Here is a 56,706-nt window from a genome sequence, read left to right as displayed (position 1 = left end):
CTCGGGCGGCGGTGGCGGGGTCTCGACCACGGGTGGCGCGGGCTGGGCGAACTCGATGGTCATCGGCGGGATTTCCGGCGGCACCACGGGCAGGGCTGGGGTGGGCGAGCTATTGACCCAGTAGATCACCGCGCCGTGCAGCACCAGGGCGAAGACGCCGAGCAGCACCGCTTCGCGGCGGCTGAGGATGCGCCGCGGTGTGGTCTGCAAGCGCGACAGCGCCAAAGGGCCGCGATAGGCCCGGCCCAGCTCAAGCAGCTCGCCGCCCGGCGCCTGACGCCAGAGCACGTCCCGTGCATTGGCGGTTTGGGCATTACTCATTCGCAACTCCTGCATGTCCACAAGGGATGACAACTGCATTCCAGAGCGCTGCCTGGAAACGTCACCCGGCGAATAATCCACGATCCGATTTATCCCTTAAAAGAATATTTAGGTTGGGCATTATCCAAATCGGGAATAAGCAGGCTTTTCACGTCAAGTGAACGATGACGCATAAGGTAAGAACTATTCGATATTTAAAGAATGCTTTTTAGAACTCTATGATTGGCAGCCTAGCGTTTGCCGCGCCTATCCGGCTCAAGACCCACGCACGAGTGCATCATGCCAATCGCAAACAAGAGCCACCGCAATACCCTGCGCCGTCCTTTGCTCGCAAGCCTGGCCCTCGCCCTCGCTTGTGCCCTCGCCCTGCCCGCTCAGGCCCGCGAGACAGTGCGCATTGGCTACCAGAAATCCTCGACGCTGATCACCTTGCTCAAAGCTCAAGGCACGCTGGAAAAAGCCCTTGGCAAAGACAATATCGACATCACCTGGCATGAGTTTCCGAGCGGATTGCCGCTGCTCGAAGCGCTGAATATCGGGAACGTCGACATCAGCGCCGACGTAGCCGACACCGTGCCGATCTTCGCTCAGGCGGCGCAGGCCAAGCTCACCTATTTCGCTGAAGAGTCCGCCTCCCCGAGCGCCCAGGCTATCGTGGTCGCCAAGGACTCGCCAATCCAGCACCTGTCTGACCTCAAGGGCAAAAAGGTTGCCGTGACCAAGGCCGCCGGCACGCATTACCTGTTGATCGCCGCGCTGAACAAGGCCGGCCTGACCTTCGCCGATATCCAGCCCGCCTACCTGACGCCGGCGGACGGTCGTGCCGCGTTCGAGAACGGCAAGGTCGATGCCTGGGTCACTTGGGAACCCTTTTTAACCAGCGTGCAACGGCAACTGGCGACCCGCACCCTCACCGACGGCGCAGGTCTTGCCAGTTACAAACGCTACTACCTGACCACCACCGCCTATGCCAGCGCTCACCCCGAAGTGCTCAGGCGGGTTTATCAGCAACTGCAAGAGGCAGGCAGCTGGATCAAGAAAAATCCCCGCGATGCCGCTCAGGTGCTAGGCCCGCTGTGGGGCAATCTGGATGTGGAAACGGTCGAATCGGCCAATGCCCATCGCAGTTATCAGGTCGAGCCGGTGAAAGCCGATCAATTGGGCGAGCAGCAAAAAATCGCGGACGCCTTCCTGGCCGCCGGGCTCTTGCCTAAAGCTGTAGACGCCAAGGACGTGGGCATCTGGGCGCCCTGATTCATCGATACACACTCGCACCTGCTCGGCCATGTCTGGCCGATAAGGTGGGTCGTCATCCGATCCATCCTCATTGCGAGCAAGGACGCTGCTACAGGTAAACGTTTACTTCATTTGAGCATTGTCCATGAAAGGCCTGAAACCTCTGACGCTGTCTGCACTCCTCGGCTCGGCTGTACTGTTCAACGCGCTGTTCGCTTCTTCTGCCATCGCCGGCCTGCTGGAAAAAGGCCGCACCCAGGGCCTGACCGCCGGAATCGCCAACGAGCAGCCCTACGCTTATATCGACACCACCGGCAAAACCGTCGGCGCCAACGTCGAGATTCTGCAGGCCATCCTCTCGCAACTGGGCATCACCAAGGTCCAAACCCCGATTACCGAGTTTGGCTCGCTGGTACCGGGCCTTGCGGCCGGTCGTTTCGATCTGATTGGCGCGGGTCTGTTTATCAACCCAGCGCGCTGCAAGGTGATCGGTTATTCAAACCCGGTGACCCGCTCCGGCGGCGCATTCATCGTCAAGGCGGGCAATCCGCTGAAGCTGCACAGCCTCAAGGACGTGGCCGCCAATGGCAAGGCGCGCCTGGCGACCCAGCCGGGCAGTAATCAGGTACAGGAGGCCAAGGACAGCGGCATCGCCACCGCAAACGTGGCGCTGTTCGACAAGGACACCGAGGCCCTGGCCGCACTGGAGGCCGACCGCGTTGATGTGGTGTATTTCCCGGACGCCGAGGTCATCGGCCTGCTCAAGAAAGCTGATAGCGCCACAATCGAGCGTGCGCTGCCGTTCGATCAGATCCCGGATGCCGAGGGCAAGCCGACCTGGAATTATCACGCCTATGGTCTGCCGAAGAATGACCCGGCGTTCACCCAGGCATTCAACGAGCAACTGGCCAAGCTACGCGCATCGGGCGAGCTGCTGAAGATCCTGCAGAAGTACGGCTACACCGAAAACGAACTGCCACCGGCGGACATCACGGCCGAGCAGCGCTGCAACCGCTAGGCCCGCCCCGCTCGCAGCCCGTGGAAACCGGGCTGCGAGCCGATGCTCCGTGGGAGGGCGAGTCCGTGCGCGATATGGCGACACGAGCGACACCGCTTCATCGCCAGTAACATCGCGCGCGAATCAATTCGCTCCCCCATTCAACCGTTCGCATGCCCCCTACCGGGCACACGTCCTGCCCCGGCCCCAACCCACACGAGTACGGCCATGTTTATCGATCCATCTGCCGTGGAAACGGCACGTTTCATCGCTCGCCAGCTCGCCAATGGCGCGCTGGTGACTCTGCAGATCACCTTTTTCGCCCAATTGATCGTGGTGCTGATGTCCTTCGTGATCGCGCTGATGCGCCTGTCGCCCTGGCGATTATTGCGTTGGATCGCCACGGCCTACGTTGAAATCCTGCGCGGTATTTCCGCGCTGGTACTGCTGTTCTACCTGTTTTTCATTCTGCCGTTGTTCGGCATCAGCCTGTCGCCGATGAGCACCGGCATCCTCGGCCTCGGGCTGACCTTCTCGGCCTATGGCTCGGAAATCGTGCGCTCGGCCTTGAGTAACGTCAGCCAGGGTCAGCGTGATGCGTTGCGTGCGCTGGACTTCGATTCATTCACCGCGTTTCGCCGCATTGTCCTGCCCCAAGCGCTGCCGTTCATGCTGCCGCCGATGGGCAATCAGTTGGTCGAGTTGCTCAAGACCACGTCGCTGGTGTCACTGATCACCTTGAGCGACCTGACCTTTTCCGGCGGACAGCTGATTACCACCCTGGGCCAGCAAACGCTGATCTGGAGCATCGTGCTGGTGTGCTACTTCGCCATGGCCTGGCCCTTGAGCTGGTTGGTTAAACGTTATGAGCGTCGGGTGACGTCATGGCGTCGCTCTGTTGCATCCCAGGGAGCGGCGGCATGAACTTCGATTACGCGTTTGCCTGGTCGATCGTGCCGGATCTGTTTCAGGGCCTGCTGGTGACCGTTCAGGTGGTTGTGCTGGGCTTTTTGCTCGCAGTGGCGGTGGGCTTGATACTGGCCGTTGCTCAACGCTCGCAGCTGATCCTCATTCGACGCCTGAGCAGCGGTTATCTGAGCTTCTTTCGTAACACGCCACTGATGGTGCAGTTGTACGTGCTGTTCTTTGCCTTGCCGCTGGCCGGCATCACATTACCAGCGGTGTCCACAGGCGTCATCGGCCTGGGCCTGTACTACGGGGCCTACATCGCCGAAGCCTTTCGCGGGGCAATCGAAGGTGTACCTGCAGGCCAATGGGAAGCAGCCCGGGCGCTGGACTTCGATACGGCCACCACCTGGCGCCGCATCGTATTGCCCCAGGCGCTGAAACCCATGCTGCCGGTGCTCGGCAACTACCTGATCGGCATGTTCAAGGAGACGCCGTTGCTGGCCGTCATCAGCATTCCCGAACTGTTTCAGGCCGCCAAGCAGATTGCTGGCATGACCTATCGCTACAACGAACCTTATACCGTCATGGCCCTGATGTTTCTGGCGATCAGCGTGCCGACTTCCTTGCTGTTCCACTATTTCGAAAGGCGCCGCCATGTCTGATCCTGCACAGAGCCTTGCGCTCGCCCCTGCGCAAATACGCCTTGCGGGCGTAGTGAAAAACTTCGGCGCCAACCGGGTCATCGATCACCTGGATTTGAGCATCCCCCAAGGCCAGAAGGTCGCCCTGATCGGGCCCAGCGGTTCGGGTAAATCCACGGTATTGCGGTTGATCAAGGGGCTTGAGACATACCAGCAAGGCAGCATCGAAGTAGCGGGTGCGTCAGTGCCGGCGCGTCCCTCCGGCTGGCGCTGGCCGGGCTCCAACAAGGCACCGGTGGTGCATCGGGTCGGTATGGTATTTCAGCAGTTCAACCTGTTCCCGCATCTGACCGTGCAGGAGAACATCACCGAAGCGCCGTTTCGGGTGTTAAAGCTCACGCGGGAAGAAGCCCTGGCTCGCGCCCATCAATACCTCGGGCTGGTGGGCCTGAGCCACAAGGCCGACGCCTACCCTGCACAGCTGTCCGGCGGGCAGCAACAACGCGTGGCGATTGCCCGGGCACTGGCAATGCGACCACAGGTGATGCTGTTCGATGAAGTCACCTCGGCGCTGGACCCGGAGCTGGTCGGCGAAGTGCTGGCAGTGATTCGCGCCATTGCCCATGAGCAACAGATGACCATGCTGCTGGTGACTCACGAGATGAAGTTTGCCCAGGACATTGCGGACCGGGTGCTGTTCATGGAAGCGGGGAAAGTCGTCGCCGACGGCAAACCGCAGCAGATCCTCGTCAATCCGGACAACGAGCGCACGCGGCGGTTTCTGAATCTGGTGGAGCAGCGGTAGCTAAACGGGTTAGAAAATCGCTGATTCACTCCACCATCATCGTTGCCTGATGCCCAGTCTTCGTGAGCAAGCTCACTCCCACGGGGGTCGCGTCAAGCTAAAAAGCTGGGAACGCCGCTTACCCGATGAGAGCTGCCGGAGCCGTGCGACAGTGGCGAAGTCGGTGGGTCAGGCAACACTGAGTTGGCCGCATTCGCTGCCTTCGTGACCTCCGAGGTCTCCCACGGGTGCGCCAGGCCGAAGAGTTGCGCACACTGCGATCACCCTGATGCGGCTTTACGGCTTCCAGGCGCCGCCTTCGACGATTACCGCCGCAGGGTCGGTGCCGTCTGCCAATTGGCTGCGTACGTATTGGTCGTACAGCTTGAGCAGGTATTTGTCCTTGCCCAGGTTGGCCAGTTCGGTGTTGACCCAGTCACGCAGTTCGACGTTACCCTTCTTCACCGCCGGCGCGATCGGGGCTTCATCACCCAGCTTTTGCGCCAAAACGCGGTAGCCCGGGTTCTGCTTGGCCCAGCTGAACAGCACCAGGTTGTCCTGCGCATAGGCATCGCCACGGCCATTGGCCAGCGCCTGCAAGGATTCCGAGTTTTTCTCGAACTTCAGCAATTTCCAATCCGGGTGGTTTTTCGTCAGCCAGATGTCGGCCGTGGTGCCGGTGGTGACGATGGTGGTCTTCTTCGCCAGGTCATTGAGGCTATTGACCTCGCTTTTTTCCGGCACCAGCGCCTGTACCGCGACGCGCAGGTTGGGGTTGGTGAAATCCACCACTTGGGCGCGTTCCGGGGTCACGGTCATGTTTGCCAGAATCAGGTCGACCTTGTCGCTCTGCAGGAACGGGATACGGCTGGCAGGTTCGACGACCACGAACTCGATCTTCTTCTCGTCGCCCAGCAAATCCTTGGCAAAACGACGACCCAGGTCAGTGTCGAAACCAACGTAATCGCCCTTCTCGTTGACGAAGCCAAATGGCGGTTTATCGCTGAAGACACCAACGATCAACTTATCGCGGGCTTTGATCTTGTCCAGATAGCCTTCGGCATGGGCAGCGGCCCCGGCCAATAAACCGATAGCCAGCAGGGGAAAAACGAGGGCAGTTTTAATGTTCACGGTGCATTCCTTTTAGGCATGTTTTCCACGTAGGAGAATTTCTCCAGAAACTGCTGCGCGCGTGCGGTCTGCGGGGAACTGAAGAAGGTTTCGGGGTCGCCCTGTTCGACGATACGGCCGCCGTCCATGAACAGGATCCGGTCCGCTACCGCACGGGCAAAGGCCATTTCGTGCGTGACGATCAATAGGGTCATGCCGCTGCGCGCGAGGTCGAGGATCACCTCCAGCACCTCCTTGACCATTTCCGGGTCGAGGGCAGCGGTCACTTCATCGAACAGCATGACTTTGGGGTTCATGCACAGCGCGCGAACGATGGCGATGCGCTGTTGCTGACCCCCGGACAGCTCGCGCGGAAACGCATCGCGCTTGTCCAGCAGACCGATGCGCGTCAACAGGGATTGCGCCTGCTGGCGGGCCTCGGCTTTGGGACGCTTTTGCACGTTGACCGGGCCCAGCAGAATGTTGTCGAGCACGCTCATGTGCGGGAACAGGTGGTAACTCTGGAAGACCATGCCGATCTGCTGGCGAACGACGCGCCAATCCGTGTTGGCCGCAAGCTCCCGACCATCGAAGCGGTACTGCCCGGCGTGACCGGCTTCCAGCCCGTTGAGGCAGCGCAGCAAGGTGCTCTTGCCGCAACCGCTGGGGCCAAGGATGACCAGCACCTCGCCCTCCTCGACTGTGAGGTCGACGTCCTGCAACACCGGAACAGCGCCAAATCGTTTACTGAAACCGGACAGCTTTATCAATGCACTCATGAGTGACTCCAGCGTCGCTCTAGCACACGGGAGGCGGCTGACAACGGGTAGCAGACGAGAAAGAAAAACAGGAACAGAAAGCCGTAGATCAGCACCGACTCATAGGTTCGTTCGATGATTTGCTGGCCGATCTTAATCACATCGACCACGCCGATCAGCACCGCCAACGAACTGGTTTTGATCAGCCGGGTAAACACGTTGATCATCGGCGGCGTTATGCGTTGCAGTGCCTGAGGCAACAGGACCCGGCCATACAGCCCCGGCAGTCCCAGACCGATGGCGAGCCCCGCTTCGCGCTGCCCACGGGGTATGGATCGCAACGCGCCACGCACCACCTCACCGGCCTCGCTGATGCCCCACAGGGACAACACCAGCACCGCGCACCAGAAACCCGGAATGCTCCAGCCGAAAAAAATCGGCAACCCGAAGAAAAACAGGTACAACCAGACCAGCACCGGAATCGCCCGGAAGGCTTCCAGATAGATCAACAAGATCGTGTCCAGCCAGCGAATGCCCAGATTGCGCAGCACCCCGTAGGTCAGGCCGCCGACGCTGCTGAAGACGATCGCCAGCAGGGAAATCCCCAGCGTGCGCCCGATACCCGTCAGCAATTGCGGCGCAGACATCCACAGCAACTCAAGACCCGAACTGGCCATGCTGGAGCCTCCTTTCGACAACCCGCAGCAATAGCGAAAGCGGAACGAACAACAGCACGCACAGGCCGGTCATGACCGCCAGCATTTCGTAAGTCTTGTAGTAAAGGGCGATGTAGTTTTTGGTGGTGTAGAGAATTTCCGGCACGGCCACGGCAGAGACCACGGTGGTCTCTTTGAGCAGAAACACGAAGTTGGCGAACAACGCAGGCAGGCTGAGGATGCCTGCTTGCGGCAGGATCACGTGACGCAGCAACTGCCAGCGCGACAGACCGATGGACAGCCCCGACTCGATTTGTGAGCGAGGCACGGCAGCGACTCCGGCGCGCAGGATTTCCGTCAGGTAAGCCCCGCCAAGGAAGGTCATGGCAATAATCGCCGAGGCGAATCCAGAAATGCGGAGGCCGATGCTCGGAAGTGCGAAGTAGATGAAGAACAGCTGGATCAGCAGCGGCGTGTTTCGCGCCAGCTCGACGTAGATCCGCACCAGCCGCCGCAGAACGGGCACCTCGAACACAGCGATGGCGGCATTGATCAGGGCAACGCAAAGCGATGTTGCAATGGCAATCAAGCCCACTTGCAGGGTGACACCCACAGCGACGAGAAACGCCGGCAATGTGGAAAGCGCAAAATCGACGTCGAAATTCATATCGATGCGCCTCTCGGCAAACGGGCCGATGGACGATGGGTTGTGAACACTGAAACTCCTGAACGATTGGGCGTGGTGCTCGCACATACGCACCACGGACCACTTGAAGGTTCAGAGACGATTGCAGGCTTTGTGCCACACCCTGACACCAGCGCTGGCGTCGCCGGCGCTGCGAAATACCGCTCGTAACTGTTTGTTTTAAGGCGCTTTTGCTGCTTCAGTGTTGCTCCAGCAACAGCCGTTCAGTCGGGTGCGGGCATCTCGGTCTTCAGCCACTCCAAGAAGGCTTGAGCCGCCGCAGCCTTCTCCTTTCCCGCTGCGCACAAGAAGTAGTAACCCGTGGTGGTGACCAGTTCGTTCATGACCGGCTTTTGCAGCACACCCGAATCCAGCTCATCGAAAATATGCGAAGTTCGCGCCATGGCCACACCCAAGCCGCGAAGCGCTGCCTGCACAGCAATGCTGGTGTGCGGCACCGTCAGCGCGCAATCGAAGGGTTCGCCAGACAGGCCATGCTTATGCAGCCAATAGTCCCACGACGGCGAAGACACCTGTTGACCATTGAGCGTACTGCGTGAGCGCACGATCAGCGGGTACTTCAGAATATCGGCCGGCGTAGAAGCAATGCCTTGGGCCTCGACCAGAGCAGGGCTGCACACAGGAAAGATCCGCTCCCGAAGGATCAGTTCGGCATACAGGCCCGACCAGTTGGCACCCTGCTCCGCGAGCCGAATGGCGACCTGGGCATTGGGATTCTCGAAGCGGGAAAACTCATCGGTGTTGAGCTTGAGCCTGATGTCCGGTCGAGCGTGGTAGAACTTCGACAGCCGTGGAATCAGCCAGGTCTGGGCAAACGAGTCATGCACGAATACCTCGAGCACCGAGCCTTGATCCCGACTGTGCTCGAAGCGATCAACCAGCCGGCCCATGTCCTTGAGAAACACCCGCACCACCGGCAGCAGTTCGGCGCCATGAGCCGTGAGCGTCACGACTCCTGCCGTGCGCTCGAAAAGCTCCACGCCCAGCAATTCTTCCAGTTGCCTGATTTGGTGACTGATCGCGCTCTGAGTGACATGCAACTCGGCCGCTGCCTGAGAGAAGTTCAGGTGCCTGACGCACGCTTCGAATCCTCTCAGCCCAGCGACCGATGGAAATCGTTTAAACGCCATCGTCCTGTCTCCAGTCATTCAACAACCACCCCTTTTGTCCGCACTGTTCTCATATACGCCTGACGCCACCCTGAGCAGCCGTTCGGCGTGCCGGCGCCAGCGCTGCCGAAAACACCTCAGGCAGATCAGCCTGCTACGGGCACCCCTCATACGGCATGAAATCGTCTCATTGGCGGCACGTTCTGGCGACCCGCTACAATGGCTGCACCTCATTTGCGTTGCAAACATATGACACTTTCCACAGCGGCACCAAGCGTCTCCCACGCGGACAGCGCAGCGAAAAAGAAAACCCTGATCGCCGCCTGTACCGCTCACGCCACCCACGACGGTTTGAGCGACCTGGTGTATGTGCTGCTGCCGGTGTGGCAGGAAATGTTCATGCTCAGCTATGTCTGGCTCAGCGTGCTGAGAAGCGCCTACTCCCTGACGCTCGCAGTCCTGCAGATCCCGGCGTCCAGCCTGTCCAGCCGAATGAAGCCCGCCTACGTGCTGTCGATCGCCACGGCCATGACCGGCATTGGCTGGTTGGCAGCGGGGTTTACCGGCAGCGCGCTGGCATTGGGCGCTGCACTGGTATTCGCCGGCATGGGCGCCAGCGCACAACACCCCATCGCCTCGGCCATGGTGTCCAGAGCCTACGCAGGCAACGCCAAACGTCCGCTGGGTGTCTACAACTTCGCCGGTGACATTGGAAAATCGCTACTGCCGGCGTGCGCAGCCTTTCTGCTTACCTTCACCACTTTTCACATCACCGCCACGGTGTTCGCAGGCATCGGTCTGTTGTCAGCGGTGCTGATCTGGGCCTTGCTCAAGGATGTCACACCCCGGGGCGAAGCTGCGCAGGCGTTGCCATCGCGCACTGTGCACACCGCCGTCGAAGCAGGCCAAGGCGCCTTTCGCGTGCTGCTGTGCACAGCGGTCATGGACAGCGCGGTGCGCATGGGTTTCCTGACCTTCCTGCCCTTCATCATCAAGGGCAACGGTGGGTCACTGCCCCAGGCAGGGCTGGCATTGACGCTGGTGTTCATTGGCGGCGCGGTGGGTAAATTCGTCTGCGGCTGGATGTCGGAGCACTTCGGCACGCTCAACACCATTGTCGTCACCGAACTGGCCACCGCCTTGCTGATCGGGGTGGTGCTGGTCTCACCCTTGCCTGTCGGGCTGGCGGCATTGCCGCTGCTGGGCGCAGTGCTGAACGGGACGTCCTCAGTGCTCTACGGGGCCGTGACCGATGTCGTCGACTCTACCCGGCTGGAGAAGGCGTTTTCGGTGTTCTACACCGGGACCATTGGTTCAGGTGCCCTGGCGCCGGTGTTGTACGGGTTTGTAGGGGACCACGCAGGGGTGATCTCGGCCGCTGTGGTTGTCGCGGCGACGGCGGTGCTGTCGGTGCTTCCGGTCTGGCTGTACTCGTTACGGCACACGGGCACGTTCCGCGACTAGACGGCTTTTATTCATGCAGCGTGGATTAACTTCACGGCTTGCAGCGCAGCGTAAGCTAATTCCAAAATGGTATTTAAACGTCAATTCATAGAATCTTATGATCCATGCCTGACTGCCGCATCTCGACGGCGCCACCTTCAAATCAGGGCATTTCATCAAGATGATCAAGCAAAAATGGACCGCGACTGTCTCTGTAGCGTCGGGTGTGTTCGCCCTTTCGATGGCTGCCCACGCCGCCGACTTGACCTTTGGTTACATCACCGGCATCGATCCGGTCAAACGCGCCATCGCTGATGGCGAGTATGAAAAAGCCATCGGCCAGAAAATCGATTGGCGTCGCTTCGATGCTGGCCCTGCGGTCATCGCGGCCATGGCCTCGGGTGACGTGCAGATCGGCAACCTGGGCTCCAGCCCTCTGGCCGCAGCAGCGTCGCGCAAAGTGCCGTTGGTGGCGTTCATTGTCACGTCGCAGATCCAGAGTTCCGAGGCGTTGGTGGTGCGCAACGGGAGCGGTATCGACAAGCCCGAAGACCTGATTGGCAAGAAAATCGCTGTGCCCTTCGTTTCGACGTCGCATTACAGCTTGCTCGGTGCCCTGAAGCACTGGGGTATCGATCCCACCAAGGTGACGATTCTGAATCTGACGCCGTTGCAGATCACTGCCGCATGGAAGCGTGAAGACATCGACGGCGCCTTCACCTGGTCGCCTGCGCTTGGTGAGATTCGCAAGACGGGCAAGATTCTGACCGATGCGGGCCAGGTGTCGCAGTGGGGCTCGCCGACGTTCGAGGTGTGGGTGGCGCGCAAGGACTTCGCGGAAAAGCATCCAGAGATCGTGGCGAGTTTTGCCAAGGTGAGCCTGGCGGCGATTGCTGATTACACGGCGCATCGGTCGGAGTGGACAGCGGATTCTTCGCCGGTGAAAGCGATTGCCCGCTTCACCGGATCGAACACAGCGGATGTGCCGGAGTTGCCGGATGGGTCGCACTTTCCGACAGCGGCGGAGCAAAAATCGCCTGAGTTGCTAGGAGGCGGGACGGTGACGGCGATTGCCAGAACGGCAGCGTTCTTGAAGGATCAGGGGAAGATTGAGAGCGTGTTGCCGGATTATTCGGCGTACGTGAGTGAAAAGTTCATTGGAAAATAAGGTAGCTCTATGCGGGCGCTGACGGTGACGGTGATCGTTCCCACGCTCCGCGTGGTAACGGCAGTCCGGGCGCTCTGCGTCCGGGGTTTGAGTGACGCAGAGCCTCAGAGCATGCATTCCCACGCAGAGCGTGGGAACGATCAACAATTGGGGGATAATTGCTCTATGCGGGCGCTGACGGTGATCGTTCCCCACGCTCCGCGTGGTAACGGCAGTCCGGGCGCTCTGCGCCTGGGTTTGCGTGACGCAGAGCGTCAGAGCGTGCATTCCCACGCAGAGCGTGGAAACGATCGAAGGCGCGCGTGACATACCATGCGCCAAACGTACACCCGACAATCACCGAGCCACCCCTGCTCCCGACCGCCGCACAATTCTGATCGAATGCTTCAGGTTCGGCTTGCGCGTCACACTGATCGCCCGCTGCGTCACCGTATCGATCGTGATATTCCAGAACCCGCTGCTGGGCACCACGATCTTCGCGGGGAACCGATCGAACGCCCCACCGTGATAGGTGTGCCGCCCGCCATGCTTGAAACTGCGAAAACTCGCGTCGCTCATCAGACGGATATTGCAGGTATTCGACGACTCGATAACGACCACATCACCTTCATTCAGATGCTCGCGCTGATGGATGAATTTCATGAAAAATCCCACGGACCACACAGACAGGCGGCGAGAATACCACGCCACCCTTGTACTCAGCCCACGCCCCGAACCCTCAACGCCCCGGCACTTATGCACCGGAAAGGCGATTAACGCTGGTGATCCTACCGTTCCAGATCATCTCGTAGTGGGCACTTTGCTGAATGGAGGTTACATACCGCGGCGTCAGCAGCGCCCAGCATCGGTTGCCCGGGGAACGCACGGAGTGATAGCGCAGACCCGCCACTGCAGTGTGCTTGAGAGACTTGCCCAGTTGATGCGAGTGGGTGTAATCGTCGGGCGCGTAGATCGGATGAGAAAACGCCAGTGTCGTGGCGTCGACACTGCCCGCCTCGCTAAAACGGCAGCTGAGGCTGCGAAACACGAAGCGCTCGTAATTCAGGTTAACCACGCCGGACCAGTAGCGCTGCTGATGGTGTCGCACTTCGGCGACCGCGGTGTCCATGCTGTCGGCCAGGTACAAGACGCCGAAAGCACCGTCGCTGAAGCGTGAGCCTGCCGGGTTGACATGGGTAAAAGGCGCGGTGGCGTAGGAACAACCGGGGATACCGAACGGAATATCCTCACGTGGAATCAGTTCCAGTCGACCGACCTCGTTCAGCAACCGAGGGTTGGTCAGGGCCTGGATCTGGTAGAGCGTCTCGAACTCCTGCGCATCGGCCACGTCGTTGAACAGGTCGATAGGCGGAAATTTCGAATTGACCAGACGATGGGCCTGCTGCGCTTCGTCCGGCAGTACAGGCAACGTTGGCGACGTCACCATTGTGCGCCACGCAACGTGTCGATGCGACGGAAGGTCTCATACAAGGAAATCATGTCGCCCTGAGCCATCACGTCCAAAGGCTTTCTGCCGTTGAAGAATTCGTTGTGGTTCTCCATCGCCGGGAAGCCGTAGACGTTGTCAGGGTTATCAAACAGCGTGCGCAGCGTGGCGTGAATATTCAGCACGAAGCTGATGCGCTGCAGTTGATCCAGGTCCAGGGCGACAGACCAAGTGCTATCGCCCTGCCTGGCGCGGGTGTAGGTGCTGCGGGAAATGCGCAGGACCCGACACGCCTGATCACTGGAAGCTTGCCATTTGTCCAGTATCCGCAAGGCCGTGCGCAGGCCGATCAGGCCTTGGAATCCGGAAAGCTGCGGGTTAAGTGATGCGTGGGTCACGGCGATGCTCTGTCAGGGTCTGAAGACTCAAATGTAGACCATATGAATCCGTGGACGCAACCTTACAAAGACCTTATCGAATCCGGATGCTCGGCCTCTGCGCGCACCATCAGCATGATCGCATCCCGCTTTTCCAACAGGTGATGCCGCAGGATACTGCCTAGCCGCTTACCATCACGGGCTTGCAGGGCTTCGAGCATCTGCTCGTGATCGTGCAGTGCCCGTTCCCACTTCGGTGCCTGCTGGTTGGAAAGAAAACGCAGCGCCTGGATGCGCCGGTTCAGCGACAGATAGACTTGGCGCAGCGCGGTATTGCGTGCGGCCTTGTTGATCAGCTCATGGATAGCGTGGTTACGCTGGTAGTAGCCTGGCAGGTCATTCTGATTCTTGCTCACCACCATTGCGTAGTGCAGGGCCTTGATCTCGTCGAGCTCCTCGGCCGTGATGCGCTCGCACGCCAGTTCCCCTGCAAAGGCTTCTATACCGCTCATCAGTTCGAAGGTTTCGCGGATCTCCAGCTCCGTCATGCGCGCCACGGTAGCGCCGCGATTAGGGTTGATCTCGATCAAGCCCTCTACCGCGAGGACTTTCAGTGCCTCGCGCAAAGGCGTGCGGGAAATACCGAGTGTTTCACACAACTCACGCTCGTTGAGCTTCTTTCCAGGGGCAAGAACGCCTTCGGTGATGAAGCTACGCAAGTGCTCGACTACCACATCATGCAGGCGCTGACGCTCGACCTTGAGCATCGGCCGGGCAGTTCCTTGCTGCGCGAATTCTTCGCCCTTTTGCATACAACATCCTCTACAGCGGCGTCGGGTAGCGACGCCTTATGCTTAAAACACTCATCAGAACCGGGATATTAGCTCAGTTAGGCGGTTTGACGCAGCGATGACCGGTGCTACTGTATTTTGTATTCAAAAAACAAAAGATACGTAAAGGAGTCGTCACATGCTCAAGCTCGACTATCATCCGGCCGGCCGTCATTTTCTGCAGATCCCTGGCCCCAGTCCCGTTCCGGATCGCATCCTGCGTGCAATGAGCTACCCCACCATCGACCACCGCGGCCCGGAGTTTGGCGAGCTTGGGCTGAAGGTGCTCTCGGGCATTAAACAGGTATTCAAGACCCGACATCCGGTGATCATTTATCCGGCCTCGGGAACCGGCGCCTGGGAGGCGGCGCTGTGCAATACATTGAGCGCAGGGGATGAAGTGCTAATGTTCGAAACCGGTCACTTTGCCACGCTCTGGCAAAAGATGGCGCTGAGCCTGGGCCTCAAGCCGCAGTTCATCGGCAAACCTGGCATCGAAGGTTGGCGCGGCGGGGTCGATGCGCACATGATCGAGTCGCACCTGCGCAGCGACAGCAACCACCGCATCAAGGCGGTCTGCGTAGTGCACAACGAAACCAGCACCGGCGTGACCTCAGACATCGCCTCGGTGCGCAGGGCCATCGATGCTGCAGGCCACCCGGCATTGCTGCTGGTCGATACCATTTCCGGGCTGGCGTCAGCAGACTACCGGCATGATGAATGGGGTGTGGACGTCACGATCTCCGGCTCGCAGAAAGGCCTGATGCTGCCGCCCGGAATCAGCTTTAACGCGTTGTCGCCCAAGGCCATCGAGGCCAGCAAATCGGCCGGCCTGCCGCGCAGTTTCTGGGCCTGGGACGACATCATCGAGATGAACAAGACCGGTTACTGGCCTTACACCCCCAACACCAACCTGCTGTATGGCCTGTCAGAAGCGCTGGAGATGATCCTGGGCGAAGGCCTGGACAACGTGTTTAACCGGCACAATCGCCTGGCCCAGGCCTGCCGCACGGCGGTCAACGCCTGGGGCTTGCCGATTCAATGCGCCGACCCTGCGCTCTACAGCCCAGTGCTGACCGGGGTGATGATCCCCGAAGGCGTGGATGCCGACGCCGTGCGCAAAACGATCTACGAACGGTTCGACATGTCGCTCGGCACGGGCCTGGGCAAGATGAAAGGACGCATGTTCCGCATCGGCCATCTGGGCGACTGTAATGACCTGACGCTGATGGCAACCCTCACCGGCTGCGAAATGGGCCTGCAAATGGCTGGTATCAAACTGCAGTCCAGTGGCGTCCTGGCCGCAATGGATTACCTGGGAGGCCAGTCCGTCCCCCTGCGCCGCAACTGAACCAAAGGCACTGCGCGCCCTGCGCAGTGCCTTGCAGCACACGCACTATCCCGACTCAATCGCCACACGGCGTGAACAATAAGAAACTGGAGATAGAACATGAAGCGGTTACATCTGCGCCCCACCACGGTGGTGCTCTTCATGCTGTGCGCCATGTATTTCATTACCTACCTGGACCGCGTCAACGTCAGCACCGCCGCCGTCGGTTTCGGCGCCGAATTCAACCTCAGTAAAACTCAGATCGGCTTGGTGTTTTCTGCTTTCGCCTACCCCTACCTGGTCTTCCAGATCATCGGCGGCTGGGTCAGTGACCGCTTCGGTGCCAAGCGCACGCTGGTGGTCTGCGGGTTGATCTGGGCCGCCGCCACGGTATTGACCGGTCTGGCCGAAGGCTTCGCTTCCCTGCTTGTGGCCCGCGTGCTGCTGGGCCTGGGTGAAGGCGCGACCTTCCCTGCGGCGACGGCGGCGATGTCGCGCTGGGTGGCCAAGGATCAGCGCGGTTTCGCCCAAGGCATCACCCACGCATTTGCCCGACTGGGTAACGCGCTGGCGCCGGCGGCCATGATTGCGGTGATGGCCGCTTACGGCTGGCGGGAATCGTTTTATGTCTGCGCCGGCATCAGTTTCGTTTGGGTCATGTTGTGGATGCTGGTATTCACCGAACACCCCAAGGATCATCCGCGCATTTCGCATCAGGAGCTTGAAGTGCTGCCGCCGCCCAAGCCCAAGAGCATGACCGCCCTGCCCTGGGGGCGGCTGTTCAAGCGCATGGCGCCGGTCACCATCGTTTACTTCTGCTACGGCTGGACCCTCTGGCTACTGCTCAGCTGGGTGCCCATGTATTTCATGAACATGGGCCTGGATCTGAAGAACACAGCCATCTTCTCGTCCACCGTGTTCTTTGGCGGGGTGGTGGGTGACACCCTCGGCGGGATTGTCAGCGACCGGATCTATAAGCGCACCCGCGATTTGAACAAGGCCCGCAGCCGGATGGTCGCCATCTGCCTGGCGCTGACCCTGGCCGCTTTGATGCCGCTGATGTTTACCCATGACATGTATGTGTCCCTTGGCTGTCTGGCGGTGGCATTCTTCTTCTCGGAGATGACCATCGGCCCGATGTGGGCCATTCCCATGGACATCGCCCCGGACCACTGCGGTACGGCCAGCGGCATGATGAACACCGGCTCGGCGATGGCGGCCATCGTCAGCCCCGTGGCGGCCGGACTATTGATCGACACGTTCGGTAACTGGCAGTTGCCCTTTTTGGTCAGCATCGTGTTACTGGCGATTGGGGTGGTGCTGTCATTCCGCATGCGCCCACAAATCAAATTCGACGATGGCCAGGTCGCGCGTACGCAAATGGCGCAGACCGCTATCGCGGCCGTTGCCCATAAATGAACGGCACCGGCCACTGCCAAGAGGCAGTCGCCAGCAAGCCGTGCCGCCTCACGCGGCTATGCGTGCCCGTCCCTCTGGCGGGCCAAGCCCTCCAAGGTAAACCGTGCCTGGGCCAGGACCACCTCGCGCACCAACTCCATTTCCTTCTGGTTGATGGCCGTCCATTTCAGCGTCTCCAGCAACCTAGGCTTGTGCACCCTGAACGCCAAGCCTTGAGTAAACAACACCATGGAGTGAATCACCGTGCGCTCGTCATCGACCTTGTACCCCGACAGGCGGGCGATCAATTGGCGGATTACGTTGCTGATGCGCGTTTTGAACCGGTCCTCGAAGGCCGTCGTGGCGCTCTCGGGGCACAAGCCCGCCTGATGTCGATCAAGAAAAGCGCGCCAGGCCGTGCTTTGCGCGCTGTCCTGAATGGTTGAAACCACCGCACTGAGCATGCCCAGCGACGCTTCGATCAATGCCTGATCGCTGATATCGACCTCCGTTAGCGCCTGCTCCGCGGCTTCGACGGTATCGCCCATCCTGCGCCATAGCAGCGTGATCAGGTGCTCAACGCACGCCAGATAGACGCCCTCCTTGCCTTCGAAGTAATACTGCAGCGCCGGCGAATTCACACCGGCTGCGTTGGCGATGTCCCGCGTCGAGGCGCCGTCGTAACCACGTTTGCCAAACACTGCAACGGCCGCTTCGATCAGCCGCGCGCGGGTTTCTTCACCGCGCTGATATCCACCCTCGGCGGCAGGTTTGTGTCGTGCCATGTGCAGCTCCCTGTTCAGTACCCGGGCAAAATATACCAGTTGACAAAAATTCGCGAAGAAAGGAATTTATTCCGACTGATATAAATTCGGAGCGACCTGATGTCTGCTGCACAACCTTCTGCTCAGGTCATTCCTGAAGAAACCACCCAGGGCCAGCGCGGCAAGGCCCGGCGGATATTGCTGGTCTTGGGCGCCGCCGCGCTGCTGATCGCTCTGGTTTGGGGCGTATGGTGGTGGCTCACCGGGCGTTTCATCGAAACCACCGACGACGCCTATCTGCAGGCCGACAGCATCAGCGTCGCACCGAAGATCAGCGGTTATGTCGCTGAGGTGCTGGTGGCGGATAATCAGGTGGTCCGGCGTGGCGACCTGCTGGTGCGCCTCGATGCCCGCAAATACCAGGCGGTCAGCGACGAAGCGTCGGCCACCATCGCAGCCCGCAACGCCGACCTGGCCAAGGCCGAGGCAGATCTGGTGCAACAGGACTCGACCATCGCCGAAGCCCGCGCGCAACTGCAGGGCGCAGAGGCCGACGCCAAACACGCACAAGCCGAAGTCGCCCGTTATGCACCGCTGGCGCGCTCGGGCGCAGAACCTGAGGAACGCCTGGCCCAACTAAACAACGAGCTGGCCCAGGCCCGCAGCACGGTGGCGGCGAGACAGGCCGCCTTGCGTTCCTCCCAGACACGCTACGGCACCCTGCAGGCACAACTGAAACAGGCCCAGGCGCAGCTGGGCGTGGCCAGGGCCAGCGAGGCGCAGCGTCAGCTGGACGTCGACGACGCCGTCCTGCGCAGCCCGCTCGACGGCCGAATCGCCGACCGGGGGGTGCGGGTCGGTCAATACGTTCAACCCGGTACCCGGTTGTTGACCGTGGTGCCGGTAAACGCGATCTACCTGACCGCCAACTACAAGGAAACCCAGATCGGCGCCATGCGCCCCGGCCAGCGCGTGACCGTGCATGTCGATGCGCTGCCAGGCCGGGACCTGCGGGGCCACATCGACAGTCTTGCCCCCGGCACGGGAGCGCAGTTCGCCCTGCTACCGCCGTCCAACGCCACCGGCAACTTCACCAAGATCGTGCAACGGGTGCCGGTACGGATAGCCCTGGACATCACCGACGATCTTCGTCCGGCGCTGGTCCCCGGCCTGTCTGCGACCGTGGAGGTGGACACCCGCACCGGCAAGGCAGACGCTAGCCATGGCTGAAGCCACGCTGACTAATCTGCCCGCCGACACACCGCGCAATGCCTCGCTGACCGACTGGATCGCAGTTGCTGCCGGCTCATTGGGGGCCCTGCTGGCGACGTTGGATGTGTCGATCACCAACTCGGCGCTGCCGCAGATTCAGGGCCAGATCGGCGCGACAGGCACCGAGGGCACCTGGATCGCCACCGGCTACCTGATGTCGGAAATCGTCATGATCCCCCTCGCCGCCTGGTTGACCCGGGTCTTCGGCTTGCGCCGGTTTCTGATCGGCACCGCGCTGATGTTCACCTTCTTCTCGCTGTTCTGCGGGCTGTCCTCGAGCCTCGGCGCGATGATCGCCGGACGCATCGGTCAGGGTTTTGCCGGCGGTGCGATGATTCCCACCGCGCAGACCATCGTGCGCACGCGCCTGCCCCCTCACCAGTTGGCGATCGGCACGACCCTGTTCGGCATGACCGCAATCCTGGGGCCACTCATGGGGCCGGTGGTCGGCGGCTGGCTGACGGAAAACATCAACTGGCGCTGGTGCTTTTTTCTCAACCTGCCGATCAGCGTTGCCTTGATTACCTTGCTACTCACCGGCCTTCCCGCCGAGAAAAGCAGTCTGGAACGCTTCATCAGGGCCGATTGGCTAGGCATTATCGGATTAGCGGTGGGGCTTAGCTCGCTAACCGTGGTGCTCGAAGAAGGCCAACGCGAGCACTGGTTCGACTCGCGGCTGATCATCTGCCTGAGCATAAGCATGGTGATCGGCTTCTTCCTCATTGCGGTGGGCCAGGTGCGCTCAAGCACACCCATCCTGCGCCTGCAACTGGTGCTCAACCGCAGCTTCGGCAGTGTCTTGCTGATCGCCACAGCGGTGGGTGCAGGGCTGTACGGCACCGCTTATCTGGTGCCGCAGTTCCTTGGCATCCTCAGCGGCTATAACGCCCAACAGTCGGGGTCGATCATGTTGCTGTCGGGGATTCCGGCGTTCCTGTTGATGCCGATTCTGCCGAAGATGCTCAGCCGCATTGACCTGAGGCTAATGGCCGGTGTGGGGCTGCTGCTGTATTGGGCCAGCTGCTTGCTGGACACTACGCTGACCGCTCAAAGCGTCGGCCATGATTTCGTGGCCTCGCAGCTGCTGCGCGGCGTCGCACAGATTTTGGTGATGATGCCGCTGAGTCAATTGTCGATGCGCGCGGTCCGGACCCAGGATGCAGGGGATGCCTCCGGGCTTTACAACATGTCGCGCAACCTCGGCGGCACCCTGGGGCTGGCACTGCTCGGTGTGCTGATGGACCGACGCAGTCACTTCCACGACGACGCATTGCGCGAGGGCATCCTGGCCAACAGTCAACTGGCCCAGGATCACATGGCGAGCAGCACCGCAAGCTACCTGGCGCAGACCGGGGACACCTCGACTGCTCAGCTGCAAGCCTTTGCGCAACTGGCCAATGACATCGCTCAGCAAGCCTCGGTGATGGCCTACAACGATGCGTTCCACCTGCTGGGCCTGGCCATGGTGGCATGCCTTCCACTGATCTTCATCCTGAAAACGCGCACGGCGCAGGCAGGCTCAAGAAAATGATTGCTCGTCCACTCCCCCTGCTAATGATCGTCGGATTGTTATCTGCCTGCACTGTCGGCCCGGATTACCAAGGTGCCCCCGACGTCGCGCCAAAGACCCTGAACGCCGGGCATTTGCCCCACGCCGACGCCGCCACACCGAAGGCGCCTGCGGTCGCGCAGTGGTGGCAGTCACTGGGCGATCCACAGCTTAACCAACTGATCGACCAGGCGATGCGTAACAGTCCGGACATCGCCACCGCCCAGGCGCGACTCAGGCAGTCACGGGCCAGCCTGAACAGCGCCAACGCCGATCTGATGCCCAAAATCAGCGGCGATGCAGCCATGCTCAAACTTCGCTCCCCCGACACCTCGGCACTTGGCGGGAGCGGCGGCGGCCGTGGTCCGTTGACGCTGTATCTGGCCGGCTTCGACGCCAGTTGGGAGGCAGACCTGTTCGGCGGCACGCGGCGCGCCATTGAAGCGGCGCAGGCAGAGGCAGACTCCTCTCAAGCCCGCTTGGCGGACGCGCAGGTTCAACTCGCCGCCGAGGTAGTGCAGGCCTATGCTGATCTGCGCGATCAGCAGGCACGGTTGGCGTTGGTGGACGCCAGTGTCGCTATCGAAGAGCAGGCGCTTGACCTGACCCAGCAACGTCGCAGCCGTGGGGTCGCCTCGCAACTGCAACTGGAGCAGGTGCTGACCCAGGCGGAAAACACCCGCGCCCAGCGATTGCCGCTGCAGGCCTCGATCGTCGAATCGGTGGATCAATTGGGTCTGCTCTGTGGCTTGGAACCCGGGGAGCTTGACGCGCGGCTTGATACTGCGCGCCCGCTGCCGTCCATTCCTGCCCAAGTGCCGTTCGCCGACCCAGCGGGCATTCTCAAGGCGCGCCCCGATATCCGCGTGGCCGAGCGCGCCCTGGCCTCAAGCACTGCACAGATCGGTGAAAAACAAGCCGACTGGTTTCCGAAACTCAGCCTCATGGGGGACCTGTCGTTCTCGGCCGCCGACCCCGGTCACCTTGCCCGCAAGGACAACGGCACCTGGCTGCTGCTGCCACGGCTGACGTGGAACATCCTCGACTTCGGCCGCGTGGCGGCCAGCGTCGAGGGCGCGCAGGCCGGCCGTGATGAGGCCCTGGCGCAGTACAAGGGTGTAGTCTTGAGCGCACTGCGTGATGCCGACGTCGCCCTTGCCCGCTATGGCCATCAGCGGCAAAACGTCGTGCTGCTGCGCAACGTCGAAGCGTCAGCGGTACGCGCTGCCGACCTCACGCGGCAACGCTATCGCGCAGGCACCGCCAGCACCCTGGACTGGCTGGACGCCGAACGCACCCGGTATCAGGCGCAGGAAAGCCGGATCTCCGGCGACGCTGCATTGCTCAAGGACTTCGCCTCGCTGCACAAATCGCTGGGGCTGGGCTGGACGCTATGACTCGGCCATGGCGGCTCAGTGCCCCGCCACCGCGGCATTGCCATGCCGCGCGCCGCCGGGAAAACCACTCTCACGGGCATTCAGTGCAATTGAAAAGCTGATCAACAACAGACCCAGCAGCACCCAGGGAAACGAGCCGACGCCAAGCCGATCGAGCAATATACCGCCCAGTAAGCCGGCAGCGGCAATCGCACTGTTCCATGCCACCACGTTCATCGACAGCGCAACGTCTGCTCCGCTGCCCGCCGAGTCTGCAAGGGCCGTTTGCAGCAAGGTGGCAGCACCGCCGAAAGTCAGTCCCCAAACGAACACGCCGACAAAAATCGCCGTCGCAGAGCTTGCTGCAATGCCGAAAAACACTGAGACCAGGGCAAAACTCGCCAGGCTGACAAGGACCGCCGTTCGCAGATGACCGTCCACCAACCGGCCCGTGGCCCAGATGCCCAGCAGTGCCGCAACGCCGAACACCAGCAGGACCAGATCTACCCTGTCGCCCAGCCCCGCAGCCGTGACGAACGGCGCGATGTAGGTGTAGAGCATGTTGTGGGCCAGCATCCAGGTCACGACCACAGCGAGTACCGAGCGCACCCCTGGCGCAGTCAGCACCTGTCCGAGTGACGAGCGTTGCGAGGCGGATTGCCCAGGGTAATCGGGCACCTTGATCAGCACCCAGGCAATCAGGATCAAGGTCAGGCCGGACATCAGCGCGAATGCCATGCGCCAGCCCACCAGTCCGCCCAGCCAGGTGCCCAATGGCACGCCGAGGGATAGCGCGATGGGGGTACCGACCATTGCGATGGCCAACGCTTTACCCTGCAGTCGCACAGACACCATGCGCCGCGCATAACCGGCCAACAAGCTCCAGGCGAGGCCGGCTGACACACCGGCGAAGAAACGTGCCACCAGCGTCAGCACGTAGCTGGAAGACAACGCGGTGATCGAGTTGAACAGTAAAAAACCGACAATCGTCGCCAGCAGCACGGTGCGACGTCTCCAGCCCTGGGTGGCAATGGCCAGCGGGATGGCCGCGAGCAAGGAACCCAGCGCATACACGGTCACCATCTGTCCCGCCCAGGATGGCGAAATAGCCAGGCCCTGGCCTATTTCAGGCAGCAGGCCGGCCGGTAACGTTTCCGTCACGATGCAAATGAACCCGGTCATCGCCAGGGCCAGGAGTGCTCCCAGCGGCAACCGCTCGGGCTGCGCAGGTGTCGGTAATTCGGCTTTGATCATGGTTTTGTTCTCACCACTTATATATCGATTGGTACAGATATTAGGAGTACCACGAAAGCTTGGTCAACACTTTTGTATCGAGTAGTATCTATCTCGTCACTCAAGAGGACTCTCGTATGGCGCAGATGGGCCGCCCTCGCACCTTTGATCGTGAACAGGCGATCGAACAGGCTATGCACCTGTTCTGGGAACATGGCTATGAATCGACATCGCTCAGCCAATTGAAAGCCAGCATCGGCGGTGGCATCTCTGCCCCCAGTTTCTACGCGGCGTTCGGGTCCAAGGAAGCGTTGTTTCAGGAAGCGGTCCAGCGCTATCTGGACACCTTTGCCCAAGTCACCGAATGCCTGTGGGACCCCACGCTGCGCCCACGAGCGGCCATCGAACTGGCGTTGCGCCGCTCGGCAAAAATGCAATGCGATTGCGACCATCCCAAAGGCTGCATGGTGGCGCTGGGCGTGATGAGCGCGCCCACCGTGCAGAATGCTCAGGTCACGGAAAAACTGACCGCCTCAAGGGCCCGGACCCGTGCCGGGTTCATCGCGTGCGTCGAGCGCGGTCTTCACGATCAGGAGCTGCGCACCGATACCGACGCGCGTGCGCTGGCTGCGGTGTTTGACAGTTTTCTGTTAGGGGTCTCGACCCTGGCCAGGGATGGGGTCACGCATCGCGTGTTTGACGCCGCCATCACCCAGGTCATGAGGGTCTGGGATGTGTATGCAACGGCCCAAATGCCGTCCTGATACTCAGGTCGTGGAGTGCGCTGACAGACACGGCGCGTCAAGGCAGGTGTTCCCACGCAGAACGTGGGAACGATCAATATCGGCAAGGTGGTGGTTGGCGTTAATTTGCGTCAGATGTGCTGGCTTTCGCGAGCCCGGCACATCAGCCCCCTCAACGTCGGTCCAGCCAAACCGTTTGCGCATTACAGAATTCGCGAATGCCGAAATGTGACAGCTCCCGACCGAAGCCGCTCTTTTTCACCCCGCCAATCGGCACACGTGCGTCGGATGCGGTGTAGCCATTGATGAAGACCCCACCGGTCTCAAGACGCGCCGCCACATGACGGGCCTTTTCAACATCCGCACTCCAAACGCTGCCCGCCAGGCCAAACTCGCTGTCGTTGGCCAGTTCCACGGCATGTTCGGCGTCCCGGGCGACGATCAGGGAAGCCACCGGGCCAAATAGCTCTTCCTTGAACGACGTCATGCCCGGGCGCACATCGGCAAGTATCGTCGGCGCGTAGTAATTTCCCTCACCTTCAAGTTTTTCACCGCCGTACAACAGCGTTGCGCCTTCGCTCAGGGTTTTGCTGACCTGCTCGTGCAACTCATCACGCAGGTCATAACGGGCCATCGGGCCGATGTAGTTTTCCTCGACGAGCGGATCGCCGATCTTGAGGGCCTTGACCGCCGCCACGAATTTCTCGGTGAACGCCGGCAGCACACCCTCTTGCACAATGATGCGCTTGGCCGCCACGCAGATCTGCCCGCTGTTCTGATAACGGCCGACGGTGGCCGCTTTTACCGCTTCATCCAGATCGGCGTCAGCCAGGACGATGAACGGATCGGAGCCACCTAGTTCCAGCACGCATTTCTTCAAGGCTGCACCGGCTTGAGCGGCGATGGCAGACCCGGCGCGCACGCTGCCGGTGACCGCCACGGCGGCGATTCGCGGGTCGGCGATGGCGCTGGAAACACCGTCATTACCCACGTTGATGACCTCGAACACGCCTTCCGGCAAACCCGCTTCAGCCCAGGCGTCACGCAGCAGATAAGCGCTGCCCATCACATTGGGTGCGTGTTTGAGCACGTAGGTGTTACCGGCAAGAATCATCGGAATCGCACCGCGCATGACCTGCCAGATAGGGAAGTTCCACGGCATCACTGCCAGGATCGGACCCAGTGGCAAGAAGTCGATCCAGGCCTTGTCGTTCTCAACCGAGGTCTTTTCCGAAGCCAGCATGGCTGGCCCGTTCTCGGCGTACCACTCGCAGGTCGCCGCTGTCTTCTCCACCTCACCGCGAGCCTGCGCGATTGGCTTGCCCATTTCGGCTGTCATCATCTGTGCCAACGGCTCAGCGTTTTTGCGCAGCACCTTCGCGACCTTGCGCAACTGCTCGGCACGCACGCTGACAGGCTCTTTGCGCCAAACGTTGAAACCTGCAGCAGCTCGGCTCAGCGACTGCTCCAGCTCGGCGGCTTGCTCGAAGGGATATTGCGCGAACACCTCGCCGGTGGCGGGGTTCAACGAAATGGCATGAGTAGCGGATGCATGGTGTGACATGAAGAATTGCCCTCGAAAGTGGTTGATCCTCACCACCGGGCCGAGACCCGTTGCTGAAGTGTTGGGTCCACGATAGGCTCTCGGTCTAAATTTCGATAATGAATAATTATCAACAATACATTCTCTCATCGTGAAGGTATCAGCGTATTCATGGACCTGACTCAACTCGAGCTGTTCAAGGCCGTTGCCGAAGAAGGCAGCATCACCGCTGCCGCCCAGCGCCTGCATCGCGTGCCCTCTAACCTGACCACCCGCATCAAGCAGCTGGAGCAGGAGTTGGGTGTCGACCTGTTCATCCGCGAGAAGCTGCGCCTGCGTCTTTCGGCCACTGGCTGGACCTTCCTCGATTACACCCGGCGCATCCTGGAGTTGGTTGAAGAGGCCCGGCAAGCGACCTCAGGCTCGGAACCTCAAGGGGTTTTCTCCCTGGGCTCGATGGAAAGCACGGCCGCAGTGCGCATCCCTTCCCTGCTGGCCGAGTTTCACCAATGCTATCCGAAGGTCGAACTGGACCTGTCAACGGGGCCCTCTGGCGACATGATCGACGGCGTGCTCTCGGGCCGGCTCAGCGCGGCGTTTGTCGATGGCCCACTGCGCCATCCAGAGCTTGAGGGCATCGAACTGTTTGAAGAAGAAATGCTCCTGATCACTGCCGCCAGCCATGAGCCGGTGAACCGGGCCCAGGAAGTGAGCAGCAAGACGGTGTACGCGTTTCGTCAGAACTGCTCGTACAGGAAGCATTTCGAAGCCTGGTTCAAGGCCGACATGGCCACGCCCGGCAAGATCTTCGAAATGGAGTCGTATCACGGCATGCTCGCCTGCGTCACCGCAGGCGCCGGTGTGGCGATGGTGCCGCGCAGCATGCTGGAAAGCATGCCAGGCAGCCGTAATGTGCACGCCTATCCGCTGAGCGAAGACTTTCGCTACCTGAACATCTGGTTGACGTGGCGGCGCGGCGTGCGCTCGCCGGCGCTCACCGCGTTCATCGATCTGGTGCAGAACGCGGTCCAGCGTGACGCGACGCCACACCTGACTGAGTCAGCGGTTTAGCGCTTCTTGTAGCGCAGCCAGACGGCGCCGCCTTCCTGCACCTCGGCCGAGGTCAACGTGAGGTGGGTGGGTTGTTTCCAGGCATTGGGGGACACTTCGAAGGACGCCGGATGCTCGCCCCGGCCATCGACCAGCGGCAGGATCAGCACACTCACCTCGTCCACCAGGCCGGCATTGACGAACGAGCCACTGACATGAGGCCCACCTTCGACAATCAGCCGCTTGCAGCCCAGTTCGTTACCCAGGATATCGACCACCTGCTTGAGATCGATCTCGGTTTTGCCGGCAAAAATATAGGAGACGCCAACCGATTGCAGATAAGCCAGGTAGTCGTCCGAAACGCCTTCGGTAAGCACTTCGACCACATGGGAGTCCAACGCCTGGTTTTTCTTCCAGCCGACCTTGCCATGGGGGTCGATGGAAATCGCGTAGCTCTTGGCCTGACGCTCGACAAAGTGGTGGGTTCGCGCGATGGGCGCTTTTGCCAGGCCTTTGGGATAACCCTCGTCGTGAGCGATTTCCTGCATGGTTACCCGGCCGCAGATCCACGCATCGAACGCAAACGTCTGCGCCAGCTTCTCGTAAAGATCCCCGGCGGCTTTTTTGAACGGGCGATCCCAGCCATCGGTGAGGGCGTGGCCGTCCAGTGACGACATCATGTGGCAAACGACATAAGGCTGCATGCTTGACTCCAGAGGTGGATGAGCGATGTAAAACCGACCGGAGATGCGCGTTGATAGTTCAGCGCTTCTCGATGGCCACAGCCCCTTCAGCGCTGGCTCGCCGAGCGTACCCACCCTTGCTCGCACAAGGGTGGCGCCTGCTAGAGGCCCTTATACCCTTGTGGTACCCAGACCGCCGCTCAAGCGCGTGGGCTTCTCCACGGGCGCGGCACTTCGCCGGGGTTGCTGCGATGCCTTAAGTGGTAAGGCCAACCATGCACCCATCTTTTCTGCCTGCTCGGTGAAACGCTGGAACAGGCGATTCATGGCGCCGCTGTCGAGCAACTGAAAAGGTTGACGCGCCCAGAGGATCACCTTTTTCTGCTCGACCAGCGCTGCGGTCAATATCGGCGGATGCTCGAGCCCCAGCAGATTGGTCTGCAACAGGATTGCCAGCGTTTGCGCATCATCGAAACGCTGCGCCGACACGGGTATCAGGCAGCTGAGGGTCAAATAATCGCAGGGCGCTTCCTTGAGTTCGATACTCAGACCGCTCTCAAGGGTCATGACGTAGCTGGACGCAGTATCCAGGCTACTCGCATCGAGCTTCATTCGTTGCAACACCGGGGACAGCACGTGTTTCAGCTGGCTAGGCATCATTTTTTTCCTTATCCAAGGCGCATATCGCGCAAGCGATCGAGGAATGAGTCGGCCCGCGCCCGGCGCCGGGGTGGGGTTTCAGCGTAGCGGCTGTGGTGGGTGCTGGGGCGACGCGTCGGCACCGTTGCCGCGACGGGCCGCGCCGCGCCGGTGTTCGGATCGATGCCCGAAGCACGCAAGCGTTTCCGGAACTGGCGCTCGGAGAAGTTCTGGTCTTCGCGCCGGTTGTCGTCGTTGCGCACATCGCCTTCGTAGCTGACACCGAGGTTTTTCGACGCATGCTCCTGCACGTACACATTGCTGTCTCGCAACACTCGGTTGACCAACTGATGCCCGTTCATCGGGTAGTCGGGCCTGGATCGGGCAAACTGGCGATCAACGTCGCGCTGACGCTCCTTGGGGCCGCGCAGCAGAGTCTCGCGCTCTTCCGGACGAGGGTCGGGATTGAACCGTGCCACGGTCACCGGGTTGCTGCCCAACAATGCAAAATCCTTGCGCCTGACCGCTCGACCGAATTCGGGCCAGGCATCGGAGATGATGGTGTTGTCCGTGGCGCGTGAATCGCCCACCTCCACGAAGCTGTGCCCGACATCGGGCGCGCTGACGATTGAAACCGGTTGCTGCAATGGCGATGAGGCAAGCAACAAGGCATTGACTGCTGCCATCTGGTCGCAATTGCCCGCCTCGAAACGTGCAGCCGTGCGCGCCGATTCCGCGCTGAAGCTGTTGTGGGGGTGTTGCTCGTAGACCAGCACCGTGCGCTTGAACGATTCGCCGGCAGTGCGCTTGAGATGCCGTTCCTGATTACCGGATCCGTAGTTCAGAATGCGCCAGGTATCGTCAATCGCATCATTGGCGTACTTAAGGGCGTCCATCTCGCCCACCGAGACCGTGACCGTGCGCCCTCGATGCCTGGAATTCTCGGGCTCGAGCACTCGCCGGGTGAGCACTGTATTGTTGGATTCACCGGTATTGAAATGATGCACTGATCGGGTGAAACCGTGATTTGAAGTCGACAGCGGCATGGTACCTCCTGTTATCCGAGTTCGATGTCGCCGACATCGGCGGGTCTGTCACGCCGTCGCACATGATTGGCGTACTGCGCACGTAAGGCCGCGCCGGTGGTCACCAGCGCATTGTTGACGCCGTCGGCAGCCGACTGCGCTACAACCTTGGCACCCTCCACGGTTTTGTTGCCAACAGCGGTCGCCGTCTGCGCTGCGACCCGCGCGCCTGCTGCAGTCTTGTTGCCCGCAACCTGCGCCGCGTGCGCTGTCGCCCTGGCACCTTCTGCGGTTTTGTCACCGACGAACGCCGCCGAGGTTGACGCCGCATCCTTCACCGTTTTCTGCAGGAAATCTTCTGCGGCGCGGGTCGCCGGGTCGGTCACCACACCGGCGGTGGTCCAGCCTGCGAACACCGCCGCAGAGGCGGCAGTATTGGTTAACTGGCTGACGGCGCTCCTGGCATAGGGGTTGGTGAGATTTTGGGTCGCCAATTCCTGCAGCTTGCCAACACCGGCAAAGCCGCCCGCCAGCGCCAGGCCGTTCTGGGTCAGGCTGGTTGCCGAGACCAGGCTGCGCACCGCTTTGCTGCTGTCGGTCATGATGTCCAGCGGCATGCCCGCCACGCGCTTGCCGGCATTGAGTGCAGCACTCGAATAAGTGGCGTTCTTGATGGCTTTGTAGGCATCGAGCCATTCGGTTTCATCGTCCAGCGGTTTGGCCTCAGTGTCTTTGCGGCCGAACACGTAGGCTCCGCCACGCAGATGATCGCGGTGTTCGGTGGTTTGCAGGCGGTTGCCGAAAACCGCATTGGCGGCCAGCCCGCCGACGGTTGCGATAGACGTGTCAACCGCCGCCTGCACCTTGGGGCTTGCGGCCAGCGCCGTGCCAAGCACCGTGCGCACCGCGTTACGCGCGGTATAGCCCTGAATCGCTCCACCCATGTCGACGCTCTGCTGAACCAGGCCCGGGGTGTGGCGTTTTTGCGACGCGGCCATGGCGTCATGCAGGTTGTCGGAGGCCGTCTTCAGGAACTGGTTATCGCCGGTGACACGGTTCATTACACCGGTACCCACCTGATCCATGACCCCGGAAACCATTCCGGGAATCAGCGGCGTCAGGGGTTTGAGCGGTGCAGGCAGCCAGTCGCCCTTGTTGATGGCGGGTCGCATGTATTGCAGCGCGGTAGCAGCGGCAAACGGCATGGCGCGCAAGGCACTTGAGGCGCGCGTAGCCCCTCGGTCGAACTTTTCGCCCTTGGCCAGGGTTTCAGCGATGTCGCCAGGGGTTTCATTCTCTTGCTGGAGCACCCGCGCCCGACTGTCAGCGATGGCGTCAAGTTGTTGATTGCTTCGGGTGACACCCTCGTTGTGCTGATTGATTTCGTCCAGATCAGCCTGACTGACGTCCCGGGGAACCTGCATCAGGGTTTGATAATGGGCGGCGAATACCTGTTGCTTCAGGAAGTCGGCAATCTGTCTGACTTGTGTCTGAATCTGTTGCGCTGACAGGGCGGCGACCTGGGCAGGCGCATGACTGGCCCCGGCGCCCTGGGTCGTATCGGTCGGCAGGGTCGGCGCTGCCCCTTGAATGTGCCGTGGAATGATGTTCATGCAAAACCTCGCGTCAAGATGCGACCGTCCCCCTTCAGCGAGGCCCGGCCGGGTCAGCCCGACTGACGCGGACCTGCGTGCCGGGCGTAGAGGGAGCGAATGTCAGGCAGGCAGTTGGCCCTGCCCGCTTTCGATGATCTTCGCGAAGTTCATCACGTTCTTTACGTAGTCCGGATCGCCGATCCCGCCTGCATTGGACAGATCGTTTTTGTCCACTTTGTCAGGTCCCGAGTTGTAGGCGCGCAACGCCGAGCCCACGTCGCCGAAGGCCTTTTGCTGGTCACGCATATAGAGCGCGCCCGCCATGATGTTGTCGTGGGCGTTGTTCACGTCGGCATTGCCCAACAGTTCGGGATTTTCCTGCTTGAGGCCTGCAAAGGTGTCAGCGTTGACCTGCATCAGACCCGCGTCGGTCTTGCCATTGACGTTGGTGGTGTCGTCACCCAGCTTGCCGCGCGACTCGGCCCATATCTGCCCGGCCAGCACACTTGGCGAGACGCCGGTTGCCTTGGAAGCGTCCATGATGTCGGCGCGGTAGGGCTCGAGCTGCTGGGGCAGATGCAAATCACCGGAGCCGCTTAGCGAGGTATCCCCAGACACGGCGCTGGCAGTATCGCTGCTGGGTGTGCTCAGCCCGGAAGCACCATCGGCCGAAGCCGCAGCATCGCCACCGCCACCACCCGCGCCATCAACACTGCCCTCTGCAGTGCCCCCTGAGCTGTCGACGCCATCGCCACCTCCACCCTGAGTCGCCAGATTGTTGCTGGTGGGTTGGCCACTGCCGGAATTGGATTGATTGGGGTTGTTCTGCATGAGCATCTGCATCAGCTCCATCAGCAGAGTCATGATCTGCTGGGCCATGCCGGTTTGAGGGGTGGCCGTCTGATTATTGCTTCCCGACAGCGCACTGCTGGCGTCGGTTTGCGAGTCCTGGCTGCCGGGCGGCGCGAAGTTGACTTGCGATGGTGTTGAGTTGGCGAACAGCAAGGCGCTCGGGTCGATGACCTGATTGCCACTTGATCCACCATTGAGTGAGTGTTGCTGTCCGGACTTGCCACTCAGCGACGAAAAATCCGTGGGTGTGTTCAGATCCTGCAACGGGCGAGCCGACGAAACACCGATACTCATGATCGTTTACCTCTTTCAGGTCAGGGGGGAATCAATGGGCCTTGGGAATGCCGAACTGGTCCAGAACCGGATCGACGTTGTGGTCGAAGGCCTTCTGCGCCTTGTGTTTTTTCACCGCTTCGATGATGGCCGAGATCCCGAACCCAAGGCTCATGGCAGCATCGGCAATCCAGCCGACCACTGGAATCGAGGCCCCGATCGCAGCGCCGGCGGCCATGCCAGCGGCCTCCCCGGCCACCATGCCCGCGACCCTTCCACCCACTTTCGCCGCGACCTCACCCAAGCCCGCGCGACCTGCGGATTTGGCCACCGCATCGTAGCCTTGCTTGGCTGCTGACAACCCGGATTTGGTGCTGTCGTAGATGCCCTTGGCGGCATCGGTCTTGTCACCGCGGGCCAGCATGTCCGAGACAGACGCAAAGCCTGCGACCGACTGCAAGGCCGCCGGGCCCATTTTCGAGGCGACCTGCGCGGCCATGGACGGCGCATGGTTCTTGTCGCCCTGAGCGTTCCCCAGCAGCTTGCGGCCGGTCTTCGAGTCCTGCAGCTGGGCAAAGGTGGACTGAACATAATTCGATTGCTGGCCCTGCACGAAATCTTCAGGCAGCACACTGTCATACGCCGCTTTCTGCGCATCGGCGCTGTTCAACGCCTCTTCACCGTCGGCTTTTTTCTGGTGTAGCAACTGTTTGACGGCGCCGCCTTCGCTGAAGTTTTGCACGTAGGAATTCTGGACCTTGCCCTGCAAATCCGGACGCTGTCCCAAGACCTGCTGAGCGGTCGGTACAGTGGCGTGCGCACCCAGCAAATCCTTTTGCATCTGCAGTTGCGCCGACAGACCACCGAGGGCGCTGCTGTAGTCGGCGTTAGGCTTGTCCTTGCTGGTGGCCTTGTCAGCTGTGTTCAGATCGGTCTGCAACGCTTCGCCGCTGTTGACCTTTTGCATCTGCTCGTTGACCGCCTTTTGCAAGGTCGGTGTGCTGTTGACCAGGGCGCGGGACTGCTCCGGGATCTGCTTGTCGAGAAACGCCTGCACGTCGGGATCGGCCTGCAGCTGGCCGATTTTTTCGTTAAGCGCGTCTTCGGTTTTTTCCGTCTTGCGCAGGTCCTTGCCGGCGACCACGCTTTGCTGGGTCTGCTGCAACTTGACCATCACCGCGGCCTTCTGCTCGCCGCTATAGGCTGACGGGTTGTCAAAGACGTCCTTGCCCAGCTTGCTGATATCGGTGTTCGCCACGCAATTGAGGGTCGCGGCGTCGCTGAGCACGCTGGCAAATTCTCCACCATTGGTCGGCGCCTGTTTTTTGATCCAGTCACTGATGTTGCTGGCGCTGAACTGCTTGTCAGGGCTGTGGGCAGCCAGGGAGCGTCCTTGCAGACCGCCCTGATCGATCTGCGTCAGAAAGCCCGGCTGCGACCAGGTCTTGGCCGCCTGCTTGAGCGGCCCGCCCAGCCCTGGGTTGTCGTTTTGAATGGCTTTGAGGCCATCGGCGTTGGTCAGGTTGTTGACCTTGGTTTTGTCGTCGGCATCTGTTGCATGCTTTGGATCGGCGGCTCGGGTCAACGGCTCGTTAGCGCGCATCAAGGCGGCGCTGCGGACCAGATCCAGCGATTGCGGATCGGCGTCCGGATGGTCTTTCTGGTAGTTGGCAATGTCTTTGTCGCCACTGTCCGCGGCCTTTTGCATGTTCTTGGCAAACGATTTGAGATCACCGTCGGTGATTTTGCCGTCGGCCTTGCCGCCATGCTTGCCGGTGTCCACAGCGGTTTTCAGCGAGGGGTTGGCGTTGATGAAGTCCATGGCCTTGTCAGCGTCCGGGCCTTTTTCGGCAGCCATGCGCGCGGCGGCGATGGGCCGGTTCAGCTCTTTGGCCGCCTGCTCGCGCTGATCAGGCGGCAGGTTGGCGACCATCGGCGCCCAGCGCTCCAGCTCCTTAGGTGATGAATACTGCGAGTCGTCGAGAAAACTCGCCTCGGCGGCCTTGGGTTGATCGGCCGGTTTGCCGGTGGCCGTGGGGGCGCTCGGCTGGGTCGCATTGACATCGCTGACCGCGGCCGGTTTGTCGGCAGAGACCGGCGCTTGCGTTGGCGTGTCGGCAAGCGGGGTTTGGGTTGGCGCCTGCGTAGGTGTGCTGGTCGGGGATGCCTGAGTAGAGTCCGGTTGAGCTTGCGCATTGCCTTTGAACAGTTGAGCGAGTTGCGTCAGCAGGGACAGCAATTGTTTTTCCGTGGACTGCGTGTCGCCGGAGGGCTGCGCTGCGGCACCGCCAAACTGCACAGTGGAATTCGCCCCACCGCCTTGCGCCACAAGCCCGTTCGGCGTTTTAGGCGCGGACTTATCGAGCGGCGATTGCTTGATCGAATCGCCGCTGTCGGATTGGGGTGCGATACCGCTGTAAGGGCTGTTGGAAATACGCATGGGAGTCGCCATCCGGGCATGAAGGATGGCAACTGTGTGGTCCAGAACGAAAGTCAGTTCCGGGAAATATTTTTGTTTGTGTCCTGATGCTGCCAGGAGGGTGCTGGAACCCAGGTTACTGACGATCTGCAAGGCACTGGTAGCGAACCAATCACCGCGTAATTGCCTGAAACACCGCATCAGCAGGGTTTACTGCCGCTTCGCGCCAGATCGCGAGCAAGCTTGCTCCTACGCCCTCGGGGCCGAAGCGGGTTGTGGTGGGCTTACAGCTTTTGATTCTGGCCGAAGGCCGTAGGAGCCGGCTTGCCAGCGATCTGCCGGGCACCGGCAGCAAGACCATTCACCGCGCATTTGCCTGAAACACCGCATCAGCAGGGTTTACTGCCGCTTCGCGCCAGATCGCGAGCAAGCTTGCTCCTACGCCCTCCGGGCAGAAGAGGGTTGTGGCGAAGTCAGGGCTTTGCGGGCAGAAACAAGGTACGGCGGGCACATGGCTTTGCGGGGATCCAGAGTCCCTCCCCGCGCCCATCAATCCCGTTGATGACCACCATGAAGCCGATTGTCTTCAGGTTTTGAAAGCCTGGCGTAACATCGCCCCATCGTTACTGCCTCCATTGCCGACACGGACTACCGCCCATGACTGTTCACCTGATCAACGCCGCCGCTCTGACCGTCGCCACTGTCTTTCTGGTCAACCGCGCCTTCGCGCTCTACGACCTGATCAACGCGGCGTCCGTGTCCGAGCACATCTGAAACGGTCTCGCCGTTTCGGCTGCGCTCGGCGCGCGCCCATAGCCTCAGGCGAATGGGTCCATCTGCCGCTTCAGTTGCTCCCGCGCTCTGGACAAACGCGAACGCACCGTGCCGATCGGCACCCCCAGGGAGGTCGCGGTCTCCTGGTAATTGCCGTCCATCTCCAGTGATACCTCGATCACCCGCTGCATGTTCGAAGGCAGCGTGTCGATCGCCCTGGCCACTCGCACCAGTTGCCGAAGACCGTCGACCTGATGACCGATATCGCCATGGCTGTCGAGCTCGGAATGGGTGTGATCTTCCCAGCTTTCCTGATAGGGCTGGCGGTACATTTTGCGAAAGTGGTTACGGATCAAGTTCAGTGCGATGCCGCAAAGCCAGGTCTGGGGTTTACTGGCGTTCTGAAACTTGTGCTCGCTGCGCAGCGCCTCAAGAAAGGTGCATTGCAGGATGTCATCCACATCGTCCGGGTTCATCACACGCTTCTGAATGAACGCACGAATCATCTTCACCTGATCACTGGAAAGCTGGCGGATGCCTTGGGGCGGCTGGCGGCGGGCCGAAGGATCAATATCGAGTATCGCAAGACTTGGAAACATCAGGGCTCTTCCTTGTTTGAAGTGTGTTAGCCCTATAGCGATATGTGTGCCAGCCGTGTCTCGATCGTAAGCTATTGATATAACTAAATTATTATTTAACCCGCTCACCATCCTGTGCAAAATCTTGCGCGAGGACGCTGATTCGCGAACGGTTTTTGGCACAGATGGTTTGATTGCCGACTTGATGGAACCGTAATCGTCGTACGCCCCACTCAGAGCGCATGACCACGCTCAGAATCGTCCTATGAAGATCTCCGCTCCCGCTGTCACACAAGCGCTGCACGCTGTCGAGACCGCCGCGATCAACGCGGTGAAGAACGCGCCGATTCCGGTTGCGGCGCTGCGTGCCAATACGCCGAACATGGGTGGCACCTCGCCGCAGCAGGTATCGCGCTTTGCGGCGGCGCTGGTGCAGCAAAGCCGCAGTCTCGGGCAGCGCGAACTGTTGGCCAGCAGCAATGCACTGCAGTCACGGGCGGCAAAGCTCGGCGAGCTGTATCAACTGCTGATGGGCAGCCAGGACACGGGGCTGGACGACGCGGCACGCAAGATGCGCAAGCAATTGCAGAGCCAGCGAGCGGCCAGTCTGGAGCAGATACTGAGCTTCGCCGAAGGCGATCCGGCCCAGGCCCATGTGGTGCTGCAGGCGGCCAGAAAGCAGGCGCAGGCCGATGGAGCCATGGGTGAGCATGTGGTCCTCAGCCAGCAGTTGAAACTGCTGCGTCGCCAATACGGCAAACGCGCCCGGGCCGGTATCAACAGCGCCAAGGCGTTTGCCAGGTCCGGCATCGACAGCAAACGCCGTGGTGCGCTGCGCAAGCTGTACGACGTTGCGATTGCCGGGCAGCAGAACATAACGGGGCTGATCGACGCCTTGCTCAACGAGCAGGAGGAAGTCGGCCAGTTCGAACTCAATCTGCGTGACATGCGCAGTGCCATTGCCGACGACCTGTCGGCGCTCACGCCTTCTACCTCGCCCCAGCAATTACGCACGCTGATGCACGGCCTCAATACCGCGCGTCATGTGGCCACCCTGCTGCAAAGCTGCGAGCACCTGCTGGGGCGCATGCGCAACAAGAACCCCGGCCTGCAAGTGGACTCGGCGGCGTTTCTCAAACACCTGCTGGCACTGTCCGGCAAGGGCATGAGCCTGAATGAAACCCTGCAACTGACCCAGCACATCGGCGGCACCAAGCTTAAGCATCAGTTGGCCTTTCTTAACGGGCTGCGGCCCATGCTGCAGCAGTTGCCGATTTTGCTGTGGCGCGACATGAAGAGCCGACAAAGCGCGTTGGGCAACCTGCTCATCCTCATGGCCGAGCTGACTCGGCTGGAACAGAACCAGCTGCTCGGGGGCCTCGCCTGATGGATCGCGTTATCAACCTGCTCAACCAGCTCGCTCTGGCGGCGATGCGCCGTTCCGAAATCGTCGGTGCTTTCGTGGTCATCGCGATTGTCTTCATGATGATCACCCCGCTGCCCACGGGCCTGGTGGACGTGCTGATCGCCATCAACATCTGCATTTCCTGCCTGTTGATCATGCTCGCCATGCACCTGCCCCGACCGCTGGCGTTTTCGACCTTTCCGGCGGTGTTGCTGCTGACGACCATGTTCCGCCTGGCGCTGTCGATTTCCACCACACGCCTGATCCTGCTCAATCAGGACGCCGGGCACATCGTCGAAGCGTTCGGCCAGTTCGTGGTCGGCGGCAACCTGGCGGTCGGCATGGTGATCTTCCTGATCCTCACGGTGGTCAACTTTCTGGTGATTACCAAAGGCTCGGAGCGGGTCGCCGAGGTGGGGGCACGCTTTACCCTGGATGCCATGCCCGGCAAGCAAATGTCCATCGACAGTGACTTGCGAGCCAACTTGATCAGCGTCCACGAAGCGCGCAAGCGCCGCTCCGAACTGGGTAAGGAAAGCCAGCTGTTCGGGGCCATGGACGGCGCGATGAAGTTCGTCAACGGCGACGCCATCGCCAGCCTGATCATTGTCGCGATCAACATGATCGGTGGCATCGCCATCGGCGTGGTCCAGCACAACATGAGCGCGGGCGATGCGCTGCAGGTCTACACCGTGCTGACCATCGGTGACGGCCTGATCGCGCAGATTCCGGCGCTGTTGATCTCGGTAACCTGCGGCATGATCATCACCCGCGTGCCTGACGAGGAGCGCGCAGAGGCCAACATCGGCCGGCAGATCGCCGAGCAGATCACCAGCCAGCCCAAGGCGTGGATCATCGCTGCCGTGGCCATGCTCGGTTTCGCTGCCCTGCCCGGCATGCCGACGACGGTGTTCATCGTCATCGCCATCATCTGCGGCACCGGCGGCCTGCTGCAGTTGCACCGGGCCAAACCCAAGGCCGAGCAAGCGCAAGCGGTGGCCGTTGCGCCGGAAATGAATGGGCGTGAAGACCTGCGCACCTTCTCCCCGAGCCGCCAGTTCGTGCTGCAGTTTCACCCCAGTCAGAACCCGGCGCAGATCGAAGCGTTGGTCAGCGAAATTCGCCAGCGTCGCAACCGACTGGTGGTGCAATACGGCTTGACCCTGCCCTCCTTCATCATCGAGCAGGCTGAACATCTGCCACCCGACGAATTTCGTTTTTCGGTCTACGAGGTGCCGTTGCTCAAGGCCACGTTCACCCAAAGCCACGTCGCGGTGGAGGCGCGCCTGCTCGAAGAATCACCCGATGCCGGCGTTTACGGCAGTGTCGAACGCCAGGAAGGCCAATGGGTGTGGCTGCCGGCCGACGATCCGCAGTTGCAGGACCACCAGGTCGAGCGGGTCGATGCCATGACCCTGATCATCGAGCGCATGGAACGCGCACTGCAGTCCTGTGGCCCGCAATTCATCGGCCTGCAGGAGACCAAGGCGATTCTTGGCTGGCTGGAAAGCGAACAGCCGGAGCTCGCCCAGGAAATGCAGCGCGTGCTGCCCCTGGCGCGGTTCTCTGCAGTGTTGCAGCGCCTGGCATCGGAATGCGTGCCACTGCGCGCGATCCGGGTCATCGCTGAAACCCTGATCGAACATGGCCAGCACGAGCGTGAAGTCACTGTGCTCGCCGACTACGTGCGCATTGCTTTGAAGTCGCAGATCTATCATCAGTATTGCGGCGCCGAAGGGCTGCTGGTGTGGGTGCTGACCCCGGAAAGCGAAGGCATTTTGCGCGACGGCCTGCGCCAGACCCAGACCGAGACCTTCTTCGCCCTGGACAACGAGACCAGCCAGTTGCTGGTGCAGCAACTGCACATCGCCTTCCCGGTGCGCACCAGCGAACGTGCGGTGCTGTTGGTTGCACAGGACCTGCGCAGCCCGCTGCGCACGTTGTTGCAGGAAGAGTTCTACCACGTGCCAGTGCTGTCCTTCGCCGAGATCAACAACGCGGCGCAGGTCAAGGTGCTCGGCCGCTTCGATCTGGAAGAAGAGCTCGATGAGCTGGATAACGAGTACGCCGCTTGAGTTCCTGGAGAGCCTCGCATGTTTGAATTACGGGTATTGACCGGCCTGCATCAGGGCGCCGCACTGCCGCTGGTGGGTGAGCAATGGGCGATTGGTTCGGATGCCGAGCAGGACCTGGCACTGCACGACCCGGGCGTGGAGCAGGTGCATTGTCGCCTGCAACGTCAGGGTGACAGCTGGGTGCTGAATGCAGCCGAGGGCAGCATCGGCGATCAGGAAGGTCATCGCCACTCGACCGCTGAACTGACCCCCAATACCGCTTTCGTGCTCGGCTCGGTGTGGCTCTGCGTGTCGGCGGCTGAAGATGCCTGGCCTTCGGTACCGGCGGTGATTCAACCACCGCCCGCCCAAGCGCAAGCCGAGCCGCAACCGCAAGCTCGCGCCAGCGCGCCGCCATTGGAAAAAGTCGAATCGCGCTCACGCCTGCTCAACCGCACCACCGGCGTGGTCATCGGTGTGCTGCTGGGGATCGCTGGCAGCGCGTGGAGCCTGACGCGCAGTAGCGCGCCTGAGTCAATGGCTGCAACTGCTGCGGTCCACCCGTCCGCACAGATCGCGCAAAAGGCCAGACCCGCTTCTGAACCGGCGCACAAGCGCATCCAACTGACCCACATTGATGACGCCCGGCGCCAGCTCAACACCATGCTCAGCGAGCGCCTGCTCAGCGGAGTCAACGTCCAGCAGACACCCGAGGGCCTGACCCTGAGCGGCAACCTCAAGGCCGAGTCACAGTTGGTGTATCAGCGCATGCTCCAGCGCTTCAAGGATCGCTATGACGCGCCAGTGGCCCTGATCGACAACGTTACAACCTCGAGCAACGGCTTGCCCTTCACCATCGTGCAGATCATGTCCGGGCCTCAGGCGCATCTGGTCACCGCCGACGGTCATCGCCTGTATGTCGGCGATGAACTGGCCGGTCTGCGCCTGACCCGCATTGACGATAACCGCATTCAGTTCGATGGCGAGCGGCATTACGAGGTGAACTGGTGAACGCCGCCCTCGACCAGTGGAAAACCGAGCAGACAAGGCGCTTGAGCAGCTTTTCGGCAGTGCAGGTCAGCGGCCGGGTGAGCGCGGTCAGCGGTATCTTGCTGGAGTGCCAGATTCCGGCAGCCAAGGTCGGCGACCTGTGCGAGGTGAGCAAGGCTGACGGCAGCACCATGCTCGCCGAAATCGTCGGTTTCACCCGTGACTGCACGCTGCTCAGCGCGCTGGGTACACCCGACGGCGTTCAGGTGGGCGCGCATATCCGGCCATTGGGTATGGCTCACCGCATCGGCGTAGACGACAGCCTGCTGGGCAGCGTGCTTGACGGCTTCGGCAGACCGTTGCAGGGGGATTCACAAGGCGCGTTCGCCGGTCCCGGTGACCGCCGGGTGACGGTGCCGGTGATCGCCGACGCCTTGCCGCCGACCCAGCGCCCGCGCATCAGCAACGCCCTGCCCACCGGTGTGCGCGCCATCGACAGCGCGATTTTGCTGGGCGAAGGCCAACGGGTCGGACTGTTCGCCGGTGCCGGATGCGGCAAGACCACGCTGATGGCAGAACTGGCGCGCAACATGGCGTGCGATGTGATTGTGTTCGGCCTGATCGGCGAACGAGGCCGAGAGCTGCGCGAGTTCCTCGACCATGAACTCGACGCCACCCTGCGCAGCCGCTCGGTGCTGGTCTGCGCCACGTCGGACCGTTCGAGTATGGAGCGCGCACGCGCAGCCTTCACGGCTACGGCCATCGCCGAGGCCTATCGCGCCCGAGGCATGAAGGTGCTGTTGCTGCTGGACTCCCTGACCCGTTTCGCCCGGGCCCAGCGCGAAATCGGCATCGCGGCCGGTGAACCCTTGGGCCGTGGCGGCCTGCCGCCCTCGGTCTATACCCTGCTGCCACGCCTGGTCGAACGCGCCGGGATGAGCGAAAACGGCTCGATCACCGCGCTGTACACCGTACTCATCGAACAGGATTCGATGAACGACCCGGTGGCCGATGAAGTGCGCTCGCTGCTGGACGGCCATATCGTGCTGTCACGCAAACTGGCCGAACGCGGCCACTACCCGGCCATCGACGTGCAGGCCAGCATCAGCCGGATTATCAGCAACGTCACCGGCCGCGAACACCAGCAGGCGAACAACCGGTTGCGGCGGCTGATGGCGGCCTACAAGCAGGTGGAAATGCTCCTTCGCCTGGGTGAATACCAGCCTGGCAGCGACCCGGTCACCGACTGTGCGGTGCAACTCAACGAACCGATCAACGCCTTTCTGCGCCAGGACCTGCGCGAACCGGTGCCGCTTGAGGAAACCCTGGACGCCTTGATGCGCTTGACTTCGCAATTGCCGGAGTGAGGGGTGGGTCATGCCTGAGAAAATGAATGCGGTTAGCGATGGCCATGAGGGCTTGAGAATACTTTCCTGTGGGAGCTGCAGCAGCTGTGCGACAGCCATGAAGGTGGTGGGGTCAGTCACCAAAGGCAGTGGCTGGGATAGTACCGTCGCTGCCGTCGTAACCTCCGGCGTCTCCTACGGTGCTGGGTCGTGGGCGAGAATGAGGGATGCAGCTTGAAAATGTTTTCCTGTGGGAGCTGCTGGAGCTGCGCGACAGCCGTGAGGGCGGCGGGTCGGTCACCTCATGCAATGGTTGGAATTGCGCCTGCGCGTACAGGTGCGAAGTCGTCGGGTAACAAGGGGCTTGGCTGATGGAAGAAGAACTGGAAATCGACCCGCAACAGTTGGCCATGGAACACGTCATCAGCGTGCTTACGCCGCTGCGCCAGCACCGCCAGGCCAGTGCCGAGCGCGCGCAGCGCAAGGCTCAGCAGGCGCTTTTGGACATGCAGGCGCATCTGCAGCAAACCCGTGAAGCCCTGGGCCAGGAGCGAGTCAATCAGCGCGAACGGCGGCAGGTTCTGAGTGAGGCGAATCTGTACAAAACCCTGTCGCTCAATGACCTCGATCACTGGCATGAAAAGGAAAACCGCATGCTCGATCGCCTGGCCTACATCCGCCAGGACATCGAGCAGCAAAGGATGAGCATCGACGACCAGCGACAGCGCCTGCAGCAAGCCAACGCTGTGGCAAAAGCTTCGCAACGGGCCGTGGAAAAGCTGGCCTGTCTGGCCGAAGCCCTCAATGAACCAGACGCTCAATAAATAAGGCCCAGTCCCGATGAATACACCGATCAAGTCGCCGCCACGCCCGCAAGCCTCGCCGACGCAACGTCCCGCGCCTACGGAATCGGCCGTGTCAAACACCACTCGCTCCAGCGTCGGTGGCCTGCGTCGTGGCGAAGCCGAGCGTTTGCGTTCGACCTGGCATCAGACCGACCCGAGCGAGGCCCTGAGTGCGGACGGCATGTTTTTTTCGCAACTGCTGGTGCCTGCGGTCGGCGAGCAGCCCGATCAATCCGGCTTCGGCGGCAGCGCTCTGAACCTGTTGCCTCCCGGCGACGGCGTGCCCACTGCCTTGATCGACGAACTGGCAGAGCGACTTCCCGTACAGCCCGACGGACCATTCAGCGTGACCCTGCTGATGCCGAATCTGGGCCGCGTGCAAGTCAATGCCAACAAGCGCGACAACCAGTGGAGCGTGGAGTTGGCGTTCGCTCGACGTGGTGTGCTCTCGCGTTTGCGGCCCCATCAGCGCGCCTGTGAAAGTGCGCTGGCCGACGCCCTGGGCCAGGACGTCGATCTGTCTTTTCATCAGGAGCGCGAGGCATGAATGCATGGGCGTTGCGCAAAGTCGATTCGACGGCGGCCCGCTTCAGTCGCCGGCTGGGCGCCGGGGCAAGCCTGGCATTTGATGCACAGGGATTGGCAGGCGAATTGACGCTGCGTCCGCATGCCGCCGGCGATGCGTTAGCGCATCCGATCAACTGGTTCGATAGCGCCATCGGCGTGTTCGGTCTGAGTGATGCCAGCGCCATGCTGAGCCTGATGGGAGAACTGCCGGTCACCCTCGCAGGCGAGGCGCAGTCCTGGTACTGGCAAATGCTCAACCAGCGATTCAGTCCCGCCATCGCGGAACTGCTTTCGCCTGTCGAGCCACTCAGCAATGTCACTGCACTGTCAGACCCTGCATCGTCAGCCATTGCGCTGACCTGTCGGGTTCAGCTGCGCCTGGGCGAAGAGTCGCTGCACGGATGGCTCCACGCTGACGCCGAGGTGCTGTTGAGGTTGCTGGACGGCCCCCGATGGCAATTCCATCGGCAAACGCTCGATGAGCACTGGCCGGTCCATCAGCCAGTAGAACTGGGCCAGCTGTCGTTGAGCCTTGCGCAACTGGCGTCACTGCAACCGGGAGACGTGTTGCTACCGTCACTGTGCAACTTCGACAGCGACGGTAATGGCCGCCTGCAACTGGGCGGCCGGCAATGGGCAGTGCAGACCGACAGCCACGAACGACAGCTGTATGTACGGCTCAGCCACGAGGAAGACCTGGAACATGGCCAATGAAGCGCTCTACGACGAAGAGCTGGAAACCTCCACCGATGACGACTACGAACAGTCGCCCGAGGGCTATGACACCTATGTCGCTGAGGACCCGTCGGCGGCGGGCGACACCGACTGGCAGCAGCAGGCTGAGGAGCCTGAATCGGCGTACGAACCCACCTACGCCAATGCGGGTGCCCAACCGCTGGACGCACTCGACCGCTTGCCAATGGCTCTCACCCTGCGCTGCGGCAGCCTCAACCTGACCCTGGGCGACCTGCGGCGGATTTCCGCGGGCACGGTGCTGGAAGTCAGCGGCATCACCCCTGGCTTCGCCACCTTATGCCACGGCGAACGCGTTGTGGCCGAAGGTGAACTGGTGGATGTCGACGGTCGGCTCGGGCTGCAAATCACCCGCATGGCGTCGCCCGCATGATCATGGACGGGATGAACCCGGTACTGCTGGCGCTGTTCCTTGGTGCCTTGTCGCTGATTCCGTTTCTGCTGATCGTCTGTACGGCCTTTCTGAAGATTGCCATGACGCTGCTGATCACCCGCAATGCCATCGGCGTGCAGCAGGTGCCGCCGAACATGGCGATGTACGGCATCGCACTGGCGGCGACCATGTTCGTCATGGCGCCGGTGGCCCATGAAATCCAGCAGCGTGTTCACGATCACCCGCTGGAAATGGGCAGTACCGACAAGCTGCAAGCCAGCGCCAGCACGGTCATCGAACCGCTGCAACGCTTCATGACCCGCAACACCGATCCCGACGTCAGCGCTCACCTGCTCGATAACACCCAGCGCATGTGGCCCAAGGACATGGCCGACAAGGCGACCAAGAACGACCTGCTGCTGGCGGTTCCGGCTTTCGTGCTCTCGGAGTTGCAGGCCGGTTTCCAGATCGGCTTTCTGATCTACATCCCGTTCATCGTCATCGACCTGATCGTGTCCAACCTGTTGCTGGCGCTGGGCATGCAAATGGTCTCGCCGATGACCATCTCCCTGCCCCTCAAGCTGCTGCTGTTCGTGCTGGTGCAAGGCTGGACCCGCCTGCTCGACAGCCTTTTCTATTCGTATATGTGAGGCAGCGATGGAAGCGTTGGCGTTGTTCAAGCAGGGCATGTTCCTGGTAGTGATCCTCACCGCCCCGCCGCTGGGCGTCGCAGTGCTGGTGGGCGTGATCACCTCGCTGATCCAGGCGCTGATGCAGATTCAGGATCAGACGCTGCCCTTCGGTATCAAACTGGCGGCGGTTGGCCTGACCCTGGCAATGACCGGGCGCTGGATCGGCGTCGAGCTGATTCAGTTCATCAACATGGCGTTCGACCTGATCGCCCGCTCCGGCGGTGCGCACTAGATGCCGTTCGACGCCCAGGGGCTGTTCGAGCTGATGCTGGGCATGGGCCTGGCTGCCGCGCGCCTGCTGCCGTGCATGATTCTGGTCCCGGCCTTCTGCTTCAAATACCTCAAGGGCCCTTTGCGCTACGCGGTGGTGCTGGTGGTGGCGATGGTCCCGGCACCGGCGATCAGTCGGGCGCTGTCTTCGTTCGAAAACGACTGGTTCTCTATCGGCGCGCTGCTGCTCAAGGAGGCCGTGCTCGGAACGTTGCTGGGGCTGTTGCTGTATGCGCCGTTCTGGATGTTTGCGTCGGTGGGTGCACTGCTCGACAGCCAGCGTGGCGCCCTGAGCGGCGGCCAGCTCAACCCGGCGCTGGGACCGGATGCGACGCCGCTGGGCGAGCTGTTCCAGGAAACCCTGATCATGCTGGTAATCCTCTCCGGGGGCCTGTCGTTGATCACACAGGTGATCTGGGACAGCTATCAGGTATGGCCACCCACCGCGTGGCTGCCGGGCATGACGGTCCAGGGGCTGGACGTGTTTCTCGAACAACTGAACCAGACCCTGCAACACATGATGCTGTATGCCGCGCCCTTCATAGGCTTGCTGCTGCTGATCGAAGCGGCGCTGGCGATCATCGGCTTATATGCCCAGCAGTTGAATGTCTCGATCCTCGCCATGCCAGCAAAAAGCATGGCGGGTATTGCGTTTCTGTTGATCTACCTGCCCACGCTGCTGGAGTTGGGCAATGGTCAGATCCTGCAACTGGCTGACCTCAAGCACCTGCTGACGCAACTGGTGCCGGCGCCCTAAGCGGAAACCCCCATGAGCGAGAAAACAGAGAAAGCCACGCCCAAACAGCTGCGCGACGCCCGCGAAAAGGGTCAGGTCGGGCAAAGCCAGGATTTGAGCAAACTGTTGGTGCTGCTGGTGGTCAGCGAGGTCACCTTGGGGTTGGCCGACGAAAGCGTAGCGCGTCTGCTGCACCTGCTGTCGCTGGCGTTTCAGGGCATCGGCAAACCCTACCTGCACACCATCGAGCAGGTCGCCAGCGAAGGCACGACGGTGCTGATCGGCTTTATTCTGAGCAGCGTCGGCGTGGCCATGTTGATGCGCCTGATCGGCAGTTGGGTGCAGATCGGCTTTCTGTTCGCCCCCAAGGCGTTGAAGCCCGACATCAACAAGCTCAACCCGTTTGCCCATGCCAAGCAAATGTTCTCGGCGCAGAACCTCACCACCCTGCTGCTAAGCGTGCTTAAGGCGGTCGCGATTGCCGTGACGTTGTACGTGGTGGTCAAACCGTCGCTGGGGGCGTTGATCCTGCTGTCCAACACCGACCTGACGACGTATTGGCATTCGCTGCTGCAGCTGTTTCGCCACATCCTCAGGGCGACCCTTGGCCTGTTGCTGGTGATCGCCGCTGTCGACTTTGCACTGCAAAAGTACTTTCACGCCAAGAAGCTGCGCATGAGTCATGAGGACATCAAGAAGGAATACAAACAGTCCGAGGGCGATCCGCACGTCAAAGGCCATCGTCGGCAACTGGCCCACGAGCTACTCAACCAGGCCCCGAGCGCGCCGCCCAAACCGGTGGAAGACGCTGACATGCTAGTGGTCAACCCGACCCACTATGCCGTGGCGCTGTACTACCGGCCCGGGCAGACTCCGTTGCCGCAGATTCACTGCAAAGGCGAAGACGACAACGCCCTGGCGCTGATCGCCCGGGCCAAAAAGGCCGGGATTCCGGTGGTGCAAAGCATCTGGCTGGCGCGGACGTTGTACAAGGTCAAACCCGGCAAATACATCCCCCGACCGACGTTGCTGGCGGTCGCGTATATCTATCAGGTGGTACGGCAACTGGAAGAGGTGACCGATGAAGTGATTCGGATCGAAGAGGAGTGAATCCAGGTCTGGGCGCGCAAAGCTCTGTGGGATGAGCTTGGTCGGGGCCACCTTGGGACGAAGGCGGATACCCGATCGTGTACACACGCAATCCTGACCCATCAACCCGTCGGCAACTTCCTCTGCGCCACGTCCTGATTGACCGGCAAGGCGAAGCGAAACGTCGCCCCCTGCCCTGTTATATCGAGCAGTTCGATCCGGTGCCCGTGCAGTTGCAGAATCTGATGCACGATACGCAACCCCAACCCGCCGTCGCGCCGAGCACCACCGATGTTGAATGGCCGCAGGAACAGGCCCTCGCGCAGCTCGGCGGCGATGCCCGGCCCGCTGTCGCTGACCGTCACCTCGACGCTGGACCCTTTGGGCAGCAGCGACACCGTGACTTCCCCTTGGGCCGGCGTATGCCGCAATGCGTTGTCCAGCAGGTTGGTCAACACTCTTTCGATCAGTCCCAGATCCGCATAGACCCCAGGAATCGAGGGGGCAAATTTCGGCGTCAGGGTGACGGCCTTGGCTTCGGCGCTGAGTTCGAATTTCTGGAAAATGTCCTGCACCAGGTCCGTCAGCGAGAAGCGCTCCACCACCGGCACCACGAAACCATGCTCCAGCCGCACCAGTTCGAGCAGTGACTGCGCCAGCCCGCCGACTTTGCGGCTTTGATCCAGGGCAATGCCCAGATAACGCCGCCGTTCCTCGGGGCTCAGGCTGGCGTCCTTGACCGACAGCACTTCCAGATAGCCGTGCAACGAGGCCAGGGGCGTGCGCAGGTCATGGGAAATATTCGCCACCAATTCGCGACGGTCCTGACTCTGCCGAGTCAGGGTTTGCCACTGTTCGCTCAGGCGGTTCTGCATCTGTTTGAAGGTTACCTCAAGGACAGCGATTTCGTCATGTCCCTGACGCACGGGTTGCGCTGCTGTCTCAGGCAACGCCAAAGGCGCGGCGTTGATGTCGAAGTGGCTGACTGAATCGGTCAGCCGACGCAGCGGCCGGGTGATCCAGCCAAAGGCGGCAAGACCGGCCAACAGGCACAGCAAGGCGATCAGCCCGATCGACCATAACGCCGTGCTGAGGGCCTCGCTGGTGGCGCCACGTTCGGCGAAGCGATCATGGGCTTCGCCCAGCAGCACCACATACAGAAAGCCCGCCGGTTTGCCCATGACCATCAGCGGAGCAGCGCTGAAGACCTTGCGTGCGTCCATGCTGCGCGGGTCATCACCCAGGATCGGCAGCGCGTCGCCTCGCAGCAGCCGGCTCACCGGCGCCAGATCGATACGATCACGCAGGACGCGATCCCGGGGCGCGGCGTCGCCGACGATCTTGCCGTCGACATCCAGCAGGTACACCTCAACGCTGGGGTTGACGCGCATCAGTTGGCCGAACAGCTCGCGCACCGCGTCCGGTTTCAGGCCGTTGGCGTCCATCAACTGGGTGTCGCGGGCGATGTGCTGCGCCAGGTCCCGGGATAAACCCTGCACCACTTCCAGCTCGTGCATCTTGCTGGAGCGCACCTGCAGCAGCACCGAGGTGCCGCAGCAGATCAACAGCAACAACGCAAAGACCAGCGACAGGCGCTGGGTCAGGGTCATGTTCACGAGGCGTCCCCTGGCTCGGCAAACTTATAGCCGCGGCCCCAGACCGTCAGGATGCGCAGCGGCTGCGCCGGGTCAGCCTCGATCTTGGCCCGCAGGCGATTGATGTGGGTGTTGACGGTGTGCTCGTAGCCTTCATGGTTGTAGCCCCACACCGAATTCAGCAGGTCCAGTCGCGAAAACACCTTGCCGGGCTGGCGCGCAAAGAAGTACAGCAGGTCGAATTCCCGCGGCGTCAGGTCCAGCAGCCGACCTTCCAGCACCGCTTCGCGGGTCAACGGGTCGATAGACAAACCGGCGCTGGACAGGCTGCCAGCCTCCATCTTCAGGTTGCGGGCCATGGCGTCCACCCGGCGCAGCAACGCCTTGACCCGAGCCACCAACTCCATCATCGAGAACGGTTTGGCCAGGTAATCGTCGGCGCCCAGTTCCAGGCCGAGAATACGGTGCATTTCGCTGGAGCGGGCGCTGGTGATGATAATCGGCGTGTAACGGGTCATGGCCCGGGCACGGCGGCAGATTTCCAGGCCGTCGACGCCCGGCAGCATCAGGTCCAGGATCAGCGCGTCCCAGCCGCCCTGCTCCAGCAGGCGCAGGCCCTGTTCGCCGTCGGCGCTGTGCACCACTTCAAAGTGCTCGTCGCGCAGGTGCAGGCAAATCAGGTCGGCGATGTGGTGATCGTCCTCGACCACCAGAATGCGTTTGGGCTGATCCATCGAAAGCAAACCTTGTCGGCGCTGGGTGCGCGATGGGCTCATTGTGCCGATTTTATCGCCGCTCAGTTATCACGAATTGTTTAACTCTCGGTGAGGATTCCGGGAACAGCCCGGGCCCAGGCTTGTGTCATCGCCTCACCGCTGCATCGATGCACCGTGCGATTCCGCACGGGCCGTGCCAAGGAGACATCTCATGCTTTCGAGAAGACAGTTCATGGTGCTGAGCAGCAGCGTCGGCGTGGCCGCCACTGCGCTGGGCGTGCTGCCCAGGTTCGCCAATGGCCAGATCATCCTCCAAGACGCGCCGGTGGGCACCTTCGAGGTTAGCCACAGCGATGCCCAATGGCATGCACTGCTCAGTGATGATCAATTCCAGGTGCTGCGTCGCGAAGCCACCGAGCGGCCCTACAGCAGCCCGTTGAACGACGAACACCGCGACGGCACGTTTGCCTGCGCGGGGTGCCAGTTGCAGCTGTTTGCCTCGACCACCAAATTTGACAGCCATACCGGCTGGCCCAGCTTCTGGGCACCGCTGGACAACGCCACGGCCATCCGCACCGATACCTCGTTTGGCGTAGTGCGCAAGGAAGTCCACTGCCGCCGCTGCGGTGGGCACCTGGGCCACGTCTTCACCGACGGCCCGAAACCCACGGGGCTACGCTACTGCATGAATGGCCTGGCGATGAGTTTTGCCCAGGTGCAGAGTGAATAAGCGATCTAGCCGTCAGGCTACGGGAGGTACGAGCGTGACACCGTGTTTGCACCCACAAGAATACCCAGTCCATCCGAAGGGAATTAACCCATGCTGCTAATCATCCTCGCCTACCTCGGCGGCGTGCTGACCATCGTCAGTCCATGCATCCTTCCCGTGCTGCCATTCGTGTTCGCGCGCACCGGTCAGCCTTTCGTGCGCAGCGGTTTGCCCTTGCTGGTGGGCATGGCCGTGACCTTTGCCCTGGTCGCCACGCTCGCGGCGGTCGGCGGTGGCTGGGTGGTGCAGCTCAATCAGTATGGCCGTGACCTGGCGCTGATCTTTGTCGCGCTGTTCGGCCTTACTCTGCTGCTGCCCAAACTTGCCGAGCGTCTGACGCGCCCCCTGGTGGCAGCAGGCAGTCGCCTGTCGGAAAACGCAGGCGTAGATGCCAGGCCCAGCCCTTGGGCCTCATTCATGATCGGTGTCGCCACCGGCCTGCTCTGGGCACCCTGCGCCGGCCCGATCCTGGGTCTGGTGTTGACCGGTGCCGCTTTGCAAGGCGCGAGCGTTGGCACCACCTTGTTGCTGCTGGCTTACGCAGCAGGGGCTGCCACATCGCTGGCCCTGGCACTGCTGCTCGGTGGCAAAGTGTTCAGCGCGATGAAACGCTCGCTCGGCGCCGGCGAATGGATTCGTCGCGGTCTGGGCGCGGCCATGCTGGCGGGCGTCGCGGCCATCGCGCTGGGCCTGGACACCGGCGTCCTGGCCCGCATTTCAACAGCCTCCACCGGCGGGCTCGAGCAGTCGCTGGTCGGTCGCCTCACTGGTAAGACCTCAACCTCCCAAGGCAGCAGCCTGTTCCCAGATGGAGCGATGATGGCGGCAAAGAACAGCACGCAAAACCTGCCGATCGAAGGTCAGCTGCCGTCGCTCGATGGCGCGGTGCAGTGGCTGAACTCCGCGCCACTGACCGCCGAACAACTCAAGGGCAAGGTGGTGCTGGTCGACTTCTGGACCTACTCGTGTATCAACTGCCTGCGCACCCTGCCCTACGTCAAAGCCTGGGCGGACAAGTACCGCGATCAGGGGCTGGTGGTGATCGGTGTGCACGCCCCTGAATTCGCGTTCGAGCGCGATGTGAAAAACGTCACCAAGGCCATGACCGATCTGGGTATCCACTACCCGGTGGCCATCGACAACGACTACACCATCTGGCGCGCCTTCGATAACCAGTATTGGCCTGCCCACTACTTCGCCGATGCCAAGGGACAGATTCGCTATCACCACTTCGGCGAAGGCGCCTACGACGAGTCCGAGCGAGTGATTCAAGCGCTGCTGCGTGAAGCCGGCAACCGGCAGGTCGCCACTGATCTGATCGACGCCAATGGCAATGGCGTACTACAAGCCGCAGACACGGGCGAAGTGAAATCGCCAGAGACCTACCTGGGCTTCGAACGCGCCGAGAACTTCGTCTCCCCCGGCGGCGCCCAGGGTGACCGCGTGGCCAGCTACAGCACGCCGCCGAGCCTGACGCTGAACAGTTGGGGGCTGGACGGCCAGTGGAACATCGGCTCGGAACGCGCCAGCCTGAGCGCGGCCAACGGCAAGATCGTTTATCGCTTCCATGCCCGTGACCTGCACCTGGTGCTAGGCCCCGGCAGTGACGGAAAACCGGTCCGCTTCAAGGTCTTTGTCGACGGCAAGGCCCCCGGCGACGCCCACGGCAGCGACGTTGCACCCGATGGCAGCGGCACCGTGACCGAGCAGCGTCTGTACCAACTAGTGCGCCAGCCGGGGGATATTACCGACCATACCTTCACCATTGAATTCAGCGATCCGGGCGTGTCGGCTTACGCCTTTACCTTTGGTTGATTGGCCACTTTCCAGGAGTGTCAGACATGAAAAGATTCAGCGTCTCAAGCTTCACTACCAGGTTGCCTGCCTGGCGTCGCACAAGCCTGCACCTGCTGGCCGGGGCGGTATTGCTGCAAACCGCCGCCTGTACGTTCGCGGGCGAAGACGCGGTGAGCATTGCACCGCCGCAGAAGGACGAAGCGGTCAGCACCCAGGGCACGGAAACAGCGGTGCTGGCCGGCGGTTGTTTCTGGGGCGTGCAGGGCGTATTTCAGCATGTGCAGGGGGTCAAGCAGGTGGTTTCCGGCTACGCCGGCGGCAAGGCCGACACCGCGCAATATGATCGCGTGAGCGAGGGTGATACCGGGCATGCCGAGTCGGTGGAGATCACCTTTGATCCGGCGCAGGTCAGCTATGGCACGCTGTTGCAGATTTTCTTCTCGGTGGCCCATAACCCCACCGAACTTAACCGCCAGGGTCCGGATCAGGGCACGCAATATCGTTCGGCCATTTTCCCGGAAAGCCCCGAACAACAGGCAGTGGCGCAGGCCTATATCGCTCAGCTGGATACGGCCAAGTCCTTCCACGCGCCTATCGTGACCAAAATCGAGCCTTACAACGGGTTCTATCCGGCGGAGGACTACCATCAGAACTTTCTGACGACGCACCCGGCCTACCCGTACATCGTGGTCAACGACCTGCCCAAGGTCGGGCAGCTCAAGCACTTGTTCGCCGGGCGCTACAGCGAGCAGCCGGTGCTGCTGAAGACGTCCCGGTAAACGCGCAAGGGCCAGGGGCTTAACCCTGGCCCTTGCAGTCGCCTCCTATAACGCGCTCTTACCAGCGTGTTACTTCGGCGCGATTGCGCTGTCCACCAACACCTGCGCCTCAGCCACAAGACGCTTGAGGTGATCTTCGCCCTTGAAGCTTTCGGCGTAGATCTTGTAGATGTCCTCGGTGCCCGACGGACGCGCCGCGAACCAGCCGTTCTCGGTGATGACCTTCAAACCGCCAATCGCTTGATCGTTGCCCGGCGCTTTGCTGAGGATGCTTTCGATCTTCTCCCCCGCCAGTTCGGTCGACGTGACCTGCTCCGGCGACAACTTGCTCAGCAACGCCTTCTGCTCGAAGTTGGCCTTGGCTTCGACCCGGGTCGATACCGGCTCGCCCAGTTCATCGGTCAGTGCCTGGTACATCTCGCTCGGGTCGCGGCCCTTGCGAGCACGAATTTCGGCCGCCAGCAGCGCGGGGATCAGACCGTCCTTGTCGGTGGTCCAGACCGTGCCGTCACGGCGCAGGAACGAGGCACCCGCACTCTCCTCGCCGCCAAAGCCCAACGTGCCTTCGTACAAGCCTTGCGCGAAGAACTTGAAGCCCACCGGCACTTCATACAACCGGCGGCCCAGACGCCGGGTCACGCGATCGATCATGCCGCTGCTGACAACGGTCTTGCCAACCGCTGCATCGGCACGCCAATCGGGGCGGTTCTGGAACAGGTAGTCGATGGACACCGCCAGATAGTTGTTCGGCGCCAGCAGCCCACCGGTCGGGGTCACGATGCCATGGCGGTCGTGATCCGGGTCGCAGGCGAACGCCACCTGGAAACGATCCTTGAGGCCGATCAGGCTTTGCATGGCAAAGTTCGACGACGGGTCCATGCGGATCTTGCCGTCCCAATCCACGCTCATGAAGCGGAAGGTGGGATCGACGAACTTGTTCACCACTTCCAGGTTCAGGCCGTAGTGCTCACCGATCGCCGACCAGTAACGCACGCCAGCGCCGCCCAACGGATCGACGCCAAGACGCAGCTCGGCGCCCTTGATGGCGTCCATGTCGATGACGTTTTTCAGGTCGGCGACGTAGGTGTTGAGGTAGTCATGACGATGCGTGGTGGCGGCACGCAGCGCCTTCTCAAGGGTCATGCGCGTTACGCCGATGATTTTCTCGGCGAGCAACTCGTTGGCCTTGGTCTCGATCCACTTGGTGATATGCGAGTCGGCCGGGCCACCGTTGGTGGGGTTGTACTTGAAGCCGCCGCTTTCCGGCGGGTTGTGCGACGGGGTGATGACGATACCGTCGGCCAGACCCGACGTACGACCCCGGTTGTAGCAAATGATGGCGTGGGACACGGCTGGCGTCGGCGTGTATTCGTCGCCCTCGGAAATCATCACATTGACGCCGTTGGCCGCCAGCACTTCCAGGGCCGACGCGGCAGCGGGTGTGGACAAGGCATGGGTATCAGCCCCGAGGAACAGTGGGCCGTCGATGCCGTGGGCCTGACGATACAGGCAGATGGCTTGACTGATCGCTAGCACGTGCCATTCGTTGAAGCTCAGGTCGAACGAACTGCCACGGTGGCCGGAAGTGCCGAAGGCAACCCGCTGCGTGGCAACCGAGGCGTCGGGCTGGCCGGTGTAGTACGCCGTCACCAAGCGAGGAAGATCGACCAGCAATTCTGCAGGCGCCTGTTTGCCCGCGAATGGACTGATGCTCATGGAAAACCTCCGTGGATGGAAAGCCGGGATAGAAAAATAAGGGCGCAGCGCATAAAAAAGTGCCGGGTAGCGCGGCAGTTTACTGGCAGTTGGACCGCCCTGCTCGGCTATTGATCCGTAAACCCCTGACACATTTATCGGCACTGCACTACAGCTGCCACCAGCTCGGCAATAACTGCTGGACCTTGCGCTCGGCAAAACGATCATCGATCAGCATGACTACACCGCGATCGTCCTGACCGCGTATCACCCTGCCCGCGGCCTGCACCACTTTTTGCAGGCCGGGGTAAAGATAGGTGTAGTCGTAACCGGCACCGAACAGCACGCTCATGCGCTGTTTGAGTTGCTCGTTGACCGGATTGAGCTGCGCAAGGCCCAGGGTCGCGATGAAGGCGCCGATCAGCCGCGCACCCGGCAGGTCGATGCCTTCGCCGAATGCGCCGCCCAGCACCGCAAAACCGACGCCTTGACTGTCGGGCGTAAAGCGCTCCAGGAACGCCTGCCGGTCAGCCTCGCCCATGCCCCGCGATTGCTGCCACATCGGAATATCCGGATGGGTCGCGTTCATCAACTGCGCCACTTGTTGCAGGTAATCGAAGCTGCTGAAGAACGCCAGGTAGTTGCCCGGCCGTGCGCGAAACTGCTCGGCCATCAGCTCGACGATCGGCGCCAGCGATGCCTGCCGATGGGTGTAGCGAGTGGAGATGCGACTGACGATGTGCACATCCAATTGTTCACGCACAAACGGCGATTCAACGTCGACCCAGGCGGTGTTGTCAGGCAAGCCCAGCAGGTCGCGGTAGAAATGCCGGGGATTGAGCGTGGCAGAGAACAGCGTGGTACTGCGCGCCGCTGTGAGCCGTGGGCGGATAAACCCGGCGGGCACGACGTTGCGCAACGTCAGTTTCGACAGCGTCTTGCTGCTGCTCAGCTCACGTTTGCTGATGTCGAACAGGTAATGCTCATCGAACAGTTCCGCGATACGGCCGAACTGAATCGCCTCGAAATAGAAACCCTGCAACTCGCCGTTGGCGGCATGGGGGTGGTCGTTGAAATAGTCACCGAATGCGGCGACGCACAGGTTCAGGCTGGCGAGAAATCTTGACGGCGTGCCGGGATACGCCTGATAAGGCGCGATCTGCTCCTTGTGCAGTGCATTCCATTCGCGGTTAAGCCGTTGCAGCGGCTTCTTCAGCGTCTCTGGCGCGCTTTGCCGGACTTGATTGAGCGTGTACTGATCAAGGCTTGCGCTGTACATCTGCCGTGTACGCTCGACCATGTTGTGCGCCTCGTCCACCAGCACCGCAACGCGCCACTGGTTGAACTGACACAACCCGAACAGTAACGCGCTAAGGTCGAAGTAGTAGTTGTAGTCGGCGATCACCACGTCAGACCAGCGCGCCAGCTCCTGGCTCAGGTAATACGGGCACACTTGATGACGCAGCGCCACGTCGCGCAGCCCTGCCTGATCCAGCCATGGGTTAGCCACCGCCTCGCTGCGTGCGGCAGGCAATCGGTCATAAAAGCCTTTGGCCAAGGGGCAGGAATCGCCATTGCAAGCGTTGGTCGGGTACTCGCAGGCCTTGTCGCGTGCGACCATTTCCAGCACCCGCAGCTTCAACTGCGGCGCACTGCGGCCGATCACGCTCAGGGCATCGAGTGCCAGTTTGCGGCCCGGGGTCTTGGCGGTGAGGAAGAACACCTTGTCCAGTTTCTGGCTCGGCGCGGCCTTGAGCATCGGGAACACGGTGCCAATGGTCTTGCCGATGCCGGTCGGCGCCTGGGCCATCAGGCAACGCCCGGTGCTGACGGCCTTATACACCGACTCGGCGAGCACGCGCTGGCCACTGCGAAAGTCTGCGTGGGGAAACTTGAGCGCGTTCAACCCCAGGTTGCGCGACTGGACATGGGCCAGTTCCTGACGCGCCCAGTTGAGGAAAATCGCGCATTGGTCCTCGAAAAACGCATGCAGTTGCACCGCCGTATAACGCTCGCGAATCAGGGTTTCCTGCTCGGTGACAATGTTGAAGTACACCAGCGCAATGTTCACTTCTGCCAGCTGCAATTGCTGGCAAAGCAGCCAGCCATAGACCTTGGCTTGAGCCCAATGCAGCTGGCGATGGTTGGCAGGCATCTTGTCCAGATCGCCACGGTACGTCTTCACCTCTTCGAGCTGATTGAGCGCGGCGTCGTAACCGTCTGCCCTGCCGCGCACGTTCAATTCGTGGTAACTGCCGGACAGGGACACTTCGCACTGATACAGCGCACCACGCCGTGAGGCGACCGTGCGATGCCCGGCGATGCCTTCCTGCGCGGTGGGGGAAGGGGTAAATCGCAGGTCTAGATCGCCGACCTTGGCGGTGAATTCGCACAACGCCCGCACCGCGATGGAGTAACCGACCTGCGACTCGACCGCAGGCGAGGCCGGGGCACTTGCCAGCTCGTCGTTGCCGGGGAGAATGATCGAAGGGATGGCAGTCACTGGAAGCAAGGCGCGCTGAGTCGGAATACTGGACAGGCATACAGATAACAGCAGCGCGGCATCCGTGGCAAACAGAAATGGATCGGTGGCGCACAAAACGCATCCCGGGATGCTCTGTGTCCATGACGCGGAACGTCATCAGCGGCATTCCCACGCAGAGCGTCA

At 61.4% G+C, this 56,706-nt stretch carries 52 protein-coding genes and 1 pseudogene; 29 read left to right on the top strand and 24 right to left on the bottom strand.

Annotated features, from left to right (window positions below):
* A pseudogene (locus B3I26_RS11310) lies at positions 1-321 on the bottom strand (energy transducer TonB); the annotation flags it as partial.
* Positions 322-600: 279 nt separating this feature from the next.
* Between B3I26_RS11310 and B3I26_RS11305 the strand changes: the two are divergent.
* The 5 genes from B3I26_RS11305 to B3I26_RS11285 all read left to right on the top strand — a co-directional run bounded on the left by B3I26_RS11305 (position 601) and on the right by B3I26_RS11285 (position 4,909).
* Entirely contained in the window at positions 601-1,575 is a 975-nt protein-coding gene (locus B3I26_RS11305) for an aliphatic sulfonate ABC transporter substrate-binding protein (RefSeq protein ID WP_296257771.1), read from the top strand.
* A 127-nt stretch (positions 1,576-1,702) separates the two neighbouring features.
* Positions 1,703-2,575 carry an ectoine/hydroxyectoine ABC transporter substrate-binding protein EhuB gene (gene ehuB, locus B3I26_RS11300; RefSeq protein ID WP_296257770.1) on the top strand — a complete coding sequence of 291 codons (873 nt, stop codon included), beginning with the start codon at positions 1,703-1,705 and terminating at the stop codon, positions 2,573-2,575.
* Between the two features lie 207 nt (positions 2,576-2,782).
* A complete protein-coding gene (gene ehuC, locus B3I26_RS11295) occupies positions 2,783-3,478 on the top strand; it encodes an ectoine/hydroxyectoine ABC transporter permease subunit EhuC (RefSeq protein WP_296257769.1) in 696 nt (231 codons plus the stop codon).
* Positions 3,475-4,125, top strand: a complete 651-nt coding sequence (gene ehuD, locus B3I26_RS11290) for an ectoine/hydroxyectoine ABC transporter permease subunit EhuD (RefSeq protein ID WP_296257768.1) — start codon at positions 3,475-3,477, stop codon at positions 4,123-4,125. Before ehuC ends, ehuD begins: the two co-directional genes overlap by 4 nt.
* Entirely contained in the window at positions 4,118-4,909 is a 792-nt protein-coding gene (locus tag B3I26_RS11285) for an amino acid ABC transporter ATP-binding protein (protein WP_296257767.1), read from the top strand. The genes ehuD and B3I26_RS11285 overlap by 8 nt, the downstream gene beginning before the upstream one ends.
* 276 nt (positions 4,910-5,185) lie before the next feature.
* Here the strand turns inward: B3I26_RS11285 and B3I26_RS11280 are convergent, their stop codons facing one another.
* The 5 genes from B3I26_RS11280 to B3I26_RS11260 form a co-directional block, all read right to left on the bottom strand.
* Positions 5,186-6,019, bottom strand: coding sequence for a transporter substrate-binding domain-containing protein (locus B3I26_RS11280; RefSeq protein WP_296257766.1), 834 nt, complete (start codon positions 6,017-6,019; stop codon positions 5,186-5,188).
* Complete coding sequence (locus tag B3I26_RS11275; RefSeq protein WP_296257765.1) at positions 6,016-6,777, bottom strand: amino acid ABC transporter ATP-binding protein; 762 nt, start codon at positions 6,775-6,777, stop codon at positions 6,016-6,018. Before B3I26_RS11275 ends, B3I26_RS11280 begins: the two co-directional genes overlap by 4 nt.
* A complete protein-coding gene (locus tag B3I26_RS11270) occupies positions 6,774-7,433 on the bottom strand; it encodes an amino acid ABC transporter permease (RefSeq protein WP_296257764.1) in 660 nt (219 codons plus the stop codon). The genes B3I26_RS11275 and B3I26_RS11270 overlap by 4 nt, the downstream gene beginning before the upstream one ends.
* Positions 7,414-8,079 (bottom strand): amino acid ABC transporter permease, encoded by a 666-nt coding sequence (locus tag B3I26_RS11265; RefSeq protein WP_296257763.1) that lies wholly within the window; start codon positions 8,077-8,079, stop codon positions 7,414-7,416. The genes B3I26_RS11270 and B3I26_RS11265 overlap by 20 nt, the downstream gene beginning before the upstream one ends.
* Positions 8,080-8,321: 242 nt before the next feature.
* The gene (locus B3I26_RS11260; RefSeq protein ID WP_296257762.1) at positions 8,322-9,248 is read right to left on the bottom strand and encodes a LysR substrate-binding domain-containing protein; all 927 of its coding nucleotides are present in this window, start codon (positions 9,246-9,248) and stop codon (positions 8,322-8,324) included.
* A 228-nt stretch (positions 9,249-9,476) separates the two neighbouring features.
* On the opposite strand from B3I26_RS11260, the gene B3I26_RS11255 reads away from it, so the two are divergent.
* Positions 9,477-10,691 (top strand): MFS transporter, encoded by a 1,215-nt coding sequence (locus B3I26_RS11255; protein ID WP_296257761.1) that lies wholly within the window; start codon positions 9,477-9,479, stop codon positions 10,689-10,691.
* 160 nt (positions 10,692-10,851) lie between these two features.
* Positions 10,852-11,838 (top strand): taurine ABC transporter substrate-binding protein, encoded by a 987-nt coding sequence (tauA, locus tag B3I26_RS11250; protein ID WP_296257760.1) that lies wholly within the window; start codon positions 10,852-10,854, stop codon positions 11,836-11,838.
* Positions 11,839-12,174: 336 nt separating this feature from the next.
* Here tauA and B3I26_RS11245 read toward each other — a convergent pair whose 3' ends face one another.
* From B3I26_RS11245 to B3I26_RS11230, 4 genes are all read right to left on the bottom strand, one after another.
* Entirely contained in the window at positions 12,175-12,480 is a 306-nt protein-coding gene (locus B3I26_RS11245) for a DUF1883 domain-containing protein (protein WP_296257759.1), read from the bottom strand.
* A gap of 91 nt (positions 12,481-12,571) precedes the next feature.
* A complete protein-coding gene (locus tag B3I26_RS11240; protein WP_296257758.1) occupies positions 12,572-13,264 on the bottom strand; it encodes an RES family NAD+ phosphorylase in 693 nt (230 codons plus the stop codon).
* Positions 13,258-13,662, bottom strand: a complete 405-nt coding sequence (locus tag B3I26_RS11235; RefSeq protein ID WP_296257757.1) for an antitoxin Xre-like helix-turn-helix domain-containing protein — start codon at positions 13,660-13,662, stop codon at positions 13,258-13,260. The genes B3I26_RS11240 and B3I26_RS11235 overlap by 7 nt, the downstream gene beginning before the upstream one ends.
* Before the next feature lie 62 nt (positions 13,663-13,724).
* Positions 13,725-14,453 carry a GntR family transcriptional regulator gene (locus B3I26_RS11230; RefSeq protein ID WP_296257756.1) on the bottom strand — a complete coding sequence of 243 codons (729 nt, stop codon included), beginning with the start codon at positions 14,451-14,453 and terminating at the stop codon, positions 13,725-13,727.
* Positions 14,454-14,610: 157 nt separating this feature from the next.
* On the opposite strand from B3I26_RS11230, the gene B3I26_RS11225 reads away from it, so the two are divergent.
* Positions 14,611-15,822 carry a pyridoxal-phosphate-dependent aminotransferase family protein gene (locus B3I26_RS11225; RefSeq protein ID WP_296257755.1) on the top strand — a complete coding sequence of 404 codons (1,212 nt, stop codon included), beginning with the start codon at positions 14,611-14,613 and terminating at the stop codon, positions 15,820-15,822.
* A 99-nt stretch (positions 15,823-15,921) separates the two neighbouring features.
* A complete protein-coding gene (locus B3I26_RS11220) occupies positions 15,922-17,220 on the top strand; it encodes an MFS transporter (RefSeq protein ID WP_296257754.1) in 1,299 nt (432 codons plus the stop codon).
* Positions 17,221-17,276: 56 nt separating this feature from the next.
* On the opposite strand, the gene B3I26_RS11215 is transcribed toward B3I26_RS11220, so the two are convergent.
* Positions 17,277-17,984: a CerR family C-terminal domain-containing protein gene (locus B3I26_RS11215; protein WP_296257753.1), complete on the bottom strand. Its 708-nt coding sequence runs from the start codon at positions 17,982-17,984 to the stop codon at positions 17,277-17,279.
* A 99-nt stretch (positions 17,985-18,083) separates the two neighbouring features.
* Between B3I26_RS11215 and B3I26_RS11210 the strand changes: the two genes are divergently transcribed.
* The 3 genes from B3I26_RS11210 to B3I26_RS11200 are packed head-to-tail and all read left to right on the top strand — an operon-like array spanning position 18,084 to position 22,181.
* Complete coding sequence (locus B3I26_RS11210; protein WP_296257752.1) at positions 18,084-19,193, top strand: HlyD family secretion protein; 1,110 nt, start codon at positions 18,084-18,086, stop codon at positions 19,191-19,193.
* Positions 19,186-20,766 (top strand): DHA2 family efflux MFS transporter permease subunit, encoded by a 1,581-nt coding sequence (locus B3I26_RS11205; RefSeq protein WP_296257751.1) that lies wholly within the window; start codon positions 19,186-19,188, stop codon positions 20,764-20,766. Before B3I26_RS11210 ends, B3I26_RS11205 begins: the two co-directional genes overlap by 8 nt.
* Positions 20,763-22,181, top strand: a complete 1,419-nt coding sequence (locus tag B3I26_RS11200; RefSeq protein ID WP_296257750.1) for an efflux transporter outer membrane subunit — start codon at positions 20,763-20,765, stop codon at positions 22,179-22,181. The genes B3I26_RS11205 and B3I26_RS11200 overlap by 4 nt, the downstream gene beginning before the upstream one ends.
* A 15-nt stretch (positions 22,182-22,196) precedes the next feature.
* Here the strand turns inward: B3I26_RS11200 and B3I26_RS11195 are convergent, their stop codons facing one another.
* Positions 22,197-23,414 (bottom strand): MFS transporter, encoded by a 1,218-nt coding sequence (locus tag B3I26_RS11195; protein WP_296257749.1) that lies wholly within the window; start codon positions 23,412-23,414, stop codon positions 22,197-22,199.
* 116 nt (positions 23,415-23,530) lie between these two features.
* Here B3I26_RS11195 and B3I26_RS11190 point away from each other — a divergent pair, with 116 nt between their 5' ends.
* Complete coding sequence (locus B3I26_RS11190) at positions 23,531-24,157, top strand: TetR/AcrR family transcriptional regulator (protein ID WP_296257748.1); 627 nt, start codon at positions 23,531-23,533, stop codon at positions 24,155-24,157.
* A gap of 151 nt (positions 24,158-24,308) precedes the next feature.
* On the opposite strand, the gene B3I26_RS11185 is transcribed toward B3I26_RS11190, so the two are convergent.
* Entirely contained in the window at positions 24,309-25,700 is a 1,392-nt protein-coding gene (locus B3I26_RS11185) for an aldehyde dehydrogenase family protein (RefSeq protein WP_296257747.1), read from the bottom strand.
* Positions 25,701-25,850: 150 nt separating this feature from the next.
* Between B3I26_RS11185 and ptrR the strand changes: the two genes are divergently transcribed.
* Complete coding sequence (ptrR, locus tag B3I26_RS11180; protein ID WP_296257746.1) at positions 25,851-26,750, top strand: putrescine utilization regulator PtrR; 900 nt, start codon at positions 25,851-25,853, stop codon at positions 26,748-26,750.
* On the opposite strand, the gene B3I26_RS11175 is transcribed toward ptrR, so the two are convergent.
* From B3I26_RS11175 to B3I26_RS11145, 7 genes are all read right to left on the bottom strand, one after another.
* Entirely contained in the window at positions 26,747-27,433 is a 687-nt protein-coding gene (locus B3I26_RS11175; protein ID WP_296257745.1) for a RibD family protein, read from the bottom strand. The genes ptrR and B3I26_RS11175 overlap by 4 nt on opposite strands.
* 150 nt (positions 27,434-27,583) lie before the next feature.
* On the bottom strand, positions 27,584-28,069 hold the full coding sequence (locus tag B3I26_RS11170; RefSeq protein WP_296257744.1) for a CesT family type III secretion system chaperone: 486 nt from the start codon (positions 28,067-28,069) through the stop codon (positions 27,584-27,586).
* 11 nt (positions 28,070-28,080) lie between these two features.
* A complete protein-coding gene (locus tag B3I26_RS11165; protein WP_296257743.1) occupies positions 28,081-29,097 on the bottom strand; it encodes an Hrp-dependent type III effector protein in 1,017 nt (338 codons plus the stop codon).
* A gap of 11 nt (positions 29,098-29,108) precedes the next feature.
* Positions 29,109-30,689 (bottom strand): type III effector, encoded by a 1,581-nt coding sequence (locus B3I26_RS11160; protein WP_296257742.1) that lies wholly within the window; start codon positions 30,687-30,689, stop codon positions 29,109-29,111.
* A gap of 102 nt (positions 30,690-30,791) precedes the next feature.
* Positions 30,792-31,676: a lytic transglycosylase domain-containing protein gene (locus B3I26_RS11155; protein ID WP_296257773.1), complete on the bottom strand. Its 885-nt coding sequence runs from the start codon at positions 31,674-31,676 to the stop codon at positions 30,792-30,794.
* 172 nt (positions 31,677-31,848) lie between these two features.
* Positions 31,849-34,236, bottom strand: coding sequence for a type III effector HrpK domain-containing protein (locus B3I26_RS11150; protein ID WP_296257741.1), 2,388 nt, complete (start codon positions 34,234-34,236; stop codon positions 31,849-31,851).
* Between the two features lie 797 nt (positions 34,237-35,033).
* Complete coding sequence (locus B3I26_RS11145) at positions 35,034-35,588, bottom strand: RNA polymerase sigma factor (RefSeq protein WP_296257740.1); 555 nt, start codon at positions 35,586-35,588, stop codon at positions 35,034-35,036.
* Positions 35,589-35,832: 244 nt separating this feature from the next.
* Here B3I26_RS11145 and sctW point away from each other — a divergent pair, with 244 nt between their 5' ends.
* The 12 genes from sctW (at position 35,833) to sctU (ending at position 46,708) form a co-directional block, all read left to right on the top strand.
* Entirely contained in the window at positions 35,833-36,954 is a 1,122-nt protein-coding gene (gene sctW / locus B3I26_RS11140) for a type III secretion system gatekeeper subunit SctW (RefSeq protein WP_296257739.1), read from the top strand.
* The gene (sctV, locus tag B3I26_RS11135) at positions 36,954-39,047 is read left to right on the top strand and encodes a type III secretion system export apparatus subunit SctV (RefSeq protein WP_296257738.1); all 2,094 of its coding nucleotides are present in this window, start codon (positions 36,954-36,956) and stop codon (positions 39,045-39,047) included. Before sctW ends, sctV begins: the two co-directional genes overlap by 1 nt.
* An 18-nt stretch (positions 39,048-39,065) precedes the next feature.
* Positions 39,066-40,037 (top strand): type III secretion system inner membrane ring subunit SctD, encoded by a 972-nt coding sequence (sctD, locus tag B3I26_RS11130; RefSeq protein WP_296257737.1) that lies wholly within the window; start codon positions 39,066-39,068, stop codon positions 40,035-40,037.
* Positions 40,034-41,383, top strand: a complete 1,350-nt coding sequence (locus B3I26_RS11125; protein ID WP_296257736.1) for a FliI/YscN family ATPase — start codon at positions 40,034-40,036, stop codon at positions 41,381-41,383. Before sctD ends, B3I26_RS11125 begins: the two co-directional genes overlap by 4 nt.
* Positions 41,384-41,733: 350 nt before the next feature.
* Positions 41,734-42,186: a type III secretion protein gene (locus B3I26_RS11120; protein ID WP_296257735.1), complete on the top strand. Its 453-nt coding sequence runs from the start codon at positions 41,734-41,736 to the stop codon at positions 42,184-42,186.
* A 91-nt stretch (positions 42,187-42,277) separates the two neighbouring features.
* Complete coding sequence (locus B3I26_RS11115) at positions 42,278-42,754, top strand: type III secretion system HrpP C-terminal domain-containing protein (protein WP_296257734.1); 477 nt, start codon at positions 42,278-42,280, stop codon at positions 42,752-42,754.
* Positions 42,751-43,488, top strand: a complete 738-nt coding sequence (locus B3I26_RS11110; protein ID WP_296257733.1) for a type III secretion system protein — start codon at positions 42,751-42,753, stop codon at positions 43,486-43,488. The genes B3I26_RS11115 and B3I26_RS11110 overlap by 4 nt, the downstream gene beginning before the upstream one ends.
* Positions 43,478-43,900: a FliM/FliN family flagellar motor switch protein gene (locus B3I26_RS11105; RefSeq protein WP_296257732.1), complete on the top strand. Its 423-nt coding sequence runs from the start codon at positions 43,478-43,480 to the stop codon at positions 43,898-43,900. The genes B3I26_RS11110 and B3I26_RS11105 overlap by 11 nt, the downstream gene beginning before the upstream one ends.
* Entirely contained in the window at positions 43,897-44,550 is a 654-nt protein-coding gene (sctR, locus tag B3I26_RS11100) for a type III secretion system export apparatus subunit SctR (RefSeq protein WP_296257731.1), read from the top strand. The genes B3I26_RS11105 and sctR overlap by 4 nt, the downstream gene beginning before the upstream one ends.
* A gap of 7 nt (positions 44,551-44,557) precedes the next feature.
* The gene (gene sctS / locus B3I26_RS11095) at positions 44,558-44,824 is read left to right on the top strand and encodes a type III secretion system export apparatus subunit SctS (RefSeq protein WP_133749294.1); all 267 of its coding nucleotides are present in this window, start codon (positions 44,558-44,560) and stop codon (positions 44,822-44,824) included.
* Positions 44,825-45,619: a type III secretion system export apparatus subunit SctT gene (gene sctT, locus B3I26_RS11090; RefSeq protein ID WP_296257730.1), complete on the top strand. Its 795-nt coding sequence runs from the start codon at positions 44,825-44,827 to the stop codon at positions 45,617-45,619.
* Between the two features lie 12 nt (positions 45,620-45,631).
* The gene (sctU, locus tag B3I26_RS11085) at positions 45,632-46,708 is read left to right on the top strand and encodes a type III secretion system export apparatus subunit SctU (protein ID WP_296257729.1); all 1,077 of its coding nucleotides are present in this window, start codon (positions 45,632-45,634) and stop codon (positions 46,706-46,708) included.
* Positions 46,709-46,809: 101 nt separating this feature from the next.
* Here the strand turns inward: sctU and B3I26_RS11080 are convergent, their stop codons facing one another.
* Both B3I26_RS11080 and B3I26_RS11075 read right to left on the bottom strand, forming a co-directional pair.
* Positions 46,810-48,303, bottom strand: coding sequence for a sensor histidine kinase (locus B3I26_RS11080; RefSeq protein ID WP_296257728.1), 1,494 nt, complete (start codon positions 48,301-48,303; stop codon positions 46,810-46,812).
* Complete coding sequence (locus tag B3I26_RS11075) at positions 48,300-49,016, bottom strand: response regulator transcription factor (RefSeq protein WP_296257727.1); 717 nt, start codon at positions 49,014-49,016, stop codon at positions 48,300-48,302. Before B3I26_RS11075 ends, B3I26_RS11080 begins: the two co-directional genes overlap by 4 nt.
* Before the next feature lie 193 nt (positions 49,017-49,209).
* Between B3I26_RS11075 and msrB the strand changes: the two genes are divergently transcribed.
* The 3 genes from msrB (at position 49,210) to msrA (ending at position 52,343) form a co-directional block, all read left to right on the top strand.
* Positions 49,210-49,728 carry a peptide-methionine (R)-S-oxide reductase MsrB gene (gene msrB, locus B3I26_RS11070; protein WP_296257726.1) on the top strand — a complete coding sequence of 173 codons (519 nt, stop codon included), beginning with the start codon at positions 49,210-49,212 and terminating at the stop codon, positions 49,726-49,728.
* 90 nt (positions 49,729-49,818) lie between these two features.
* Positions 49,819-51,582 carry a cytochrome c biogenesis protein DipZ gene (locus B3I26_RS11065; RefSeq protein WP_296257725.1) on the top strand — a complete coding sequence of 588 codons (1,764 nt, stop codon included), beginning with the start codon at positions 49,819-49,821 and terminating at the stop codon, positions 51,580-51,582.
* Positions 51,583-51,608: 26 nt separating this feature from the next.
* The gene (gene msrA, locus B3I26_RS11060) at positions 51,609-52,343 is read left to right on the top strand and encodes a peptide-methionine (S)-S-oxide reductase MsrA (RefSeq protein ID WP_296257724.1); all 735 of its coding nucleotides are present in this window, start codon (positions 51,609-51,611) and stop codon (positions 52,341-52,343) included.
* 69 nt (positions 52,344-52,412) lie between these two features.
* Here msrA and pgm read toward each other — a convergent pair whose 3' ends face one another.
* Together pgm and B3I26_RS11050 are read right to left on the bottom strand one after the other, a co-directional pair.
* Entirely contained in the window at positions 52,413-54,059 is a 1,647-nt protein-coding gene (pgm, locus tag B3I26_RS11055; RefSeq protein ID WP_296257723.1) for a phosphoglucomutase (alpha-D-glucose-1,6-bisphosphate-dependent), read from the bottom strand.
* Positions 54,060-54,207: 148 nt separating this feature from the next.
* On the bottom strand, positions 54,208-56,499 hold the full coding sequence (locus tag B3I26_RS11050) for an ATP-dependent DNA helicase (protein ID WP_296257772.1): 2,292 nt from the start codon (positions 56,497-56,499) through the stop codon (positions 54,208-54,210).
* Positions 56,500-56,706: the final 207 nt, after the last annotated feature.

The organism is Pseudomonas sp. UBA5706 (assembly GCF_002419965.1).
Classification (GTDB): domain Bacteria; phylum Pseudomonadota; class Gammaproteobacteria; order Pseudomonadales; family Pseudomonadaceae; genus Aquipseudomonas.
This window is presented reverse-complemented; position numbering and strand designations above follow the sequence as displayed.

What these genes read in the sequence shown, in the direction of transcription:
- B3I26_RS11305 (WP_296257771.1), top strand. Translation starts at nt 601, where the DNA reads ATGCCAATCGCAAACAAGAGCCACCGCAATACCCTGCGCCGTCCTTTG.
- ehuB (WP_296257770.1), top strand. Translation starts at nt 1,703, where the DNA reads ATGAAAGGCCTGAAACCTCTGACGCTGTCTGCACTCCTCGGCTCGGCT.
- ehuC (WP_296257769.1), top strand. Translation starts at nt 2,783, where the DNA reads ATGTTTATCGATCCATCTGCCGTGGAAACGGCACGTTTCATCGCTCGC.
- ehuD (WP_296257768.1), top strand. Translation starts at nt 3,475, where the DNA reads ATGAACTTCGATTACGCGTTTGCCTGGTCGATCGTGCCGGATCTGTTT.
- B3I26_RS11285 (WP_296257767.1), top strand. Translation starts at nt 4,118, where the DNA reads ATGTCTGATCCTGCACAGAGCCTTGCGCTCGCCCCTGCGCAAATACGC.
- B3I26_RS11275 (WP_296257765.1), bottom strand. Translation starts at nt 6,777, where the DNA reads ATGAGTGCATTGATAAAGCTGTCCGGTTTCAGTAAACGATTTGGCGCT.
- B3I26_RS11270 (WP_296257764.1), bottom strand. Translation starts at nt 7,433, where the DNA reads ATGGCCAGTTCGGGTCTTGAGTTGCTGTGGATGTCTGCGCCGCAATTG.
- B3I26_RS11265 (WP_296257763.1), bottom strand. Translation starts at nt 8,079, where the DNA reads ATGAATTTCGACGTCGATTTTGCGCTTTCCACATTGCCGGCGTTTCTC.
- B3I26_RS11260 (WP_296257762.1), bottom strand. Translation starts at nt 9,248, where the DNA reads ATGGCGTTTAAACGATTTCCATCGGTCGCTGGGCTGAGAGGATTCGAA.
- B3I26_RS11255 (WP_296257761.1), top strand. Translation starts at nt 9,477, where the DNA reads ATGACACTTTCCACAGCGGCACCAAGCGTCTCCCACGCGGACAGCGCA.
- tauA (WP_296257760.1), top strand. Translation starts at nt 10,852, where the DNA reads ATGATCAAGCAAAAATGGACCGCGACTGTCTCTGTAGCGTCGGGTGTG.
- B3I26_RS11245 (WP_296257759.1), bottom strand. Translation starts at nt 12,480, where the DNA reads ATGAAATTCATCCATCAGCGCGAGCATCTGAATGAAGGTGATGTGGTC.
- B3I26_RS11240 (WP_296257758.1), bottom strand. Translation starts at nt 13,264, where the DNA reads ATGGTGACGTCGCCAACGTTGCCTGTACTGCCGGACGAAGCGCAGCAG.
- B3I26_RS11230 (WP_296257756.1), bottom strand. Translation starts at nt 14,453, where the DNA reads ATGCAAAAGGGCGAAGAATTCGCGCAGCAAGGAACTGCCCGGCCGATG.
- B3I26_RS11225 (WP_296257755.1), top strand. Translation starts at nt 14,611, where the DNA reads ATGCTCAAGCTCGACTATCATCCGGCCGGCCGTCATTTTCTGCAGATC.
- B3I26_RS11220 (WP_296257754.1), top strand. Translation starts at nt 15,922, where the DNA reads ATGAAGCGGTTACATCTGCGCCCCACCACGGTGGTGCTCTTCATGCTG.
- B3I26_RS11215 (WP_296257753.1), bottom strand. Translation starts at nt 17,984, where the DNA reads ATGGCACGACACAAACCTGCCGCCGAGGGTGGATATCAGCGCGGTGAA.
- B3I26_RS11210 (WP_296257752.1), top strand. Translation starts at nt 18,084, where the DNA reads ATGTCTGCTGCACAACCTTCTGCTCAGGTCATTCCTGAAGAAACCACC.
- B3I26_RS11205 (WP_296257751.1), top strand. Translation starts at nt 19,186, where the DNA reads ATGGCTGAAGCCACGCTGACTAATCTGCCCGCCGACACACCGCGCAAT.
- B3I26_RS11200 (WP_296257750.1), top strand. Translation starts at nt 20,763, where the DNA reads ATGATTGCTCGTCCACTCCCCCTGCTAATGATCGTCGGATTGTTATCT.
- B3I26_RS11195 (WP_296257749.1), bottom strand. Translation starts at nt 23,414, where the DNA reads ATGATCAAAGCCGAATTACCGACACCTGCGCAGCCCGAGCGGTTGCCG.
- B3I26_RS11190 (WP_296257748.1), top strand. Translation starts at nt 23,531, where the DNA reads ATGGCGCAGATGGGCCGCCCTCGCACCTTTGATCGTGAACAGGCGATC.
- B3I26_RS11185 (WP_296257747.1), bottom strand. Translation starts at nt 25,700, where the DNA reads ATGTCACACCATGCATCCGCTACTCATGCCATTTCGTTGAACCCCGCC.
- ptrR (WP_296257746.1), top strand. Translation starts at nt 25,851, where the DNA reads ATGGACCTGACTCAACTCGAGCTGTTCAAGGCCGTTGCCGAAGAAGGC.
- B3I26_RS11175 (WP_296257745.1), bottom strand. Translation starts at nt 27,433, where the DNA reads ATGCAGCCTTATGTCGTTTGCCACATGATGTCGTCACTGGACGGCCAC.
- B3I26_RS11170 (WP_296257744.1), bottom strand. Translation starts at nt 28,069, where the DNA reads ATGCCTAGCCAGCTGAAACACGTGCTGTCCCCGGTGTTGCAACGAATG.
- B3I26_RS11165 (WP_296257743.1), bottom strand. Translation starts at nt 29,097, where the DNA reads ATGCCGCTGTCGACTTCAAATCACGGTTTCACCCGATCAGTGCATCAT.
- B3I26_RS11160 (WP_296257742.1), bottom strand. Translation starts at nt 30,689, where the DNA reads ATGAACATCATTCCACGGCACATTCAAGGGGCAGCGCCGACCCTGCCG.
- B3I26_RS11150 (WP_296257741.1), bottom strand. Translation starts at nt 34,236, where the DNA reads ATGCGTATTTCCAACAGCCCTTACAGCGGTATCGCACCCCAATCCGAC.
- B3I26_RS11145 (WP_296257740.1), bottom strand. Translation starts at nt 35,588, where the DNA reads ATGTTTCCAAGTCTTGCGATACTCGATATTGATCCTTCGGCCCGCCGC.
- sctW (WP_296257739.1), top strand. Translation starts at nt 35,833, where the DNA reads ATGAAGATCTCCGCTCCCGCTGTCACACAAGCGCTGCACGCTGTCGAG.
- sctV (WP_296257738.1), top strand. Translation starts at nt 36,954, where the DNA reads ATGGATCGCGTTATCAACCTGCTCAACCAGCTCGCTCTGGCGGCGATG.
- sctD (WP_296257737.1), top strand. Translation starts at nt 39,066, where the DNA reads ATGTTTGAATTACGGGTATTGACCGGCCTGCATCAGGGCGCCGCACTG.
- B3I26_RS11120 (WP_296257735.1), top strand. Translation starts at nt 41,734, where the DNA reads ATGGAAGAAGAACTGGAAATCGACCCGCAACAGTTGGCCATGGAACAC.
- B3I26_RS11110 (WP_296257733.1), top strand. Translation starts at nt 42,751, where the DNA reads ATGAATGCATGGGCGTTGCGCAAAGTCGATTCGACGGCGGCCCGCTTC.
- B3I26_RS11105 (WP_296257732.1), top strand. Translation starts at nt 43,478, where the DNA reads ATGGCCAATGAAGCGCTCTACGACGAAGAGCTGGAAACCTCCACCGAT.
- sctR (WP_296257731.1), top strand. Translation starts at nt 43,897, where the DNA reads ATGATCATGGACGGGATGAACCCGGTACTGCTGGCGCTGTTCCTTGGT.
- sctS (WP_133749294.1), top strand. Translation starts at nt 44,558, where the DNA reads ATGGAAGCGTTGGCGTTGTTCAAGCAGGGCATGTTCCTGGTAGTGATC.
- sctT (WP_296257730.1), top strand. Translation starts at nt 44,825, where the DNA reads ATGCCGTTCGACGCCCAGGGGCTGTTCGAGCTGATGCTGGGCATGGGC.
- sctU (WP_296257729.1), top strand. Translation starts at nt 45,632, where the DNA reads ATGAGCGAGAAAACAGAGAAAGCCACGCCCAAACAGCTGCGCGACGCC.
- B3I26_RS11075 (WP_296257727.1), bottom strand. Translation starts at nt 49,016, where the DNA reads ATGGATCAGCCCAAACGCATTCTGGTGGTCGAGGACGATCACCACATC.
- msrB (WP_296257726.1), top strand. Translation starts at nt 49,210, where the DNA reads ATGCTTTCGAGAAGACAGTTCATGGTGCTGAGCAGCAGCGTCGGCGTG.
- B3I26_RS11065 (WP_296257725.1), top strand. Translation starts at nt 49,819, where the DNA reads ATGCTGCTAATCATCCTCGCCTACCTCGGCGGCGTGCTGACCATCGTC.
- msrA (WP_296257724.1), top strand. Translation starts at nt 51,609, where the DNA reads ATGAAAAGATTCAGCGTCTCAAGCTTCACTACCAGGTTGCCTGCCTGG.
- pgm (WP_296257723.1), bottom strand. Translation starts at nt 54,059, where the DNA reads ATGAGCATCAGTCCATTCGCGGGCAAACAGGCGCCTGCAGAATTGCTG.